Consider the following 57671-nt stretch of genomic DNA (forward strand, 5'->3'; position numbering starts at 1 on the left):
TAGTGACCCAACGGTGTCCGGATCAAAGAGGTGACACACATGGGCGACCAGCACCAGGTCGTACGCGGCCACTGGTAGGTCGATTTCGAAGACGTCGCCGGGAAGATAGTCGAACTGGTCGGCGACTCCGGCTCTGTTGGTGGCTCGCCGGGTTGTGTTGAGCACTGCCGGCAGGTCCATGGCGGTGACTTTGCATACCCGATCCCGGGCTGCCAGCGCGATGCTCCACGGGCTGGCGCCGGCGCCAACGTCCAACACGCGATTGGCTGCCGGCAGGTTCTGCGCGAGGTGCAATGCGGTCGACTCGTGCGCAGCGCCCAGGGCCGTCACCAACTGCGGATAGAAACTCGCCGCCTGCTCGGGCTTGTCCAGATTCAGTACCGGATTTCCGTTGCGTACCACGTCCGACAGGTTGTCCCACATCGCCAGCATCGGGTGCAGACCAGCCAGACCGGGCACGATCGGCTGGTAGCGACCGTCTGGCAGCCGATCAACGAGGCCAGTGGTTTCCAATGACGCCAACAAAAGTGCGGTGCCGTGCCCGTTGAGTCCGCAGGCTTGGGCCACCTCGGCAGCAGTGCCGGGCTCCCGGTCGATGCGGTCCAGCACCCCAAGCCGAACTGCGGCTGAGTACGCGTGCACGGTGCCCAAGGCGTTGGTCAGTACGCTCAAAACCGCGGTCATGATTCGAGCTCCACCACGCCAAGTGAGCCGTCGACGGTGACGATCTGGCCGTCCCGCAGCACCGAGGTCGCGCAGCCGGTGGCGACCACCGCGGGAATGCCGAACTCGCGGGCGATGATCGCTGGATGCGACAGTGCGCCGCCGGATTCGGTGACCAGTGCGCTAATTGAGGCGAACAGGACTGACCATGACGGATTGGTTGCCGGGCAGACCAGCACGTCACCGGGTCGCAGCTTGCCGAACTGCGCTTCCGTTTCGATCACCCGGACAGGCCCGCGATAGCGCCCCGCCGAAGCGGCGACCCCAGTCAGCGACGCGCCGTCGACGGTGGTCCGGGTGCTCAGCTCCGGAGCGAAAATCTGCTCGATCGTCCACTCCACGCAGGCCATCATGTGCCGGGTAGGAGCTGGCAGCCAACGTAGTTTTGGTGGCGGGCCGGGATTTTTCCCGTATGTTGGCGGACCGGGATGGGCTAACGCCCAAACATACCGGCCACGGTTCTTCGTGACGTCAGTACGCAAGTCGATGCTGTTGGCAAGGGCCGCGCAGGCTTCTTCCAGACTGACGAAGAAAATATCGTCAACGCTTGTCAGCAGCCCACGGTCAACCAGCCGGCGACCGGCTTCCAGCAGGCCGAAACGCAGCAGCCCCAGTGGCACGCCGACGGTGAAGAACGCGTTGTCCTCGCGGACTCCGTAAGCGATCTCAGCCTGAGCGAGCGCGGCTAAGAACTGCCGCAGATCGTCGTCCCGCAGCGCCGCTCGCGCACGGGCCGCGCTCTTGTCCCGGCGAGTCGTCCGCGGCGCCGAGTCTGTCTCGCCATTGGCTGTCGCCTCCGATATCAGTCGGTCGATCAGACCGGACAGTTCGCCGAGCGTCGGCTCGGCGACCTCGTAGCCAATCGCCCGGCAACCGTACGTGCGCCGGTAGTTTGCCAGCGCTGCGGCGAACTTCGGCGAATCCGGACCGAGTGCCGTCACCGCTGCCAGCGCACGGGCTGGTGCGGTCGAGCGTTCAGAGAGGCCGACGAGCAGTTGCTCGGTCTCCTGCCACCGCCAGCCGAGCAGGTCACGGCAGGCGAAATGCAGCTCCGCGATACCTTTTCCGTGCGGCACAGCCAGCCGCATGTGCAGTCGTAGACCCTCCGCAACGAGGCCTTGTAGGTCGTCCAACCGGTTCAACACGGCGGTATCGTCCAGCGCGCCCAGCCCGTCGTCGCGCAGGCGGTCGATTCGTTTTTCCAGCGCTGGTCGCAGCTCCCCCGACCAGCGGGCCACCAACTCCTCGGCTTCACGGCCCCGGAGATACTCCCTGGTGCGACGCAGCTTCCCGCGAAAGGCGGGGATCACCCTGACCAGTATGGACAACAGCCATCCAGGAGGCGGCGAAGCATCCGGATTTCCGGACAGCGGATAGAAGGACCGATAGTGCCAGCCGCCGATCTCGGCCATCTTGGGCCGGACCAACGCGCCGTACTCCGCAAAGGCGGCGGCCAACGCGGGTTCTTCCTGGAAAACGCTGACAGTCATCGGCGTACGGGGTCGCGGTCCGTGCGCGGAGTCCCGGATCCAGAACCCAGGTGGGATCTCCACCGGAATCGGCACCTGCTGGACCAGGCCAGTGATCGGCCTGGCCTGCAAAAGGAACAGCTGCCCGCCGGCGTACGCCCATTCGATGTCCACCGGTCCGCCCAGCCGCTGGGCGACCTTCCCGGCCAAGTTACCGATCTCACTGGCTTGGTCTTCGCTGAGGACGTCGAGCGGGCCGCTGATCCGGTGCGGCCACGGCGCAGCGGAGGCGATCGTCCATTGTTCCGGATCCGCTTTTCCGGACGCCAAGTCGTCGGCCAAGCCGAGCACTGCATTGATCGACGTCTCGTCGGTCGCGTTGGTGACGGGATTGGCGGTGAAGGCAACGCCGGCCGCGTCCGCCGGCACCATTTCCTGCACCAGCACGGCCATCGGCCCGTTGGTGGCGTACGCCGACACGCGTTCGCTGTCAGCGGAGGCGAGGCACTTCCGTACGGCTGCTCGCAAGGCCTGCGGTCCGGACACGTTCAGCACGGTTTCGTAGAGGCCGGCATACGACCGGTCCGGCAGGTCCTCGGCGACGGCCGACGATCGTACGGCCAGCGGTTTGTCGGTGAGTTTCTCGGCCACCGTGACGACCGCGTCCAGGTCGGCTTCGGTAACGGCTTGGGAACCGACCCCGAGCACAAACCCGGGTGGCACCCGGAAGCCGCGGGTGAGCATTTCCCCCAAAACAGCGGCTTTCTGCCCTACTGCCGGCGCATCGCCCATCGTGATGGCGGCGAGCCAGTGGATCTGTCTCATATCGGCAATGCTCGCCAGTCCAGCCTCGCCGTCGCTTCGGTGCTAGTGCGTACATCTGGACTATTCAGCAATATTCTCAGCCGCCCAGCGGGCCAGCGCGACGCGTGTGGTCAGACCGAGCCTCGCGTAACTGTGGCGTAGATGCGCCTCGACGGTTCGCTCGCTGAGAAACAACCGTGCGGCGATGTCGGCGTTCGTCAGTCCCTCTCCGACGAGCTCAACGACCTGCGTCTCTCGCTTGGTCAACGGGCCCGTACGGCGGCTGGAGCCCAAAGTCAGCCCGGCCGAGCGGGCCAGCCGTCGGCACCGGTCCAGCCACAGCACTGCGCCGGCCTGTTGGAAGATCTGGTGACAGGACACCACGATCTCGCGGCGCTCGTCATCGCCGATGGCCAACTCGGCCAGCTCCAAGCGGGTCTGCGCAGCCAGCGCCGGCATGCCCATGGCACCAGTGCGATCTGCCGAAGACCGCAACAGGTCGGCCGCGGCGTCTGGATCGCCGATGGCAGCCAGCCGCAGGCCGGTCAATCGGTCGGCCAGCGTGTCCGGGAACGGCGCGGTCCGGCCGATCGTCCGGAGTCGGTCGGTCGCCGCGGCGGCTCTGGCGAGGTCTGCGCTGGCGATTGCCGCCCGTCCCTCGAAAAGCAGCATCAGGCAGGCGCCGGCAGGCTCGTAGATGACGACTCCGTCGGACAGTTCACCAGCCGCCGCGTCCACACCGGTCGTCAGCGCCAGCGCCAGCTGGGCCAGGTCCCGCAGCGCGCGAAGGCCGCCGTCGGTCTGCCAGCCCGTTCCGAAGCCGTCGACCGCCTTGGCCAATACGGTCGCCGCTTCGCCGGAGCGCCCCAGCTCAGCCAGCAGAAAAGCGCGGGTAACCTGCGTACGAGCGAGCGAGCGGCCCACCGAAATGCGCCGCGACACCTCCAGTCCGCGGTCGTTGTCCAGTAGGGCCGCTGGCGCGTCGCCGGCGAGATATCGCGCTATCGACAAGGAAAACCGCGCGCTGCACTGCGCGAGAAGCGGCCCGAACCTCATTTCGGTGCGCAGGATGTGCTCGGCATGCCGCACGGCCGCCGCGGCATCCCCAGCCAGCACGGACAGACCGATCAGGTCGCGGGTGGCTCGTTCCAGGAGCAGCGGGAAACCGGTGTCGCTGCTGGTCAGGTCCCGCGCCTGCTGGGCTTCCCGTTTGGCCGCGGCGAAGTCCCCCGCCAACAGTGCCGTTATTTCCTGGCCGATATGGGCTGATGCGCTCGCGTGCGGCGACGAATCATGGTCGGCGGCGGATGTCAGCTGCGCGGCGAGCAGCGCCAGCCGCTGTGAGTCTCCGTGCCGGAGCTCGAAGGTCAACCGCATGGCGAGGTCGTCGTACGTGTCGCTCATCAGCGGAATGCCGGTGCCGAGGTGCGGTTCGGCAAGCGTGGAGTTCCCGCTCTCGGATGCGTGAACCGCCAGCAGGTAGCGAAACCAGCCCGACCGGCTGGTTGTGCCGCACCGCTCGGCCAGCACCGCGCCCTCCTCACAGATCGGGACCACCTCGGCGATCCGGCCTTCGCACATCAAGGCCCTGGTGAGTCCGTACAGCAGCTCGACGATTGCCTCATCCGGGCCAGCGGTACGGGTTTCCGCGAGCGCAGCGCTCAGGTAGCGGACCGCCTCCCCGTACGCGGTGACCCGGATTGCCCGCCAGCCGGCTTCGGCGAGGATGTCGATCGCGCGCTGGGAGACCAGCAGGTCGCCGGCGCCGAGATAGTGCGGCGCCAGGGCAAGCACGTCGTCCGCTCGTACGGAGTCGATCGCTGTCGCCAGCGCCGCGTGCATGCCGCGCCGTTCCTTCGCGGTCAGCTCGGCGTACGCGACCTCGGCATACAGCGGATGCCCGACCCGGTAGGCCAAAGACCGGCCCGACTCCCGCTCAACTACCAGCCCACTGGCGATCAGGTTACCCAGCTGAGCATCGAAATCGCCGGATAACCAAACAGCGCGCAGCACGTCCTCAGACGCACCTTCCCCTGCTACCGCCACGATTTCCAGCAACCGCCGCTCGTCTTCGCCGAGCCGCTGGAGCCGCCCGAGCACCACGTCGCGAACGATGACCGGCAACTGGCCGGACTCCAGCGCGGACTCGGCGCCGCTCTGCACGAGAGCTGTCACGAAAAGCGGCACACCCCCAGTACGTTCGGTGACGCCGCGCACCATCGACGGAGCCGGCTCAGCGCCCAGCAGATCGCCGATGAGCTGGGCGACCGCAGGGCCCGCCAGCGGCGCCAGCGTGAGTTCGGCATCGGGATCTCGCCGACGTACGTCCGCGGCCAAGTCCCCCAGCAGGCCAGTCAGTTCACCGACGCGGTAACTGGCAAGCACCAGCAGTCGCTGACCTGACGTACTTCGGCCGATGTAGTGCACCAACTCGACAGTCCCGGAATCGGCCCAGTGCAGATCGTCCACGAACAGGACAGTCGGTTGTTGTTCGGCCAACCGCTGGAAAAGCTGGACGACCGCCTCGAACATTCGGATCCGGTCCAGTTCCGGGTCCCCAGCCGACAACTGTCCAGGCAACGCCGGGTGAGTGAACAACCGACCGAGGTCGGTCAGGCCGTCCAGAACCCGGGCCGCGTGCGGCGCCGTCATGGCCGCGAGGCGAGGCCGCAACGCCTCCACCACCGGCGCGTACGCCAACCCCGCCTGCAGCGGATCGGCCCGGCCCTCCAACACCCCAAAACCCCGGCGGGCCGCCAGCGCCGTCGTCTCGACAGCCAGCCTGGACTTGCCAATTCCGGCCTCACCAGTGAGCAGCATGATCCGACCCGCTCCACCGCGCGCGGATTCCACCGCCGAGGTGAGTACCGCCATCTCCCGGCCGCGCCCTACCAGTCCACCGGACGCGCGCCCAGTGGATGCGGCATCCCGGATCTCGCCCACTCCGGTCACTGTAAATCATCAACCGTCAAAGGACTTCCAAACGTGCCGGCGAGCGACACCCCAGGCCCACCAACAGAACGCGGGTCAAAGCCGGCCCATCCACTGGCAAATTCTCGCTGGCCAGGCGGCGAAGATCTGGGAGCACGCACTTGTCCAGCGTACGGACGGTGAACGTCCGCCAGTGGCACCCGGCTGCTCGTCGCTGATCCAGGCGCGGTCGGCCGCCACGTCCACGCCGGACGGCCCAACGTCGATGAGCTCGGCCACACGGATGTTGGCAGCGAGCGCCTCGACCGTGTCGCAAGGGTTTTGCCTGATGGCCGCCCGAGGTCTTCACTACGGTTTACCGCTCAAACCCGGCTACTCTACAACGTTGTATACGTCTTGAGGAGGCACCTGGATGCGACTGCTGAGACTACTCGCGCTGCTGGTCGTGGGCCTGTTGGCAGCGGCCGTGGTGGGGCCGGCCGGCGCGGCGGCCTGCCCGCCGTCACGGCAGAACACCTTGCGTAACCCGCTGGTACTGAACACCGCGGATCCGCAGATCAGCTACCAAAATGGGTTCTATTACCTGTTGCGGACCGAGGGCAGCGGCGTCTCGATCATCCAGTCGGCATCGATCACCGGCCTGTCGACCGCCACGCCGCACCGGGTGTGGACCGGGTCAGCGGACGCGGCCTCCCGATGCTGCGACATCTGGGCGCCCGAACTGCACCGAATCAACGGGAAATGGTACGTCTACTACACCGCTGACGACGGCAACATCGACCACCACAACATGTACGCGATCGAGGCCGACACCACCGACCCGCTCGGCACGTACCATTTCAAGGGCCAACTGTCGTCCGGCTCGTTCTCCATCGACGGCAGCATCCTGCAGCAGCCGGACGGGTCGCTTTACCTGTTGTATTCCAAGGCCGACTCACTGAATGTGAACAGCCTGGTCATCGCGCCCATGAGCAACCCCTGGACCACCAGCGGCCCGCCGGTCGCGCTGTCCCGTCCCACCAACTCCTGGGAAACCCACATCCGGCCGGTGAACGAGGGCCCGACTGTGCTGCGGCACAAGGGAAAGCTTTTCATCGTCTTCTCGGTCAGCGCGTGCGAGTCCCCCGACTATTCCTTGGCGATGCTCACCTTCACCGGCTCGAACGTGCTGGATCCCGCTTCCTGGACGAAATCGACCACCCCGGTCTTCACCCGTTCGGACACCAACTGGGTTTTCGGGCCCGGCCACAACAGTTTCTTCACCTCTCCGGACGGCACCGAGATCTGGAACGCCTATCACGCGGTGACCTCGTCGAATGGCAGCGTGGTCGGCAACTGCGGTGGCGACCGGTCCACCCGCGTACAGAAGGTGAACTGGAACGCTGACGGGACCCCGAATTTCGGTGTCCCCGCGGCTTCCTGGCAGTCCATGCCGTTGCCGTCCGGCGATCCGGGCGCCGCCACGGTGGCCACCGGCACGTATCGCCTGACGCCGCAGAATTCGACCAGCACCGGCCTGGACGTCAGCGGTTGTACGTCCGCGAACGCCACTGCGGTGGACATCGCCACCTATCAAGGCCTGGCCTGCCAGCAGTGGCGGATCCGGTACGGCGGAAACGGCTCGTACACCATCACAGCCCGCAATTCCGGATATCCGCTGGGCACCGCCGGATGCCAGACCGCGAGGGCGTCCACTGTGGACGTTCACCGGGCCCAACCCGGTGACTGCCAGTCGTGGTATCTCGATCCAGTCGGCGACGGCTCCTACCGAGTGACGAACCGCCTCACCGGCCAGGTGCTCGATATCGGCGGCTGCTCGGGCGTTTCCGGCACCCGTACGGACATCTGGCCCTACTGGGCGGCCACCACCGGCACCTGCCAGCAGTGGTCCCTCCAACGCATCGCCTGATCCAGTGGGAGAATCCAGGACCATGGATCAGATACCGGCCCGTCAGGTACGTGCCGCTTACGACGACGACACGATCATCGTCTACCAGGCGTACGCGTCGGCAATCGCCGAGCCCGCGGTAACGGCGCAGGCTTTCGTGCCACCCTTCAAAATCGAGCGGATGACCTGGATCAAGCCGTCCTTTCTGTGGATGATGTATCGCTGCGGCTGGGCCACCAAACCGGATCAGGAACGGGTGCTGGCAATCCAGCTCGACCGGCAGTTTTTCGATCGATGTCTCACAAATGCGACTTTGAGTCACTACGACCGTGATATTTATGCGAGTCAGGTGCAATGGTCGCGGCGCAAGAAGCAGACGCACGTACGCGTCCAGTGGGACCCAGAGCGTGACCTCCAGTTGAATCCGCTGCCGTGGCGGTCCATCCAGATCGGCATCGGCGGTCCACATGTCCGCGACTACGCACTGACTGCGACCCGGTCCGTCACGGACATCACCGGCACCGTACGCAAAGTCCGCCAGCTGGTCGTCGACGGCGAGCTGACTTCGGCGCAAAGCCTGTTACCTTCGGAAAATCCATACGACCTGCCGCCCGAGGCGGCCGCCGCCGTAGGGGCGAGTGTGGCCTGAGTAGCTCGGCCCGGAGGCTGTCCGCCTTTGGGCGCAGACCGCGGCGGCACCTTACTACTAAGGCGGGGGCGTTGTAGTGGACTTTCCCCGGACGCGGCCGCTGGGCTGGTGATACGGCTGGTCAAGTGTTAGTCGGACGGTTGCTGCGCAAACATGGGCCTGTCGCCGGGGCAACCGTTTGTGGCGGGCAGAGCTGGAAGAGAGCGACGAATATTCCGCCTCTGTCGGACGCCAGAGCGCGCTCTGAAACAAGGGTTTTCCACAGGGGGTTGAGTGGTCCGTTTCTTATCCACAGAAACGAAAACTGGCAGCCCGACTGTCGGTGGCAGCCAGTAAAATCGGGTCATGAGCAGAAAACGAAGGCGACCGGAATTCACCGACCCCAACAAACAGCCGTGGCGCACCATGCCACCCAGCTGGGTCCCCCTGCAAATGTTGGAAGAACTCGACAGGTACGGCCGAGCCGACGCTGACACCGCGCTGGCCGCGGTCGAGGCGCTGGATAAGGTGATTTCGTATACGCAGGCGATGCAGATGCGGTTCATGGACCGCTTCACCAACGCCCGACCCGCCGTCGGTGCACCCTTCTCCAAGTACGCGGCCGGTGAAATCGCCGCATCACTGACCTGGAGCCTGTCAGCGGCCCAGAAACGACTGAATTTGGCGTACCAACTCGTCCACGAACTCCCCGGCACCATGGCCGGGATGTCTCACGGTCACCTTGACCTGCGCAAAGCCTTCACCTTCGCTGACCAAGTTGGTCACCTCTCACCCGAAATCGCCCAGAAAGTCGAAGAAAAAGTCCTACCCGGCGCCGACTCGAAAACGCCTCGATCGATCCGGGACAGGGCCCGGCGGGAGGTCATCAAAATCGACCCAGCCGCCGCCGAGGCCCGCCGCAAGAAGCTGGTCTCCGAGAGGCGAGTAGAAAAGCAGCCCTGCGAAGGCGGGATGGCGCTGCTGGGCGCGTTCCTGCCCGCTGAGTCAGCGGAAGCGATCTACCGCATCATCGACACCATCGCCCGCAGCCTCAAAACCAAAGACGAGACTCGGACGATGGACGCTTTGCGAGCGGATGCGTTGACCGATCTGTGCCTGGGTGTGCCGAGCAACGTACGCACCAAAATCGAACTCCGCGTCGACGCCACCACCCTGATGGGCCTGGACGACAACCCCGCGATCCTCAGTGGCTACGGCCCCATGACCGCCCAACGTGCACACGAACTCGCCGGCGACGAAAACAGCGAATGGTACCGAATCCTCACCGATTCAGTCAGTGGTGTGGTGATCGACCATGGGCGTACGCGCTACCGCCCGACCCAGGCGTTGCGGGACCTGGTCAACGCACGCGACCAACGGTGCTGCGGACCCGCCTGCAACCGGCCGGCGGCGACCTGCGAGTTCGACCACACCACCCCCTTCCGTGACCCGGAAGGGAAAACCGCGTACGACAGCACCGGACCAGCATGCAAATTCCACAACGACATCAAAGAACACGGCTGGACCGTCACCCAACCAACACCAGGCCGATTCCTCTGGACAAGCCCCACCGGACGCACCTACGACGTCACACCCAACGACGAAAACCCACCACCACCGTTCTAACGGCAGGAACGACCCCCGGCGAACCCGGGCTCACCACCGCCAGCGAGAATCGCTGCGCTAGTGGCAGTAAATCTTCGCCTGCTCGCCGCCAAAAATTGGCGACCACCGCGGCCGGACGGTTGCTGCACAAATGGGACAACAACCTCCCACACCGCCAAAATGCTCTTCCGCCAACCACCCTGCGCCACGTCTCAAATGTCCCTTAACCACTAGCGGCTTGGTAGTGGTCAAACCCCCACCGGGACCTTCGGTGAGACGCCGGTCGCGTCCGGGTGCGGCGGGCAGCACGGGTGCGGTACGGCCACCGGGACGTCCCGGGCCAACGATTCCGCGGACCGGTGCCGGTGCGACAACAGCGGCAGGCCGGCCATCGACACCACCATCAAAACCGCTACCACCACCGCGAACACAGACATTGTCGCGTACAGACCGAAATACCGGACCGCGATCCCGGCGCCGATGGCGGGCAGGGACAGACCCAAGTACGCGACGATATAAACCGCGGCCAGCAATTCACCGCGGTGTTCCGGGTCGGCGAGCGCGGCCATCAAGCGGAAAGCGCCCATAAACACGGCGCCCCACCCGAGGCCCAGAATCGCGATGCCGCCAATGAAAACCGGCACCGAACTCGTCGCCATCCCAGCCAGGAGGCCAATCACCCCCAAAACCAGGATCACGCCGCCCGCCACCACCGGCTGCCGACCCGTCAGCCGACCGAAGACCGGCTGGCCAATGGCGCCGGCGGCGGCCAGTACGGCGACGACCGCGCCGCCAAGCAGGTGGTTTTGGCTGTGCAGCAGGTCAGCGACAAGAGACGGGCCGAGCGCTTGGAACGTGCCACCGAAAGCCCACACTGTGGCGACGGTCAGCGCGAGAACGGCGAAGGAGCGGCGAGCCGGCGCCGGGATGGAAATGCGGCGCGGCTTCAGCTGGAAACGGCCGCCGGCGTTCGGCGCGGTTTCCGGCAAGAACACCAAAACCGCCCCAGCGACCGCGAAAACGGCCAGCAGCAACAAATAGGACAACACCGTCGGCGCCGGGCCATATTGCACAAGCATTCCGCCGATGAGCGGGCCAACAGCAGCACCGAGCACCGGCGCCGTGGTGTTGACCAACGTGCCGCGGCTCGGCGCGTTGCGCGGAGCCAGTTCGATCAGCGCGGCACCGACCGTGCCGGTAGCGATGCCGACGCCCATACCCTGCACGATCCGGGCCGCCAGCAGCCACGCGACACCATGCGCGAGCGCGAAAAGCGTCATCGCGGCGAGCATCAGAACAAGGGCGCCCAGCAGCACCGGGCGACGGCCGACCGTGTCCGACAATGAGCCGAAAAGCAGCATGCTACCCAGGACACAGATGCCATAGACGCCGAAGATGACCGTGATCATCGCCGCCGAGAAATGCCATTCTTGCTGGTAGACGACATACATCGGGGACGGCACCGCGGACGACATCACCAGCAGCGTGGACGTGACCCCCACCAGCCAGAAGGCGACCCCGCGCGGCAACGCCCGACGCAACCTCCCAGATGAGGAAATGTCGGGTTGTGTGGCGGAAACCATAGTTCTCCTCGGACGTACGAGCGCAGGCTTGCCCAAGGCATCACCTTACGGTCACCTCAATCGCCGACACTTTACCGTGTCAGGTGCAGGATGATTTTGTTCGTCGCGGTTCGTACGTCCACCGCGACGATGTCGTCGGTGGGCAGACCGGTCGAGCCAGCCATTTTGATGGTCTTCAGCTCGGGAACGGTGCTCCAGCTGGCGACCTGCTCGACCCGGCCCTTGCGGTCGGTCACTGTCAGCGCGTACCAGCCGCGCGGGTATTTGGTGTCGGCGTCATGGGTGCACTCCAGGTCGATTTTGGTCCCCCAGGCCACGTTCGTCAGCCACACGGTGGCCCGGATGTCGGTGCTGACGGTCGGCGTCAGCTGCTGGGCCACCGCCTGGACGGGCTGCTGGCCGGACGACGTACCAACCACCAGCACCAGAGCCAGAGACAAAACCAGCACCAACGCGGCGGCGGCCGCGGTCACCCCGCTCAGCCACCAGCTGCGAACCCGGCGGTCCCGGCCCACTTTTCTCAGCAGCCGCGGCAACATGTCCGGCACCGGCTCGTCGCCGACCGGAGTGTCAACAGCGGACAGTGGCACCGAGCCGAGCAGCCCCGGCATGCCGGCCAGGTCCCGCACGGCCCGCGAACAAATGTCGCATTCGGTGAGATGTTGTTCGTACGCCCGCCGGTCGGCCGGCGACAGCGCGCCGAGCACGTACGCGGCGTCATAGGTGGCGAAGTCGTCGTGGATCATTCGCTCACCCCCATTTCCTGCAGCGCCAAGCGGAGCGCGCGAAGTGCGTAGTGTGTCCGCGATTTGACTGTTCCTTCGGGAATTCCCAGCACCCGGGCGGCTTCGGCGACCGAATGCCCACGGTAGTAGCACTCCAGCAGCACCTCGCGGTGGGCCTGCGGAAGCTGGTTGATCGCGTCCGCCACCAACCATGACTGCAACGCCTTGTCGGTCTGGTCCTCGATCGGGACCTCCGGCACCTGCGCGGTGGCGATCTCGTCCCGGTTGCGACGGGACCGCCACTCGTCGATCACGATTCGCCGGGCCACCGTGAACAACCAGGCGCGGGCGGACCCGCGAGTCTGGTCCAGCACCCGCGGGTTTCGCCAAGCCCGCAACATCGTTTCCTGCACGACGTCCTCGGCGCGGCCGCGGTCGCCAGTGATCCGCATCGCGTACGACCAGAGCGCGGATCCGTGCTCGGCGTGCAGCGCGCGCATCAAGTCGACGTCGTCACTGGCTCCCACATCACTCCTCGGCCGCACCGGCCACTCGGGCAGCGGTCTCATCTCAGCGGGTCCCCGCCGTGAGACACGCTACGCCCGTACGAGCGCGCGCGACCGCCGCCACTGCGTACCGAGCAACACCGCCGCGCCGATCAGGCCGACGATCTCGGCCACCTCCGCCATCACCTGCTGCGTGCCGGTGAGCGTCTCCCGGAAACCGAAGAGCCCGACCGCGACCGACAGGTAGAAGCCGGCGAGGGTGGCCACGCTGAACCCGAGCGCGAGGAACGCGACCACCCAGTGCCGGACGGCCACCACCCCGACGCCGATCAGCAGGCCGGCGATCGCGTTGACCATGAACAGCAGGCCGATCACCGGAATGCTGCCAAATCCGCCGAAGTAGAGCGCTAAATGTACGTCGGCCGACATCAGCACACCGGCCGCCGTGAGGCCCCGAACGATGCCGTCGGTGGTGCCGACCCCAGTCGGCACCGTTCTCGTTGTCGTCATATCCACGTACACGGAACAGCGGTCCGCGCGGTTCACTGAACCATTTCGCCGCCGGCTCCGTGTCTGTTTGGGTAGGCAGTTCCCCGTTCGGAACGAGAGGCACCCGAAGAATGACTGACAGCGACCTGTCCCGCCGCAAGATGCTCGCCAGCACCGCAGTGGCCGTCGGCGGCACCGCCGTCCTCGCGGCCTGCGGCTCCAGCCCGACCGCTGGTACGGCCACGCCGACCGCCGGAAGCGGCACCAGCGCGCCAGCCGCGGGCGCCACCTCGGCACCGGCCGGCGGCGCCGTGCTCGCCAAGCTTTCGGACGTGCCGGTCGGCCAGGCCATCTCGTCGAAAGACGACGACGGCAAGCCGATCTGCATCGCCCAGCCGACGGCCGGAACGGCGGTCGCGTTCAGCGCCATCTGCACCCACATGGGCTGCACGGTCGCGCCTGCCGGCAAGCAGCTCAACTGCCCTTGCCACGGCTCGCAGTACGACGCGTTCACCGGCAAGGTGCTCGCCGGCCCGGCCCCCAAGCCGCTGCCCGCGGTCGACGTACATGTCGCCGGCGGCAACGTCGTCTACGGGAAATCCTGACCCCGTTAGATGGTTTTGGCGCGGCCGGCGTAGAGGGCGATCACCGTTTGTACGAGCGCGCACGCGGTTAGTGCGATGAGTGCGGGGATCCAGCTGTCGGCGGCGGAGCGGATGGCGCCGAAAGCGATCGGGCCGGCCGCCGCGATCAAGTAGCCAATCGACTGGGCCATCCCGGACAACGCCGCCGCACCAGCTGGGTTCGCCGCCCGCAGGCTGAAAAACGACAGGGCGGTGACCAGGCACGCACCGGCGCCGAGGCCGGCCAGGGTCAACCAGACCAGGGCCGCGCTCGGCGCGACCAACAGGCCGACATAGCCCGTCGCGCAGGAAACCGAGGCGAGCGCGGCGAAAGCTCGCTGACTGCGCATCTTGCGCAGCAGCAGCGGGCCGACGACGTACGCGATCAGCGACACCGCCTGGTAGTAGAACAACAGAAATCCGGAATGTACGGCGGTGTATCCGGCGCTGGTCAGAAAACTCGGCAACCAGCCGATGCAGACATAGAATCCGAGCGACTGCAGCCCCATGAAAAGGGTGACCTGCCAGGCCAAAGCCGAGCGCCACGGCGTACGAGCGGTGGCCGCTCCGATGCCGGCGGCTTGGACGGCACCGGATCGCCACTGCGGGATCCACAGCGCTATCGCCAAAACTGTGAGGACGACCCAACACCCGAGCGCGAGTCGCCAGCCGCCAGCGAACGCGGCCGCGATCGGCGCGGCCACCCCGGAGCCGATCGCGGCGACGCCGGACATCGTCGCCGCGTAAATCCCGGTGATCAGGGTGATCTCGGTCGGGAAATGGTGTTTCACCACGCTGGGCAACAAAACGTTGCCCGCCGGAATGGCCACGCTCAGCACGATCGTACCGGCGAAAAGAGCCACCACCGACGGCGCCGAACGCAACAGCAGTCCAGCGGCCAGCGCGAAAAGTGCGAACCCGAGGACGCGCTCAACCCCGCACCGGCGACCGAGCGTGGCCAAGGGCACTGACGACAGGCCAAAAGCCAGCAACGGCGTCGAATTGAGCAGACCGAGCAGGTTGGCCGGCAGCCCGACGTCCGTCGAGATGTTCGACAACACCGGGCCGACCGACGTCAACGGTACGCGTAAATTGGCGGCCAGCAACAAAACCCCGGCCAGCAGCAGGACAATTCGCCATCGTGAGGTTGGCTCGGCCGTCAGCTCGGGAGCCGGGAGCAAGGTCAGCCCTCGACGAAGAGATCCGTCGCGAGTTCCGTGCCGCCGCCGTATTTCGACAGGTCGGTGATGCCGGCTTCGGCCAGCACATCGGTGTCGATATACGTGTTCCCGGTTGCTTCGGTGGACGGCCGGGACAGGATCTCCACGGCCGCGTCCGCGACGATTTCCGGCGTCCGCGAGCGGGCCATCGCCTCGTCGCCGCCGAGCAGGTTCTGCACCGCGGCGGTGGCGATGATGGTCCGCGGCCACAGGCAGTTGGCGGCGATCTTGTCGGACTGGAATTCGGTCGCCCAGCCCAAAGTCAGCAGGCTCATGCCGTATTTCGACAGCGTGTAAGCCGGATGACCGCCAAGCCACTCGGGTTTTAGCCCAATCGGCGGGGAAAGCGTGAGGATGTGCGGGTTGCTCGCGTTGCGCAGGTGCGGCACGCACGCGCGGGTCAGCAGGAACGTGCCGCGGACGTTCACCTGCTGCATCAGGTCAAAACGCTTCACCGGCAGCTCAACCGTGCCCAGCAGGTTGATCGCGCTCGCGTTGTTGACGCAGAAGTCGATGCCGCCAAAGCGCTGCACACCCTCGTCGATCGCGCGCTGCACGTCTTCCTCGGACCGTACGTCACCGACGACCGCGTGCGCGTGCCCGCCGGCGGCCTCGATTTCGGCGGCGGCGGTGTGCACCGTGCCCGGCAACCGCGGGTCCGGCTCGCCGGTTTTGGCGAGCAGCACCACGTTGGCGCCGCGCTTGGCCGCGCCGAGCGCGATCGCGAGGCCGATGCCCCTGCTGCCGCCGGACATCACCATCGTCCGCCCGGTCCAGTCCTGCTCCGGCATCGCAACCACCTTTCGACATGGCCAGGTCGTCATCCTTACTCACCAGTACGCCGACGGCTCAGACGAGTGGTGCACTTCACTGCTTACCACCTTCCGGTGACCACGCTCGTTCGTGACAGGCTTCGGGCAAGGAACGCAGATGAGGGAGGTCGTTGTGCCCGCTGTCCGCCTGCTGGCCACCGGTGGCACCATCGCGAGCCGGGCCGGCGCCAACGGCCGGTACGCCGCCGCTGGCGGCGCGGAGCTGCTTACCCACACCCCGCTCCCGGACGGCCTGGACGTGTCGATCCGCGATGTCGCGACGATCGCGAGCTTCGCGTGGAGCGAGACCGAGCTGCGTACGCTCCAGCGGCACATCGACGAGGCGCTGGCGGATCCAGACGTGGCCGGCATCGTCGTCACACACGGCACCGACACGATGGAGGAGGTGTCGTTCCTGGTCTCGCTCGGCCACGACGACCCGCGCCCAATCGTGTTCACCGGCGCCCAACGCACGCTCGACGACCCCGCCGCGGACGGCCCGGCGAACCTCTCCGACGCGCTCGCGCTGGCCGCGCACCCAGCCGCGCGCGACCGTGGCGTACTCCTGTGTTTCGACGGCCACGCGTTCGCGGCCCGCGGTGTCCGCAAGGTCGACACGCTCAGTACGCACGGTTTCGACGCGCCCGGCCGCGGCCCGGCACTGCGAGTCGCCGCCGGCCGGATCATCCCGCTGACCGCCGCGTCCAGGCCGCCGACACTGCCCGTCCCGACCGGTGTCCCGGTCCCCCGCGTCGACGTGATCCCGCTCTATCTGGGCGCCGACACGACCCTTTTCGACGCAGCCATCGGAGCCGGCGCGCAAGGCATCGTGCTCGCCGCTTTTGGTGCTGGCAATGCGAATCCCGCGATCCTGGAGGCTGTGCGAGCAGCCGTCGCGAACGGCGTTCCGGTCCTCGTCTGCTCCCGTGTCCACAGTGGACCGGTGGCGCCGCTGTACGGCGGAGGTGGCGGCGCGTCGCTGGCCGAGGCGGGCGCGATCTTCGGCGTCGATCTCAGCCCGTGGCAGGGCCGGATGCTGCTCGCCGCCGCCCTCGCCACCGGCGCGACCGACCTGCCCGGCACCGTCGACTCCTGGCTCCAGGGCGGCCTCACCCAGGGGTGAGCAGCGGGGCCAGGCCGTCGAGCGTACGAGCCATCGTGAATTCGAAGAGTTCGTCGAGGTTCAGGTCGAAGTCGGCTTCTTCGGTGACGCGGGCGAAAACTGGGTACTGCGGTCGCAGGATCACCCCCATTGCGTTGTCCTCCTGCACGTCCATCCACTGAAGACTGGTCATCCCGGTGTCCTGCTCGGCCTCGGCCTCCGGCTCCAGGTTGATCGCGATGGCGCGTACGCAGCTGAAAAGCATGATGTGCGTGGTGATCATGGTGTTCGGGTCCAGGCCGTGGCCATCGATCGCCCGCATCACCCATTCGACGTGGGTGGCCAGATGCGGGGCCGGCCGCGGCCGGGTGACCGAGATGACATGCGCGAGCCACGGATGCCGGCGACACATCGCCCACTGCGTACGCATCAACAGCTCCAGCTGCGCTCGCCAGCCCACTGGCGGGGTTGCCGGCAGGCTGGCCTGCGCGAAAGCAGCGTCGGCCATCAACAACTCCAGCTCCTCCCGGTTGCGTACGTGCCGATAGATAGACATCGTCGGCACACCCAGCTCGGTCGCGACCCGACGCATCGACAGCGCCCGCCGGCCCTCCGCGTCGGCGATCTCGATGGCGACCCGTACGAGGTTGTCCCGCTGGATCTCATGCGTCGACTCGGCGGCCCTGACCCGGCGTTTCGGCTGCGAAACCACGGTCCCCACCCGCGGCACCGCCTGCACGAGACCCTCCTGCCGCAGGGTGGCGAGCGCTTTGCTGGCGGTCACGATCGCGACTCCCCAGTCCTTGGCGATCTGCCGGGTCGCCGGCACCCGGTCGCCAGCGCGCAGCTCGCCGGCCACGATCTGCCGGCGGATGTCCGCCACGATCCGCTCGTACGGCTTCGGCTCCATGCCCTGTACTAGTACACGACCGTCGTCGTACCGGTCAACTGAGCCTCCTGACCTAGTACAGTTTGGATTTTTTTTCTTTGCTCTACCGAAAAACTAGCAGGCCCGACCGTTCTGTCGATACGGTGTACGCACTGACCCGTACGGCGTACAAATACTGGGGAGACCATCATGCGGAACACGACTGTGCTCATCTGCGGCGGCAGCATCGCCGGCCCCACGCTCGCCTACTGGCTGCACCGGCACGGCTTCGGTCCGACTGTCGTCGAGCGCGCTCCCGGTCTTCGGCCTGGCGGCCAGGCGATCGACATCCGTGGCACCGCGCTGGAAGTCGTCGACCGGATGGGCATCCTGGACGAGGCCCGGCAGGCCGCCACCCACCTGGCCGGCATGTCCTTTGTGGACGCCGACGGCACCGAGGTCATGCGCAGCACCGAAGCGACGCTGACCGGCGGAGTGATCGACAACCCGGACGTGGAGATCATGCGAGACGACCTGACCGGCCTGCTCTATCGGCAGACCAAGGACACCGTCGAATATGTCTTTGACGACACCATTACCGCGCTCGTAGAGGACGACAACGGCGTCACGGTCACGTTCGAGTACACGCCGGCTCGACGATTTGACCTGGTGATCGGCGCGGATGGTCTGCACTCAGCCGTACGTGCCCTGACTTTTGGTCCAGAGAAAGACTTCCTGACCGACCTCGGCACGTATCTCAGCGTCTTCAGCACCCCGAATTTTCTCGGTCTGGAGCACTGGGAAACCTTTCACCGGGACGGCGAGAAAATGGTTGGCTACTACACCGCCCGGCAGAACTCGGAAGCGCGCGGCATGTTCGGCTTCCGGTCCGAGCCAGTCGCGTACGACCGGCGGGACACTCGCCAGCAAATGCAGCTGGTCGAGGACACTTTTGTGGACACCGGCTGGGAAACGCAGCGGCTGCTGAAGGCGATGTGGGCGGCTCCGGACTTTTATTTCGACATGATGAGCCAGGTCAAGATGGACAGCTGGTCCAACGGCCGGGTCTCGCTCGTCGGCGACGCCGGCTATGCGGCTTCACCACTTTCCGGACAGGGCACCAGCCTTGCTCTGGTCGGCGCTTACGTCCTCGCCGCCGAACTCAAGGCCGCCGGCGGCGACCATCAGGCCGGATTTGCCGCGTACGAGTCAAAGCTGCGTTATTTCGTGGAGCAGAACCAAGGTCTGGTCAGCGCCGCGGACGGGCCGCCGGCGCCAGAGGTGCTGGCCGCGGCGGCCACTTCCCTCACTCTGGACTGAGCGCCGGAAGGCCGTCGATGCTGTACGAGTTCTTGGCAGTCATATACGCCTCGACCTCTTCGTTGTTCTTTCGCCCGAAATGACGGACGAGCAGGTCGCGATCCTCGACGTAGTCCAGCCGCGGCACGCTGAAACCGCACGAGTCGCTGACCCGATCGACCTCAACGTCGATAATGGCTCGTACGGCGTGCTGCGGCTGATCGAGGAAATGCTTCTGCAGGTCGGGAAAATCCACGTCATCAGGCAGCACGACACGGCCGTGGCCGTGCAGCCGTACGACGTTGGGCGGCCCGCTGAAGGCGCAGAACATCACCACGATCCGGCCGTTTTCGCGCAGGTGCGCGATGGTTTCGGCGCCACTCGCGACATAGTCGAGGTAGGCGACCCGGCGCTCGTCGAGCACCGCGAGCGTGCCCCGCATCCCCTTCGGCGACACGTTCACATGGCCGTTGGAGGCCAGCGGCGCGGTGCCGACGAAAAAGACCGGCTGATCGAGCACGAAGTCCCGCAGCCGGCCGTCAATTTTCTCGTGCAACTTCATAGCGACCATTGTGCCGGTACGGTGGCATTATTCACAGGGTAACGGCCATCACCTTCCACTTGCTGGGAAATCCGTTCGCGCCGGCGACCGGGCGCTGGCTACCGTACGAGCGTGGAATGACCCTCAGGCGACACTCGCGACCCGCGTCAACCGACGCTGGGTCTATTTCGTCGTGAGGAGACTCCGAGATGCTTTCTTTTGCTGACCTGATGCGGCGCGCCGAGGCCGACCCGGCCGTCGTCGGCGCGGTGCTCAGTGGTTCCAAAGCCCGTGACGGCATGGCGACCGAACATTCCGACTACGACGTCTACTTGATTATCGCGGACGGCGTCGAACCCGGTTGGCAGCCAGTGCGTACACCCGAACTCGACCTCGACTGGATGTCTCTGTCCGCGTTCCGCCGCTACGCGCTGCCTGGCGAGCCGGAAGACTGGGACCGCTATGCGTTCGTACACGCCAAAATCCTGATCGACCGGGCGGACATCGCGGCGATCGTGCACCGCAAGGCCCGGCTCACGTCAAAGGAAGCCCATAACCTGACCGCCGGCGCTTTGGACGCGTACATCAACTCTGCCTATCGTGCGGCCAAAAACCGCCGCGACGGGCGTACGCTCGCGGCGCATCTCGACGCGGCCGACAGCATCGCGCACCTGTTAACCGTGATCTTCGCGCTGCACCGCAGGGTTCGTCCCTTCAACAAGTTCCTGGAATGGGAGCTGCGCCGGCACCCGCTGGCGGCGCCGCGGTGGTCGGCGGACAACCTGTTGCCACGACTGGAAAACATCGTCCGCAACGAAGACGCGCCAGCCCAGCAGAGCCTCTTCGACGAGATCGAGGCGGCGACCAGGACCGAGTTCGCCAAGGTCCTGGACGGATGGGACGAGGACGGCGGCGAGTCGGACCTGACGCTGCTTCGCTCGCATGGCACGGTAGAAGCCAGCTGACGGAAGAGGGAGAAATGGCGCTGCACCAGGGTGGACAGAGGCCGGAATCGTCGCGGCACACGGTGAATCCGATGCTCACCGAAGCCTCGCCGGCGATCAGCGAGGACATCCAGCTGCCGTACGCGAGCCTGCCGGACGGGCCGATCCCGCCGGAGGCGGCCTACCAGCTGGTCCACGACGAGCTGATCCTGGACGGCAACGCCAAGCTCAACCTGGCCACCTTCGTGACCACCTGGATGGAACCGCAGGCGGCCCGGCTGATGGCCGAGTGTGCGGACAAGAACATGATCGACAAGGACGAGTATCCGCAGACCGCCGAGCTGGAGCGCCGCTGTGTGGCGATCCTCGCCGACCTCTGGCACGCGGCCGACCCGACCACCACCATTGGCTGCTCGACCACCGGCTCGTCCGAGGCGTGCATGTTGGCCGGGATGGCGCTGAAACGGCGGTGGGCGGCCAAGGGGCTTAAGGGCAAGCCGAATCTGGTGATGGGCATCAACGTCCAGGTCTGCTGGGAGAAGTTCTGCAACTACTGGGAAGTCGAGCCCCGGTTCGTACCGATGGAAGGCGATCGATATGTCATCTCGCCGGCCGAGGCGGTGGCCCGCTGCGACGAGAACACCATTGGCGTGGTCGGCATTCTCGGCTCCACTTTCGACGGCAGTTATGAGCCGATCGCCGAGATCGCGGCGGCTTTGGACACTCTGCAGGAAAAGACTGGCCTGGACATTCCGGTGCACGTGGACGGCGCTTCCGGCGCAATGGTCGCGCCCTTCCTGGATCCGGGGCTGGAATGGGATTTCCGGCTGCCCAGGGTCGCGTCGATCAACACCTCAGGGCACAAGTACGGGCTGGTTTATCCGGGGGTGGGATGGGTGGTGTGGCGCGATCGCGAGGCACTGCCCGAAGAACTGGTCTTCCGGGTGAACTACCTCGGCGGTGAGATGCCCACCTTCGCGCTGAACTTCTCCCGGCCCGGCGCGCAGGTGGCCGCTCAGTACTACACGTTTTTACGGCTGGGCCGGGAAGGCTACCGGATTGTCCAGCAGGCATCGCGGGACATCGCGATGGATTTGGCCGCCAAGATCGCGCACCTCGGCCCGTTCCAGCTGCTGACCCGCGGCGACCAGCTGCCGGTTTTCGCCTTCACCACCCAGCCGGACGTGACCGCGTTCACGGTTTTCGACGTGTCGCGGCGACTCCGCGAACGCGGCTGGCAACTACCGGCTTACACCTTTCCGGAGAACCGTACGGATCTCGCGGTCCTGCGAGTGGTCGTCCGCAACGGTTTCTCCGCCGCGCTCGCCGACCAGTTGGTCGCCGACATCAAGCGACTACTGCCCGAACTGCAGGCGCAGACCACTCCCGTACGCGCCAACGCCAGCTTTCATCACTAAAGCTCAACCTTCGTAGAAAGCGGCCAGGCAGGAGGCCAGCAAATACGGGTCGGCGGCGCCACAGAGTTCGCGGGCCGAGTGCATCGACAGCGCCGCGACGCCGATGTCGACCGTACGAATGCCCACCCCGGCGGCCGTGCTCGGGCCGATCGTGCTGCCACACGGCTGCCGGTTGTTGGACACGAAAATCTGCCATGGTACGCCCGCTTTTTCGCAAGTGGTCGCGAAAAGTGCCCGACCGTTGGCGTCTGTGGTGTATCGCTGGGTGGCGTTCACCTTGAGCATCGGGCCGCCGTTGGGCACCGGCTGATGGTTCGGCTCGTGCTTTTCCGGATAGTTCGGGTGCACTGCATGGCCCATGTCCGCCGAGATACAGAACGAACCGGCGAGCGCCCGGGCCTCGTCGTCGTACGACCCGCCGCGGCTGTGCACGAGCCGACGCAGGACCGTCAGGAGCAGGGGGCCTTCGGCGCCGGTGTCGGACTTGCTGCCGATCTCCTCGTGGTCGTTGGCGACCATCACCGGGATCGAGTCGCCGTTGCCGACCGCGGAAATCACCGCGGCGACAGAGGCGTGTACGGACACCAGATTGTCCATCCGGGGCGCCGCCAACAGCTCGCCGTCGCGGCCGAGGTAGGCCGGCGGCTGCACGTCGTGGGTCATCAGATCCCAGCCGAGCACGTCCTCGGCGGCGACGCCCGCGTGCTTGGCCACGTACGCGATGAGCTCGCCATCTGTCGGCGTACCGAGGCCCCACACCGGCTCGAGGTGGGTTTGCGGGTCCAGCGTCAGCGCTTCGTTGGTCGACCGATGCAGGTGGATCGCCAGCTGCGGGACCCGCAGGAACGGCTGTTCGATGTGGACGAGCCGTTGGCTGCCGTCGGCCAGCGCCAGCCGGCCGGACAGCCCGAGGTCCCGGTCCAGCCACGAGTTCCACAGCGGGCCGCCATAGACCTCGATGCCGACCTGCCGCCACCCCGCCCGGCCGGTGTCCGGGCGTGGCTTGATCCGCAGGTTGGGCGAGTCGGTGTGCGAACCGACGATCCGGAACGGCGTGTGCGCCGGCGCGCCGTCGGGCACCCACCACGCGACCAGCGTGCCGCCCCGGATCAGGTAGTGACCGCCCGGCTCGGTGGGGAAGGCGTCCGTCTCGGCGGTTTCCGTGAAACCGGCCGTGACCAGCTGTTTCGCGGCGTTCGCCACGGCGTGGTACGGCGACGGACTCGCCTGGATGAAGCGCATCAGGTCGTCGGTGTGGGTACGGTCGAACCTCGGTTCAGTCACGAATTCGATCCTAAGAACTTGACGGACACGGCGACAGGCCGGCTGCGGTCAGCCGGAAAACGGCCTCCCCCTCCTTAGACTCATAACGGACGAATCGCTATCAAACGGATCCCTGTCGCTCGTCGAGGAGGCCCGGATGCCGAACGTGAGCCGCCGAACAGCTCTGCGGCTGGGCACCGTCAGCGCCGCCAGCACCGTGCTCGCCGCCGGTGGCGGCGCGTACGCGACCGGGAGCGCGCCAGCCGTCGGCACCCTGTCGCCATCGCCCACTCCGCCTGCCACGCCCACCCCATCGCCCAGCGCCGATCCGCACCGAGTCGCCGAGCTCGTGAAGGCGTCGTACGACACCGCGTCCGCACAGGCCGGCGGCACCTGGAACGCATACGTGTCGGTGGCCGGCACCCCGGCACCTGCAATAGCTGCGGTCGATGTCGGGTCAGATGCTGTCGTCGAGGCGTACAGCATCAACAAACTCGCCGTCGCGACGGCGGTGCTCGACAAGGTCGATAAGGGCACCCTCAAGCTGGACGCGAAGGTCGATGTCACCGCCGACATCGTCATCCCGGACGGCGACGGCATCTTCCGCCTCGACGGCGCCTACCCCAGCAACGTGACCGTCGGGCACGCCCTCTCCGCGCTGCTCACGGTGTCCGACGACACCGCGGTCCGGCTCTGCGGACTGGTGTGTACGGCTTCCGAGATCAACGCCACGATGACCGCGAAAGGCTTCCCGCACACCCAGGTCACACCGGCCGCCGACCCGCACCGGTTCTTCCTTGGCAAGACCACCCCGAAAGAGGCGCACGACCTGCTGCAGGCCCTGGCCACCGGCAAACTCCTCGCGGCCGCTTCGACCAGCTACCTGCTGACGATCCTGCGCTCCCCGATCGCGTACACCGACGGCATCCGGCTGAACATGTCGACCACCGAGCGGCTGCGAGTCGCCAGCAAGGTCGGCTCCCTGAACAGCGGCCGCAACGAAGCCGGCGTGATCTTCACCGCCGGCGGCCAGCCAGCGCTCACGTACGCGATGTTCGCCACCAGAGACGGCGACAACACCAACTTCGGCCCAACGCACCCGCTCATCCACGCCCGTACGCTCATGGGCCGCCAGTTCTACGACGCCGTCGCTCCCTCGTCAAAACCCTGACCGGACTGGCTAAGTGCCCTTTTCGTCCGATTCGACGAAATGGGGGTGACGTTCTGGAGCGGCAAATAGGGCATTCCTTCCCCTGAATGTCGCCTTCGTACGTAACCAATTCGTCAGATCAATGACGAGCAACTGTCGTACCGGTGTGCTTGGGTGGAGTTCATGACTAACCTCATCCACCGGGATGCGGCTACCCCGACGCTGCGGAACCGCACGGTTTCCCGCATCACCGACGCCGAGGTGTATGTCGCATCCACCTGCTTCAAGACCGGTCCACCAGCGCTTCTGGGCATCGAGCTCGAATGGATTCTGCATGATCGGGACAACCCCGCGACAGCGATCGGGGTGGAGCGGCTCACCGCCGCACTGGGTCCACACACGCCGACCAGCATCGCTGTCAACAGCCCCGCAACAGCTCTCCCGGCAGGCTCTTTCGTCACAGTCGAGCCAGGCGGCCAGATCGAGATCAGCACTCAGCCGTACCACGGGCTCACCGAGTGCATCGCCGCCACCACTGCCGACGCCACCTACCTCCGGCACCTGCTCCGCGACGCGGCCATCGAACCATCCGGTGCGGCCGTCGACGAGTATCGGCATCCTCAGCGCATCCTTCGTACGCCGCGCTATGCGGCCATGAATCACCATTTCGACTCGTACGGGCCCGATGGCGTGGGCGGGATGTGCTCCACCGCGGCCGTTCAGATCTGCGTCGATACCGGGTTGACGTCTCGGGAACGGTGGTGGTTGCTACACCTGATCGGGCCGCCGCTGGTGGCCGCCTTCGCGAACTCGCCGCGGTTCGCGGGCCGCGACACCGGCTGGAAGTCCACCCGGCGCAAGCTGTGGTCGGGCGCCGACCCCGGTCGGACCAGCCAACCCGATCTCGCGCTGGAGCCAGCGGCCGGTTATGCCCGGTATGCGCTGGACGCCCAGGTCATCGCCATCCGCGGGGACGGATCCGACTGGAGTCCCCCGGGCCCGCTGACCTTCGCCGACTGGATCGCCGGCAAGCATCTGCCGGCGCCGACGTACGACGACCTGGACTATCACCTCTCGACGCTGTTTCCGCCGGTCCGGCCGCGCGGCAGCCACCTGGAGGTGCGCTATTTGGACGCCCAGCCAGGCGACGGTTGGGTGGTGCCGCTGGCGGTGCTTTCGGCGCTGCTGGACGACCCGATCGCGGCGGACGTGGCGGCCGGCGCGGCCGAGTCCGTGTCCGGTCTTTGGTCCCAAGCCGCTCGGTACGGGCTGGCCGACCCGGCCATCGGAACCGCGGCGATCGCGATCCTGGACGCTTCGATTGGGGCTCTGCGGCGGACAAACGCCGATGCCGCGATCGTCGAGCGAGTCGAGGACTTCTTCCAGACGTACACCGTCAAGGGGCGATCCCCCGCCGACGACACCCTCTCACCGGAGGTTTCCCGATGACGCCCACCGGCGCCACGAACCTGAAGCAACACATCGCCGACGAGCTGACCCGGAGCCGGCAGCGGACCCAGCTGCTGACCGACGCCGTCGACGAGTCCGACCTGACCGCGCAGCACTCGCCGTTGATGTCCCCCCTGGTCTGGGATCTCGCACACATCGGCAACCAGGAAGAGCTTTGGCTGGTACGGGACGTGGGCGGTCGCGACCCACTGCGGGAGGACATCGACCACCTTTATGACGCGTTCCAGAACGCCCGGGCGGACCGGCCGGCGTTGCCGCTGCTCGGCCCCGGCGAGGCTCGCGGTTATGTCGGGGACGTACGCACGAAGGTGCTGGATGTCTTGGACAGCACCGATGTTGGCGTGGACACGGCCCGCCGGCTGGTACGGTCCGGCTTCGCTTTCGGGATGATCGTGCAACACGAGCAGCAACACGACGAGACCATGCTGGCGACCCACCAACTGCGGGCCGGCGAGCCGGTCCTGAGCGCGCCGGCGCCACCGCACCCGACCGGCGGTGCCGCGCACTCGTACCCGTCGCAGGTTTTGGTCCCAGCTGGTCCTTTCACCATGGGGACCAGCGTCGAGCCCTGGGCGCTGGACAACGAGCGGCCGGCTCACCAGATCGACGTGCCCGCTTTCTGGATGGACACTTTTCCCGTCACCAACGCCGAATACATCGGCTTCCTCGCCGCCGGTGGCTACGACGACCCACGCTGGTGGTCGGCAGCCGGGTGGGATCACCGGATGGCCGCCGGGCTGTCCGCGCCGCTTTTCTGGGAACGGGACGGACAACGCTGGCTGCGCCGGCGGTTCGGGCAGGTGGAACCCGTGCCAGCGGATGAGCCGGTGCTGCACGTTTCCTTCTACGAAGCCGAAGCTTTCGCGGCCTGGGTGGGCAAGCGGCTGCCTTCCGAGGCGGAGTGGGAAAAGGCCGCTCGGCACGACCCCGCGTCGGATCGATCTCGGCGTTATCCGTGGGGTGACGACGATCCGAGCGCCGCGCACGCGAACCTCGGCCAACGCCATCTCCAACCGGCCACGGTCGGCGCGTACCCACAGGGCGCGTCCGCCTATGGCGTCCAGCAAATGATCGGTGACGTGTGGGAATGGACTTCCTCACCGTTGGCTCCCTATCCCGGTTTCACCGCCTTCCCGTATAAGGAGTATTCGGAGGTCTTCTTCGGTACGGACGACTTCCGCATCCTGCGCGGCGGCTCGTTCGGCACCGACCTCGCGGCCTGCCGGTCGACGTTCCGGAACTGGGACTTCCCTATTCGACGGCAGATCTTCACCGGATTCCGCTGCGCCCGGACGGCGACACCGGCCGAGATTTCCTGACCGTGTGCCGACATCTGGCATACCTGGGCCCACCGGTCACCCTGTCGTCGCTGCTTCTGGAGCCGACGTACGGGCTGCACCGGCAGGCCTGGGCACCGCGGCGAGTGCTCGGCACCGCGACCGTCAACGTGGACGGTTTCGGGGTCGGCTGGTACGGCCCTGACGGTGTGGGCCGCTATCGACGGGCCGTTCCGATGTGGACGGACACCTCCTTCCCGTCGCTGGCTTCGTCCTTGCGATCGCCGGCCGTGCTGGCGGCCGTACGATCGGCATCCGAGGGCATGCCTGTCTCCGATGGCGCCTGCGCTCCTTTTTCTTCCGGGCAGTGGCTTTTCAGCCACAACGGGATCGTGCACGGCTGGCCGGAGTCCTTGGAAAAGCTCGCTTCCACGGTGCGTACGGCCGACCTCATGACGCTGGACGCGCCGACCGACGCGGCGGTTTTGTGGGCGCTCGTAAGCCAACGCCTGGTTTCCGGTGACAGCCTCGATTTTTCGCTGGCGACTGTGGTGAACGACGTACGCGCGACCGCCACCGGCCGTCTCAATCTCCTGCTCACCGACGGTGAGCGGATCGCCGGCACCCGGTGCGGCGAGTCGCTTTACTACCTCCGCGGCGACGATTTCGTGGTGGTCGCCTCCGAACCGTACGACGACTCTCCACAGTGGACCGAAGTGCCAGACGCGACCGTGGTTACCGCGACCACCGACGGCGTCACGCTGCGCTCACTTGACTCTTATTCCTGAGGGAGCATTTTTCATGTCCGACCGTTTCACGCTGGACAGCCACCTGCCCGAGGACTACTTGGCCACCGCGCTGGCCGCGGACGTACGCGCCGGCCTGGGCGCTACCCCGAAAACGCTGCCGCCAAAGTGGTTTTATGACGAGCGCGGCAGCGAGCTTTTCGACCAGATCACCGAATTACCGGAGTACTACCCGACCCGCACCGAGCGGGAACTGCTGCGTACGCATTCCGGTGACGTCGCCGTGGCCTGCCCGGCCGACACGCTGGTCGAGCTCGGATCGGGGTCGTCCGAGAAGACCCGGCTGCTGCTGGATGCCCTCGACAAGGCCGGCACGCTGCGCCGCTATGTGCCGGTGGACGTGAGCCCGGGCGCGCTGATCCCGGCCAGCGAGGCTTTGCTGGCCGACTACCGGGAGCTGGAAGTTCACGGCCTGATTGCCGATTTCGAGAAACATCTCGACCATCTGCCCGACGCCGACCGGCGGATCATCGCTTTTCTGGGCGGTACGATCGGAAACCTGACGCCCGCGCAGCGCGCTGACTTCCTGTCGGGCATCCGCGCCGGAATGGGGCCGGCCGACAGTTTCCTGCTCGGCACCGGCCTCGTCATCGACCCGGCCATCCTGGTCCCCGCGTACGACGACGCCGCCGGGGTGACCGCGGAATTCAACAAGAACGTCCTGCACGTCATCAACCGCGACCTGTCCGCGGACTTTGACATTGACTCTTTTGAGCACGTCGCGGTCTGGGATTCGGTCAATGAATGGATCGAAATGCGGCTGCGATCGCGTACCGACCAGCAGGTCCGGATCGCCGACCTGGATTTGTCGCTGACCATCGCCGCCGGCGAGGAGATTCGTACCGAGATCTCGGCGAAGTTCCAACGCGCCGGCATCGAGGCCGAGTTGGCCGCCGCCGGCTTCACCGTCACCCACTGGTGGACCGACCCCGACCAGCGCTTCGCGCTTTCGCTCTCCGAACCAGCCTGATGCCGTACGGACCGGCCCACGCGGCCGGTCCGTACGCCCCGGAGTTAGTTAGTAGATGTTGCCGTAGCGGATCGGGGTGAAGCTGTTCACCTGCGAGGCCTTCCACAGCCGCTGCTCGGCCTTGTGGCCGGTGTTGTACTCCTCGTAGACCCACGCCTGGCCGCCGTTGCCCCACTTGACGAACAGCGCCACGTGGTTGAAGCCGCCGCTGCGGTGCCAGAGCGCGTCACCCGGGGCGAGGCTGCCGCGGCTGATGTTGTTGGTGACGCCGCGAATGTCCGCGGTCGTACGCGAATAGGACAGGCCCCAGGCCATCGACACGTATCCCGAACAGTCCGTCCGGTAGTTGCCGTTGCTGTTGGAGTAGCAGGCGTTCTGGTTGTAGGGCACCTTGTTCAGCCACGACTGGGCGCGGCTGATCACCTGGCCGCGGCTGAGCCGCTGGTTCGACGAGTACTTGCCACACATCTTGGTCGGCGCGGCCTGTGCGACAGACGTACTCACGAACAGGAACGCGACCCCGAGCAGGAGCGCGATCAGCGCTGGCGCGATCTTCTTAGCGGTCACCGAAAAGCCACCTTTCCCGAATTTTGCTGACAACGGTGACCTTGCGGCAAGTACGGTGGGAATCTGTGGCGAAAGGTGTCGCTACGCTGTCGCCACACTCACGCACACGACCTCGGGGGCAGCAGCGGTGACAGCGACCAGCACGCAGGGCAGCGAGCGGCCGCGGATCGCCAGCTGGCAGCAGCTGGGCGCCCATCTCAAGACCGTCCGCACCCACCAGCAGCGGACCCAGACCAGCGTCAGCGTCCGAGCCGGCTCGCACCGGCAGCCGATCCGCCGGGAGCGGATCTCCGAGATCGAGAACGCCCGCCGCGATCCGCCGAGCGAGCATGAGCTGTGCGCCATCCTGACCGCGCTGCAGCTGCTGCCGGCGGACGTACAGTGGCTGCAGGGCGTACGAGCGTCGCTTGCCGAGGTTCCAAGCCCGCCCGAACCGCCTCGCCGGCATCGCTGGCGATGGATCGCGCTCCTCGCGGCCGGCACGGTCGTGGTCGTCGTCGCTGCCTTGGTCTTCGTCTTTCGTGGTCCCTCGTCAGGCACGATTCCGCCGGTTCGGGAGGGTGCCTTCGCGAACCGCTTCGTCCAGATCCTCAACGTGCGCTCGGGCAAATGCCTCGACAAGACCGACCAGGACAACCGCGCCGGCGCGCGGGTGATGCAGTGGTCCTGTTGGGGAGCGGACAACCAGGAGTGGAACCCGGCGCGTGACGGGGTCCCGAACCTGCAGCACGACACCGGCAGCTGGCTCGTCCTGACGCTGGCCAACACCGACCCGGACGCCAGTCTTCAGGTGTCGCCGTACCAGTCGGTCGCACCTGGTCAGCTGTTTTCGGCTCGGTCCAACGGGCCTTCTCAGGGCTGGCACTACCTGACGCTGCGCGCGGTGGATTCGGGGAACTGCCTGGCCGTACGCGACTCGTCGCTCGAAGACGGCGCCGGTGTCGTCGCGATGGCCTGCACCGGCGGTCCAGAGCAGACCTGGCGGATTCGGGCCGTCTGATCCTTGCATTGTTGTCGCGACAACTGTTATAGTTGTCGCGACAACAAGAACGAGGAGCTGGCAATGTACGAGATCAAGGCCGAGATGACCATCGATGCCGACCTGCACGCGATCTGGGAGGTCGTCACCGACGTGGCCAACTGGCCCTCCTGGGACCCGCACGAGGAAGGCGCCCGACTCGACGGCACCTTCGCCGTCGGCACCACTGGCTGGTCCAAACCGCACGGCGGCCCGGCCACCGAATGGACCATCACCGAGGTGGTCGAGCAGCGCAAATGGTCGTCGGAATGCCCACTGCCAGGCGGAAAACTCAGCGGGGACAACCTCTTCGAGTCGGTCGACGGCGGGGTGCGGTGCACCAAGATCGTGCACGTACGCGGACCCTTGGTGCCGCTTTTTCGGTTCTATTTCGGCAAACGCATTCGTACGGACATGCTCAAAACGTTTGCCGCCCTGGAAAAAACCGCACGGGACAAGGCCCGCACCTGATGACCGACAGCGACTCCGGGCCGATGCTGTCGCCGGGGTTTTGGCTGCATCACGCGGCGCTGACCTGGCGAGCCGCACTGGACGCCGGACTGCGCCCGCTCGGCCTCACGCCGACCCAGTTCATGCTGCTCGCCTCGGCGGGCTGGTTGGAGCACGTGGCCGGTCCGCCCACCCAGCAGGCGGTCGCCGAACAGGCCGGTGCGGATCGGATGATGACCTCGAAAATCGTCCGCGCATTGCAAGAGCGCGCCCTGCTGGAGCGACGTACGGACCCAACAGACGCCCGCGCCGTACGCCTCAGCCTCACCCCCGCCGGCCGCGCGCTCGTCCGACAGGCGACCGAGGTCGCCCGCACTCTGGATACCAAGTTTTTCGGCCCCCACGCGACAAAAATGCGGACGACGTTGCGTACGATCGCGGAAACCAGATCCGCATAGTCACCCTCACGCGGGTCGCGTCCGGATGCCCTCGACGACGAGGTCGACCGTCTGGACGAAGTCCCGCTCCGGCGATGGCGCCGCATCCTCGACCGCCCACCGGTAGACAACACCAAGGTAACCGTCGATCAGCAGCCGACCAACGGCCCTCGGGTCGACGTCCGGCCGGATCTCGCCGCGCTGCTGCCCGACCTCGATGGCCGCGCTGAACAGGTCGCTGGTCGCGTAGTAGTCCGGCCGGAGCAGCGCGCCGGACTGCAGCGTCGCGCGGCTCAGCGCCCTGGTCAGTTCGGGATGGGCGTCGAACCAGGCAACTTCCGTACCAACCTGCTCACCGCCTCCGACTACAGCGCCGAGTTGCCCGCGTACGCGGCGACCGTCGGCGCGACCCGCGAAATGGTCAGGCGCAACGACGGCCGACAGTTGGGCGATCCAGCCAAGGCAGCGGACGCCATCCGGGCCGCCCTCGACGCGCCCCACCCGCCCTTACATCTCGCTCTCGGCGCGGACGCCGTCGACGCGATCCGCGCGCACACGACCGATCTCACCGCCGAACTGGACGCCTGGGAACACCTTGCCAGGGACACGGCCTTCACCAACGAAGAGGAAAAACCATGACGACATCCACTGTCGACAACGCAACCATCGCCCGCGAGTTCTTCCGCCTACTGTCGGAAAAGGACATCACGGCCTGGGGTGACCTGTGGCACCCCGAAGCAGTGATCACCGTCCCCTACCCAGCCGAAGGCTTCCCCACCGAGATCCGCGGCAAGGCCGAGATCGTCGGCGGTTTCCACGGCCTGATGGCCAACTTCGACCTCTTCCAGGCCAACCTCACCGGCGTATATCCAGCCGCCGACTCCGACGCGGTCTGCGTCGAATACCGCAACGTGGCGCGCCTGCGCAACGGCGTGGAGTACACCAACGACAACATCGCCGTCTTCCGCTTCCGCGACGGCCTGATCAGCGAGTATCACGACTATTTCGACCCACGCCGCTTTCAGGTCGTCGTCGACGCCCTCCCCAAGGACTGAAGGGGCCAGAACACGATGACCACCACCGACCGACATTGCTTGCCACGACGCTAAACCGCCAGGACGATCTTTGCGCGGGTACGGTTGGTCTCGCCAAGTTCGTACGCTTTGGCGGCCTCCTTCACGGGAAGGACGTGTTCCACCTGGACACGGAGCGGCCTGGTCGAACAGTTCCGTTAGTTCGGTTTTTCGGCGAAAACGCGGAAACCATGCGGGCAGCGCTGCGCGGGATCGCGGCCGCTCGAGGTGATCTGTAGCGCCTTGACAGCGCCCGATTAGCGATGGAAACTATGGAAACGGAAATAGTTTCCTCAGTTTCGGAGGCGAGACCGTGACCGGCAGAGTGGCGTTGGTGACCGGGTCCAGCAGCGGCATCGGTGCGGCCACCGCGCGCCTGCTGGCCGCCCGCGGGATGCGAGTGGTGGTCAACTATCTGCACAGCGAGGCGGCTGCGCATGAGGTGGTCGCCGGCATCGAAGCCGCCGGCGGCCAGGCCATCGCCGTGCAGGCGGACGTACGCGACCCGGCGGCCGTCGACGCCCTTGTCGAGCGCGTACGACAGACATGGGGCGGCATCGACGTTCTGGTGCACAATGCCCTTACCCCGTACGCGATCAAGCCCTTCCGGGACATGACGTGGGAAGAACTCGGCGGCAAGCTCGACGACGAGATGCGCGCCGCTTTCGTGGTCACCAAAGCGGTCCTACCGGCCATGACCGAACAGCACTGGGGACGCGTCATCTTCCTTGGCACCGGTCTGTCCCGCCGGCCCCGCGCGGACATGATCGCGTTGGGTACGGCCAAAGCCGCGCTCACCCAGTTCGGCCGCTACGTCGCCCAGGAGCTCGGCCCGCAGGGCATCACGGTCAATGTGGTGGAACCCGGCCCGGTCGCCGAAACCAGGATCTCGCACGTACTCGACGACCAACAGACCCGGCGGCAAGTGGCCGCCACCCCGGTGGGCCGGCTGGCGCTGCCCGCCGATGTGGCCCAGGCGGTCGCCTTTTATGCCAGTGAGGACAGCGGTTTCATGACCGGCACCACCGCCGCGGTCAACGGCGGAATGGACATGTTCTAAACATGAACACCATCGATCTCGCGTACGTCGGGCGGGGCCTGCACGAGGAACTGGCCGCCTATATCGCCGACCAGGAAGGCTTTTACGCCGATGAGGACGTACGGGTCGCCTTGCACGACGGTTGCACCTGGAGTGAGGAGCGGCTGCGCGGCTGCGCCACCATCGGGCTCGGCCGGGCCCTGCTCTCCCGGCTCTCCAGCGGCACTCCGTGGGTCGCGCTCACCGTCAACACCCACCGCCCGCTGTTCTGGTTCCTCGCCCGCCCCGGCCTCACCTCGCTGACCGACCTGGCCGGCCGGCGGCTCGCCGTACACGCCCCGCACACCGCACCCGGCTGCTTCGCCCGGATCGTGCTGCGGCGGGCCGGCCTGGACCCCGACCGTGACCTCCACACGGTCGTACGGGCGCCAGGCGATTACGGCATGGACCTGCGCCACCTCCGCGACGGGACTGTCGACGCGGCTTTCGTCGGCAGCACCATGGCACCGGAGGCGGTGGCCGCCGAGTTCGGCTGGCAGGTGCTGGCCTGGGTCGGCGACCACTTCCAGATCCCAACCGTGGGCCTCGCCGTCGACACCACCCACATTCGGCCGGACGATCCCGCCGTGCAAGCCGTCGTACGGGCGCACCGACGCGCGGTGCGGGTGATCCACGACGACCCCGACACCACCCTGCGGCACCTCGAAACGTTCCTCGGCGGCCACACCGCGGACGAGATCCGAGCCCACTACGAGCGGTTCATCGCACCGTATTTCCGGCCCGGCGGCCAGGCCGACCTCTCGATCGGCGACGCCGCGATCACCGCGGTCGCCACCGAACTCGGGGTCCCCGCCACCATCGCCGCCGCTGACTTCTACCGCACCCAGTCAGCGGTCACGTAGGATGAGGATTCGGTTTACAAAGCCAACACGATCTTGCCGCGCGTACGATTCGTCTCGCCGAGTTCATGAGCTTTGGCCGCATCTTCGAGTGCGAACACCTGGTCCACGTGCACCCGCAACTTGCCGTTATCGATCAGCGCCGCGTAGTTCTCCAGGTCCGTGCCCACTGGCGCCACATAGAAGTCCTGGAATCGAACGCCACGAGCAGTCGCTTGCTCTTCGGTGACATCGAGACCGGGACCGGCAACGTGCAGGAAAAGACCACCTGGCCTGAGAGTTCGCAGCGAGCGTACGGAAGCCGCGCCGCCGGCGTTCTCCACGACCACGTCGATGTCGCGCAACTCGCTGATGTCGGTCGTCGTGTAGTCGATGACCTCGTCGGCGCCGAGATCGCGGACGAAATCGGCGTTGACAGCGCGGGCGGTGCCGATGACGTACGCGCCGCCCAGCTTGGCGAGCTGTACGCCCATATGTCCGACGCCACCGGCCGCGGCCTGGATCAGCACCCGGCGGCCCTGCAGCGAGCCGGCGACCGCAAGCGACTGACCAGCTGTCAGAACCGCCGTAGGGATCGCCGCAGACTGCACGTAGTCGAGGGTTTTCGGTTTGAGGGCGAAGGTTTCCGCGGGGGCGACCAGGAATTCGGCGTACGCACCGGCATTCGGGAACGGGAGTCCGTAAACCTCGTCGCCGGGCTGAAAACGGGTGACGCCCTCGCCAAGCTCCTCGACGACGCCGGCGGCATCCAGGCCGAGGACGAACGGCGGTTCGCCGAAGAGCGGGACGAGACCAGACCGGATCTTCCAGTCCGCCGGGTTGACTCCGGCGGCCCGTACCCGGACCAGGATCTGCCCGGCGGCCGGCCGCGGCCGGTCCAGGTCCACCGGTTGCAGGACGTCAGATCCACCAAAGGCTTGCTGGCTTATCGCACGCATCAAAACGCTCCAAGATGATCGGCAAGAGGTTGCTCAGTTATCTTCGGTGCGCTTGGGCACTCTTGTGAAGAAGGCACCTTGGTGATATCCAGGTACCTTATGGATACCGTTGCTGAGCAGGACTGGAAGCGCTCAGCCGACCTGGTCGGCCAATATCTGAGCGTCTGTCCGGCGCGTACGATCGTGGAAGTGCTCGCCAACAAGTGGACCATGCTGGTGATGAGCACCTTGCAGCTCAACGTCGAGCCCATGCGTTTCAACGAGCTTCGCCGGCGGCTTCAGGGACTCACCCAGAAGGTCCTAACGCAGACGCTGCGTACGCTGGAACGAGACGGCCTGGTGACTCGTACGGTCTATCCGACCATGCCGCCACGCGTCGAGTATTCGCTGACCAGACTGGGCCTGGGCGCCGCGGACCTGCTGCACGCGGTCGGGCACTGGGCCGACCTGAATGTCACCGAGATCCTGGCCGCTCGCACCGCGTACGACGAGCGGGCCAGCCGGCCACCGGAGCCAATCGGGAACTGACGGCAAAACGGGAGAAAACGAAACCTGACCACAAATATCGCGGGTCGGGTCTGCGCGGCCGAGCCGCGGAACGTAGGCTCTCCGGCGTGAATGACCGGCTGGTATGGATCGACTGTGAGATGACCGGCTTGGACACCGAGCATGACCAACTCATCGAAGTGGCTGCTCTGGTGACCGACTCGGACCTGACCATTCTCGGGGACGGTGTCGACGTGGTGATCCACGCCGACGACGCCGCCCTGGACTCGATGGTTGAGGTGGTGCACCAGATGCACCAGAAATCCGGGCTGACAGAGGAGGTACGGGCGTCCACCGTCACCCTCGCGGAGGCGGAGAAGCAGGTGCTCGACTACCTGCGCCAGTTCGTGCCGGAGCCCGGCAGCGCGCCGCTGTGTGGCAACTCGATCGCCACCGACCGCGGCTTCCTGGCCCGCTACATGCCGGAGCTGGACGCCCACATGCACTACCGGATGGTCGACGTGTCGTCCATCAAGGAGCTCTGCCGCCGGTGGTATCCACGCGTCTACTACGGACAGCCGGAGAAGGGCCTCTCACACCGCGCGCTGGCCGACATCAAGGAAAGCATCCGCGAGCTCGCGTACTACCGCCGAGCGGTCTTCGTGGCGCCTCCAGGCCCGGACGTGGACACCGCCAAGGCGATCGCCGCCCAGGTGGTCGCGGACACCGCCGGAAACTGATCCCCCACCTTCTCACCGCTTGTCAGCGACTCGCTATGCTGTCGTAGCAAGTCGCGCATGGTGGCTGTAGCTCAGCTGGTAGAGCGCCGGGTTGTGGTCCCGGATGCCGGGGGTTCAAGTCCCCTCAGTCACCCCATCTCGACAAGAAGAGCCGACTCTCCCCTGGAGTCGGCTTTTTTGTTGTCCTTGGGCGAGGAAAAAGGCCGACTCGTTGCCGAGTCGGCCTTCCTCGTACGCTCGCCTGCTACATCTGCACCGTCGTGTAGGCGGTGCCGCCCTTGAGGTAGTTGTCCCAGGTCAGCTGCCAGTCGGTGAAGCCGTCGTTCGGGGTGACGGTGTGCACCGTGTTGATGATGTGGATCAGGTCACCCGGCTGGGTCAGGTTGAAGAACCACTTCGCGTTGGTGGTGCTCAGGTTCACACAGCCATGCGAGACGTTGCTGTTGCCCTGGTCGTCGACCGACCACGGAGCGCCGTGCACGAACTCACCGGTCCACGTGTAGCGCACGTCCCAATACACGTCTTCCTTGTAATAGCCCGGCATGCCTTTGGTGACGCCATAGGTCGACGAGTCCATCGTCACCTTCTGGCTGGTGTTGATGACCACCATGGTGCCCGACGACGACGGGGTGCTGCGCTTGCCGAGCGATGCCGGCATGCTCCTGAGCAGCTTGTCGTTCTGGTACGCCTTCGCGACGTGCGTCTTGTTGTCGACCTCGAGGATCTGCTTCGGGCCAACGGTCAGCGACAGCGAGCGGTCCCGGTTCCCGTACCGACCGTTGCCCATGTCCACGCCACCGATCCCGGACTTCACCGCGATCTTGGTGCCGGCCGGCCAGTATTCCTGCGGCCGAAAGTGCAGCTCGTCGGAGCCGACCCAGCGCCACGCGCCGGCGATCGGCTGGCTGGTCCGGATCGACATCGCCTTCTGCACCGCGGTGCGGGAAGCGGTCGGCACCGAGTAGGTGAACTTGAAGACGATGGGGAGGCCGACACCGACCTTCGCGCCGTTCTCCACATAGAAGTCGACGCCGTTGGTCTTGCCGGGCGCGGACATCGTGGTGAAGGCGGAGGTGGCCTTGGTCGGCGCGCCGTCCTTGTTGGTGGCCGTCGCGGCCACGCTGTACTTCGTGCCGTACGCCAGTTGGTTGTTCGGCTTCCAGACGCCATCGTCGGAGACCGCGCCCGCGACAGTTTCGTTCTTGTCGTTGGTGACCACGACCTCGGAGACCTTGCCGTCGGTAGCGATCTTCACGTCCGGCCGGGTGCTGATCTTCGCGGCGCCGGTGGCCGGCGTGATCGTCAGGCTGGCCGGAGCCGCCTTCGGAGTGCCTGTCTGAGTGCCGGCGGCCTGCTTGGTATCGCCGGTGCTGGCCGGCTTCGAGCAGCCGGTGAGAGCGAGGGCGATGACCGCCGCACCCGTCACCGCGACTGTCGACCAGCGCTTGAGTCCCTGCATGAATAACCCCGATCTAGACCGATGCCCGAAGATATGTAACTACACGGGCGCGCGCCCAGCCGGCAGCGGGGTGACCGGACTGTCGGTGGCACTCCGCTGTGCCCGGCAAGAGTTTGGCACCCTGCCTCTAGCAGTACGACGTCCGAAGTGGCCGACAGGTTGCCTGAGCCCCAGATCGGAGCCCCTCATGCCACCCTGGTCCCACCCCGCCCGTTCAGGCTGCTATCGTAACTGATCACAGGCAAGGGGAAACCCGCTGTCTGCGCCGTTAGCTCAATTGGCAGAGCAGCTGGCTCTTAACCAGCGGGTTTGGGGTTCGAGTCCCTGACGGCGCACTTGTTTCTCTGCGAATGGCGTGCTCGGTGAGCACGCCATTCGCGCGTTTGTCGGAACATCGTTGTTTTTCCTGGGGCGGAGCCCCCAGACCCCACCCCGGCCGTACGGGCTTGGCCTTCATCTTGTCCTTTAAGGGCAACGAATCAGGCCCCGACCACCTCCTCGTCCATGGATCCACGCTCGCAGACGTCCAGATAGCGGTCGACGGTCCCGCTCGCACTGGCAAGCGCCGTCGCCGATCACGACAGAAAACCCGAGAATTTGGCTGTTTCTAGGACAGTTAACCCAACCTGACATAAAGTTAGGTCTCGGAACGTATGCGTGACGGTTTGCGGGGAAACATATGGGACGTCGACGCCGTAGACGGTGGACGCGATTTCGCGCTTGGGGCAGCCTGCTCACTGTCGTTATCGGGATTTTACTGTGGCAGCGAGCATGGTGGCCGGCGACGATCTTCACCGGCATCCTGGCCTTCTACCTGCTGTGGGTGCGGTTAACTCGATGCCGCGTGGAGACGATCCGCCACCGGCCGTGTCTATGGCGCGTACGTGGATTGCTCGGCACCTGCGATTTCCACACCGGATACAAGAAGAGCATCCCTGTGCTGGCTCGCGGCAGCGGATTCGCCGGACTCCCGACCCTCATGTGGCGTCGCGACTTCTTCGGCACCATGCCTGAGCCGCAACCATCGCCCGGCGGCGCCGGCACGCCACAACCCGCCGGCGGACGCGACAACTACGACTGGATCATGATGGCGGTTGGAGTTGCGGGCGTCCTCATCGCAGTGGCCGCGCTCGTCCGGGATCTCATTGCGGGCTGACGACAACGGACACGTATTTCCGCGGTTCTCAGTTCTGGCGCCGCCGTGGCGAGAAGAGGAGAAGAGATGGACTGGCGTTACGCGACGGGATCACCCAGAAAAGCAAGCATGTCACCATTCCCGTACGAAGACGACCGGATCTGCTATTTCATCCTGACTCCGGACGGACCGATGTTTGCTCGCGACGACAGCCGTGCCGGGTTGGAATTTCTAGCGATGCAAGCCGCTGAATGCCGGGTCACGCTCTATGCCGTATGGCCAGGCAGGCGCGCATCAGATCTGTTCATCATCGACGATCCTGGCCTGCTCTTGAAGGCGCTTGACATTGATGACCAGCATCCCTTGTGGGGCGAGGCAAAGAAGGCCAGGTTCAGCTCGGAATACGAACGCGACTGATGAGCTCGGACCACTGAGCCGCGATCCGACACAGGCATTGGTGTGGCGCTGGTCGCTGAGTGGCGCACTTTGTCCCGCACTCGACGTCCAGTGCGGGATAAAGTGCCGCGGTCGACGAGAATCCCGAGCGCCGCGAAGCCGGCGGCCAGAGCGGATCCAAAGAGCGGCCACGATCGCGGCGCCGCGCTTTCGGACCGTACGAGCTTTCCCTCGATAGCAAAGGCAACCACGGCGAGCACAGCGACCACCAGGACAGCCCCGATCAGCACTGGTGCCGGCATGACGTAACCAGGATCCAGGGGACGTACGACAGCATCCGGATCGCCGACCCGGGCCAGTTCCGAGGCCGAAAGATTTTTTCACTCTGACAACGTTTTCAGTACCGTTCCCACAGTCGCTTGCTTAACCGGTATATTACAGCAAGTACAAGCAAGAACCGGGACGGATCTGATAACTTGACCGCCACGGCGGGGCTCGAGGAACGCGGGCCGCTCACGACAAGCACAGCCAGCACGCACAACCAGCGGCAACGCCCAACGAGCTGCTGCTCTGGACGGTTCAGTGGCCTTGTGAGGGAACATGAGAACTCGCCGCCAGCGGCCTGTCTCACCCACCCGCGTGGTCGCGCGGGCAACCTCGTACGACCCGGCCGCTGGGGCCGATCTCACTTTTTGGGCCGTGGGGTGAACCAACGGACGGGCTGCATCGTCGTAAGGCTGCATCGATGTGAGGGATCCACCAGCGTGGGGAAACCGGAGAAGGAACTGTGAGACTGACGGCCATTCGAAGGCTCTTCCGGCGGGCAACCACTCCGACCCGCGCCGAACGACCGCTTCGCGCGCTGATGCGGGTCTGGTGGCTGACCGCCACGCTCGCACTGGTGGTGGCCGTGCTGTTCGCCACTCAGGGATTTTCCACGTACAACCCGGTCCTCGCGGGCACCCACGAGCTGACCGGCACGCCGGTGCCGGCCGTCGACCTGCCGACCATCCAGAGCGCGGCGTTGTCCTGCCCGGCGCTGTCCGGTCCCAAGGTCGCCGCCCAACTGATGGCGACCGGCGCCTTCGACTCCGGCGCCTCCGGTGGGCCGACCGTCGACGGCCTCGACCCGAGCCAGTGGCGAAAGTGGTTGCCGTGGCCGGACGCGGACCGCGACGACCGGCGCGCCAACATCGTCGCGCTGGCCCACCAGACCTGTGAGCTGATCGGCCAGGTACGCGCCGCCGGGATGACCGAGGACCCGTGGCGAACGGCGGTCGCGGCGTCCAAGACCGGCCTGCAGGCCGTGCTCGACGCGAAGGGAATTCCGGCCGACGCGAAGGCCTACGTCGAAACCGTTGGCACGTACGCCGACTGGTATGCCCAGCAGAGCGACTTCCAGGCCCCGGACACGTATGTCGGCGGTCCCGGCCCGCAAATGGCTGCCCCGCAGGCCAAAGCCGTCCCTGACCAGTACGTCGCGGCGGTGCTCAAGGCCGGCCGGATCTGCCCGGCGGTGACGCCGGCAAAGATCGCCTCTCAGCTGATGGCCGCCTCCGGCTTCGACCCGAACAAGCAATCCGCCAGCGGCGCGCAGGGCATCGCCCAGTTCCCGCCTGAGGTCTGGAAGCAGTACGCGCAGTCGGCGCTCGACTCGCCGTGGAACCCGGACTCGGCGATCGAGCGGCTCGGTAGCGCCCTGTGCGACCTGTCCAGCCAGCTTTCCCCGCTGGCCGGCGGCGACCCGTACAAACTCGCGCTGGCCGCCTTCCAATGGGGTGCGACCGCCGTTCGCGAGGCCGGTGGCGTGCCCAAGTCGGCGAAGCTGCAGGGCGACACGAACCTCGCGCAGACGTATGTGGACTACTACGCGAAGGACCCGAGGCTGACTCCGGGCAAGGCTCCATCACCAAGCCCGTCAGCCAGCCAGCCAGCCTCGCCCGCGCCGCCAGCGCCGCCCGCGTCCGGCAAACCAGCGCCGCCCAAGCCCCCCGCGCCACAGTTCGACACGTCGGTCTCGTACCAGATCACGAACGCCTGGAGCGGGCTGGTGCTGGACATACCGGGCGACGACAACAACCCGTCCGCCGGCGTGAACGTCCAGCAGTGGCACAACCAGCGCGCCAAGGACCAGTTCTGGCGGCTCGTACCGGTCGGCAAGTCCGGCTACTACCAGATCATCAACGGCTACAGCGGCAAGGCGTTGGCCGTGAAGGGCGACTCGCACGACGACAGCGCCCAGATCGTCCAAAACGACCCCAGCGACTCCGACGGCCAGCAGTGGCAGTTCCAGTACGCGCCGAACGGCTCGTTCTGGATCGCCAACCGCGGTTCCGGCGCGGTGCTGGACGTGTACGGCGACGACGACAACACCTCCGACGCCGGCACCATCGACCAGTATCATCGGCAGCCGACCGCGCAGGACCAGCGCTGGCGGCTCACCAGATGAGCGCGAGTGGTCCCCGCCGGGCCGCCGGACGGACGGTGTTCGGGCTGGTCACGGCACTTGCCGTTGTCATGCTCAGCAGTCCGGCAGTGGCCGACCCGGACAGCTCGCAATACGTGAAGTACTACACGGTGACCGGCACTTACCAGGGCTCGCCGGAGAATCTCAGCGAGCTGGCCCAGCGGTTCCTGGGCACCGCGAACCGGTCGGGCGACATCTACAACCTCAACGTCGGCCGGTCGCAGGGCGACGGCGGGAAGCTCGCCAAGGCGAACGACTCGCTGCACCAGGGGTGGGAGATGGTGCTGCCGTGGGACGCGGTGGGCGCCGGCGTGCAGTACGGTCTGCTGCCCGCTGGTGGGCCGCCACCGGCCGCCGCTCCCGGCCCGGGCAGCAGCCCGCCGGCCAACGGCCAGCCAGTGCCCAAGAGCGGACCCGGCAGCGGCGCGAAGCCGCCACCGGGCAATCCGGGAGCGTTGCCGACCGCGCCGCCACCCAAGCCGGTGAACCTCGGTGGCCACTGCGCCGCCGCGGCCAGTTCGACTTCCCCGTCCAACTGGGCGGCGCTTCGGCTCGCCCCGAACCAGGCCTGGAGCCGTACGCGCGGCAAGGGTCAGCTGGTCGCGATCGTGGACTCCGGTGCGGACGGCAGCCTGCCGCAGCTGGCCGGGCATATCGCGATCGGCGCGGACGTGGTGTCCGGCAGTGGCCGCGGCAACACCGACTGCCTGGGCAGCGGAACCGGGATGGCCGGCATCGTGGTCGCCCAGGCGGCCGGCGGCAGCACCATGTCCGGGGTCGCGCCAGACGCCACCGTGCTGCCTGTACGGGTGGTGACGACCACCCCGACCGCGACCCCGGCGAACGAGGCCGCGGCCATCCAGGTGGCCGTCTCGGCCGGAGCCGGTGTCATCGCGCTCGGCTCCTATGTCAACGTCAACGATCCGGCCGTGGCCAAGGCGATCGCGGCGGCAGTCGGTCGGGACATCGTGGTGGTGTTGGCAGCGGGTACGTCAGGATCGACCAACCCGGCGCTGGCCGGCGCGAAGGCGGCCACGCTGCGGGTCGGTGGCGTCGGCGTGGACGGAAGCCTCGCCGCCGCCTACCAGGTCGGCACGGTGAACGTGGTCGCTCCCGGCATGAACGTCTCGACTCTCGGCATCACCGGCACCGGGACGGTGCCAGCCAACGGTACGCAGTTCTCGGTGGCTTTCGTCGCGGCCGAGGTCGCGCTGGTACGGGCCGCGCTGCCGGGCCTGTCAGCGGTCCAGGTCGTGCATCGCGTCGAGGTCACCGCGGACCGGATGTCCAGCGGAGCCGTTCCGGACAGCCACTACGGCTTCGGCATGATCAACCCCGCCGAGTCGGTCACCCGCGCGCTGCCCGAGGAGCGGCAGTCGATCTCACCGCCGACCGAGCGGTTCGGCACCAGTGTGGTGGCGGCGGGCGACCGGATCACCGCGGTGATCATCGTGACGATCGTCGGCATCGTCTCGGCCGTGCTGCTGTTCTTCCGCGTACGCAGGCTGATCCGGCCCGTCGCGGACGACGTCGTCGCCGACCCGCGGCCGACCCCACCCCCGCCGCCGGCGGCACCCGTACCAGCTCCCGCGCCGGTCACGCAGCCGGTCATGCAGCCAGTTATGCAGCCGGCCATCCAGCCAACTCAGCAGCCGGTCATGCAGCCAACCGTCCAGTCAACTCTGCAACCGACTATGCAGCCGAATATGCAGCCGGCAGGTGTCCCGATGGCTCCGGCGGGTGTCCCACATCCGCCGGAGGCGGGCGCCTTCTGAGGTGTTCTTCCAGCGACTCTCGCGGTGACCGGCGAGTCGTCAGCGTGACTTCGGGACGGCCGCCGAGATGACCGGTGTGCCGTCCGCGCCGGCGACGGTGAAGAAGGCCAGGTTCGACAGCGCGACCGGCACGTCGCCGGTGAGGTCGTGTGGCGCGGCCGAGCCGACCCAGGTGGTGATCTGGCGCGTCTGGTCATCCAAGGTCACGACGTAGAGCTTGTACGTGGTGTCCGGCCGTAGCCCGGAGACGGTCGCCCGGACCGTGACGCCGGTGCCGTTCGTGACGGCCACCACCGAGAGAGTCGCGCCGTTCGAGGCGCCCGCGGTCGCCGCGAGGCGGACCGGTCCCTGGTCCTGCCGGCCGCCGCCCTGATCACCGACGAGCAGGCTGACAACGATCGTCGCCGAGATGAAGACCACCAGCACCAGGGCGGCAACACCCAGCAGGCCGGTCCCCCGTCGACGCCGGCCGAGCAGGCCAGACCACCGCTGCCGACCCGGCCCCCTGGACTTCGGCCGGGTCACTCCGCCCGGGCGCCTGGAGCCTGGCGGCGGCTTGGCCGGTCGGGCCGGTTCGGCCGACGGCTGGTCAGTGACCTGAGGTCCGGAACCAGCGACCGGGCGGGTAATCCCGAACTCGGCGATGATGTCGCGGGACTCCTGCTCGGAGAACAGCCCCAGCGCCGCACCTGTCCCGGTGAGCTCGTCGGACTCGGCCCGACACGGTCCGCAGGCGGCGAGATGCCGCTCGACCTCGACCCGCTCGGTCGCGTCCAACGCGCCCAGCAGGTAGGGGCCCAGCGAGAGCCGCACGTGCTGCTCTTCCGTGAAGTCCACTCGGTATCAGTTCCTCAACGCGTCAGGACCGCTTCGGCACGCCACATGCCTATTACGTACGCACCGGCCGTCGGGTTCACTCCGCAGCGGGGCGACTTCACCAGACAGGACCTAGCCAGAGGGTAGTACCCCCAGGCCAGTACGGGCCTGTCCACTCTTCGGGGACTCGGCTGGCCACCAGAAAAGTGCCCCATCGGTGAACCCCGGTGCGGTCCGGTCCGTCATGGGGGCAGCGACCTCGCGGCGGCCCGCGGCGAAGGACGCGAACCAGTCGCTGTGGAGGTGCCAAGTGGAGGTGGGCGTGTTCAGCGTCGCGATCGTCGACGACCAGCCGGTGTCCCGGGCCGGCATGGAAAGGCTCGTCGGCCAGGACCCGAACCTGTGGGTGGCCGACTCGGTCAGCACGCTGGACGACCTCTCCCGGACCGGGCCGGGCGCGTACGACATCGTGGTCGTCGACCTGCCCGCACAGCTGGCCACCACCAGCCTGGAGCTGGTCTCGCGGACCGCGGCCGTCGGTCGCCCGCTGGTGTGCGCGTCCTGGGAACAGCCGCCCACGCTGCTGTCCACGATCCGGGCCGGCGCCCGCGGCTGCATCACCCGCCAGAGCGAGCAGACAGCCGTACGGGCGGCCCTGCGGACCGTCGCCGAAGGCGGCTTCTCGCTGTGCCCGCGGCTGGTCGACCGCTTTCAGGCCGAGCTGTCCCGGCAGGTCGAGGAAGACCCGAGCGGGCTGGCTCCGCGCGAGATCGAGACCTTGCGCTGGATCGCGTTGGGCTACACCCACGCCCAGGTCGCGCGGCGGATGGGGCTGTCGCAGGCGACCGTGCACACGTACGCGAAACGGCTGCGCGCCAAGCTCAACGTGAACAACAAGGCCGACCTGACCCGGATGGCCATCGAGCTGGGCCACCTGCCCGAGAAGTCGTCGCCAGCCGCGTAGGAGTTCGCCGTGCAGTTCGGGATCTTCACCATCGGTGACGTGACGACCGATCCCACCACCGGTGTGCCGATGTCCGAGCACGAACGGATCAAGGCGATGGTCTCGATCGCGTGCAAGGCGGAGGAAGTCGGGCTGGACGTGTTCGCGACCGGCGAGCATCACAACCCACCGTTCGTGCCGTCGTCGCCGACCACGATGCTCGGGTATGTGGCGGCCAGGACCAGCCGGATCACCCTGTCCACCGCCACCACGCTGATCACCACGAACGACCCGGTGAAGATCGCCGAGGACTTCGCGATGCTGCAGCATCTGACCGACGGCCGGGTCGACCTGATGCTGGGCCGCGGCAACACCGGTCCGGTGTTTCCGTGGTTTGGCAAGGATATTCGCCAGAGCATGGAACTGGCGACGGAGAACTACCAGCTGCTGCATCGGTTGTGGCGGGAAGACGTGGTGGAGTGGGAAGGGAGGTTTCGTACGCCGTTGCACGGCTTCACATCGACACCACGACCGTTGGACGGGGTGCCGCCTTTCGTGTGGCACGGGTCGATCCGCAGCCCGGAAGTCGCTGAGCAGGCTGCCTATTACGGCGACGGCTTCTTCGCCAATCACATTTTCTGGCCGACAGAGCATTTCCAGCAATTGACTCAGCTGTACAGGCAGCGGTACGAACACCACGGCCACGGCTCGGCCGACCAGGCCATCGTGGGCCTCGGTGGGCAGGCGTTCATCCGGAAGAGGTCGCAGGACGCGATCGCCGAGTTTCGGCCGTACTTCGACAACGCACCGGTGTACGGGCACGGGCCGTCGCTGGAGAGTTACCTGGGCCAGACGCCGCTGTCGGTCGGCAGCCCGCAGGAAGTCATCGACAAGACGCTGACCTTTCGCGAGCAGTTCGGCGACTACCAGCGCCAGCTGTGGCTGATGGACCACGCCGGCCTGCCGCTGAAGACCGTGCTGGAGCAGCTCGACATCCTCGGCGAGGAAATCGTCCCTACGCTCCGCGCGGAACTCGACGCGAAACGCCCATCGCACGTACCCGCCGGACCGGCCCATCCCCGCCGGCCGGCGGTCTCTTCCTGACTTTCAGCATTCCAGGATCGCGGTGATCACCGCGTCGAGATGCGCCTCCTGGTCCGCTGGCAGGACCACCTTGAGGTCGCGCAGCCCCAGCAGCAGGGGTGCCTTCGCCTCGGGTGGCAGGTATTTCTTGTACTGGCTGATCCGATGGACGGCCGCGTCCGGCGCCGCCGCCCCGGTCAGCAGATCGTTGAGCGCGCCCAGGGTCGCGTGGCTCGCCATGTCGGCCGCTTCGCCCCCAGCCAGCGCGGCGTAAAGCGGCACCAGCTGCCGTACGCGTTGCTCCCGCCCGGCCGCGCTCTTGTCCGGGGCCGCGAGCAGTCGCTGGAAAATCTGCTGTCCGCGGCCGGTTTCCTCGGTCAGATAGGACGCGACCCCGTCAGCCTCACCCAACTCGACCAGGTCCAGGGCGGCGCTGTGCGCGGCGAAGAACGGAGCACGGGCGGCGACCTGCCGCACCACCGGCCCGAGTGTCCTGACGGGCAGGTCCGGCAGCGAGCCTGCGCCGAAATGGATCGTCAACGGCGTGGTGACAAACTCCTGAACCGGCTCCGGCGGCGGGGAGCCCACCGTACGGCGGCGGTTGCCAGCGGCGAACAACAGCAGATCCAGCGTGAGGTCGTCGTGCACCGGACCAGCCGCTGGGGTCCCCGCGGGGACCCCTTCACGAACTGTCCACGGGTTGCCGAGGAAGGACACCAGGCCACCGGCGGCCGGCATCGCGGCGGTACGACCGGGGACCTGATGGATCAGCGAGGCTCGGTAGCCGTCCAGAAAGCCGTGGAGTTCGCTGGTCTCGGACATGCCGCGGTTGATGACGATCGGCACCTTGCCGGCCCACAAATGCTGCTCGAACAACGAACCGAGCTGGGTGGTCAGCTCATGCCGCGGCTTGTCATCGGCCTGGAATTTGCCCAGGACAACGATCGGCTGGCCGACCTTCGCGACCAGCGGGACCAGGGTGTCCAGGAAGGAAGCGGGAACACCGTCGCCAAGCACGGTGATTCCAGGGGTGACAGTGCCGGTGGGTTGGCCGTACACAGTGGCATGGGGCGGGAGAACGATCGGCCGGGACGACTGCCCCTGGGGACCGAACCTCAGCTCGTGGAGAAGGTCAACCAAGGTGCCGACGTACGGCGTGAACCGGATCTGCTGCCGGTTCTGCGCAAGCACCACCCCTTGGCCGGTGCCTGGGTCCATCACGGCGGCCCCCTGCGGGCCGTTGTCGCCGATAAAGATCCTGGTCACCCCCTGCTCGTCGTCGACTTCGACGATTCCCCGGCCGCTGGTCGGCGACTCCAACAGCCGCAGCAGCTCGGCGTACCCAGCGACCACGACGGTCTCGCTGCCGGCTCTGCGAACGGCGTCGGTGTCCGCACTGTCCAGCGGCCGGCCGAAGCCGGCCAGCACCGGTCCGTACGAGTGGTCGACCAGCCCCGGCGGCAAGCCGAGCTCGACGCCGTTGGGCCCAAAGACAAGCCGTCCGGACAGGTACGGCCGGTCCGCCCAGATCTCCGCGATCTCGGCCGTAACGTCGCCGTACACACCGGCCGAGCGGCTGGCGGCCGGCACCACTCGCAGCATCCAAGCGCGGTCCAGCGAGGTGGCTCTGCCGTGCTGGTCGAGTGGCACCACACGGTCCTGCGCGAGCCCAAGCGGCTGGCCGCCGGGGACCAGGTGAGCGGCTCGAATCTGGACGGGCAGTCGCAGGTCGTCGGCCAGCGCGGCGAGACCGGGAAGGTCCAGCCGGCCCTGCACGGACAGCAGCGGCACGTACGCCATCCGGTCGAGCGCCTCCGCCGGAGTGCGGTCCAGATAGCCCATGACCAGTGACTTGTCGAGCCCGCCCGGTCCGTGGCTCAGCGGGATGATCTCCGGCATCGGCGGTCGCGTGTTGGCCTCGCCGTAGTGCGGATCATCCTCAGCCTTGCCCGCGCCGTTGAGGTGCAGATACATGCCGCCGGTTTCCGGCGGCGGAGCCAGCCGGCTGTCCGCGCAGAGTTCGAGCATCACCTGGCTGGGGCTCATCGGCTTCCTCCTCGATCAGTCGTGATGCGTACGCCGGCGTCAGCCATAGCAGAGAGACAACCTCTCGATCATCAGGTTGACCAGGTACGCGTGATGCTCGCGGCTTCCGTCCTGCTGCTGGTAGAGAGCGGCCAGCGGGGTGTTCTTCAGCCGTTCGCTCAGCTGGGGCATCTCGTTGTTCTTCAGCAGTTCGTGAACCTCGGTCATCCGGTAGATCCAGGCGGCCTTGTCCTGCGGATCCAGCCGGCACGGCGTGCCGCTCGTGCCGGGCGTCGCCGTCGCCCGCAGCCGGGACAGACCGAGCAACTGGTCAACGATCCTGGGCGATTCCCTGGTCGGGGCGGTGATCTGCTCGGCGATGCGCTCGGTCAGCTGCTCGGCCTGCCCGGGCACCAGCTCAAGCACCTTCCCGACGGCTTCAAACACGACGGCGTTGGCATCGTCGATGGTTGCGGCCAGCATGGCCATCTCGCCCGGAGCCAGCTGGCCTTTGGAGATCAGCCGCAGCAACCGGTCGAGCCAGGGCTTGCGTTCTTCCAAGGACGTTTTCGGCGTCAGCAGGTCGACGACGAACGCGTCCAGCGGCGCGTCGGCGGGCTCGAAATCCGGCTCCAGGTTGGTCAGGCTGAACGGCTGCGCCGGCACGTACCGGGCGGCCGTCGGATCGGACAGTCCGGCGGACTTCACCAGATCGAGCAGCAGCTCGTACGGCGCCGCCTCGGGCAGACCTGCCAGCCGCCGGCGAAGTCCAGGTGCCGTCAGCTCGTCGACATGCGCCCGCAGGTACGCCTCGCTTGCCGGCCAGTCGTCAAGTGACAGCCAGTCGTTGAGCACCGCCGGCAGTTCGTGCCCGGTCGGTACGCCCGGCAGCTGGTCAGCCTGCTCGAACACGCTTCGCGTGAGTTCGGCTTCCAGCAGGATCTGCTCGCCGTCAGGCGCCCACACCCGCGTCACGCCGTCCTTGCCAGCGCTGTCGTGCCGAACTACCACCGGCCGGTAGAGCTGCCGGAGGGTTTCCAGCTCGTCCGCCGGCGCCGCCATCACGTAGACCACCGGATGGACGCCGATCCGGGCGGACCGCTTCAGCGTGGTCTCCAGGTCCGCCATCAGCCGGTTCCTGTCCACCGACGACGACGCGTACACGGCCACGACCGGACGTTTCATCCCCGTCGCCCAGTCTCTGAGCTCTTCGAGGCGCGAGGGATACGCTGCCCAGCCACCGAGCGCGAGTACGCGGCCCTGCCATTGCAGTCCGGACGGCGGTGTGACGAGCGGATCCGGCCCGGCCAACGCCTTGAGGGTGGACACCAGGTCGCCACCGACCACCCGCGGTGTGACCGTACCGCCGGTGAAGTCGATCCACTGACCGTCTTCGGGAACCCACCGGCCCTGCGCGTCCTGGCCAACGGCCGTCGCGGCCGCCAACCCGCCGGGCTCCCAGAGCGCTCCCAGCCGTTCCATGAAACCCTGGCCAATACCCTGTCCGCCGGTGAAACACGACACCAACGCGAGCTTCTTTCCCGCCGTACCAGGCCGCGACCGGACCAATTCCTGGAACTGCGCCGCCGACAGCAGCTGATTCCCCACCCGTACCCGACTGCCATCGGTCCCGTGCACGAAAAAGACGGCCCAGCCCGGCTGGCTGGGCAACCGCCCTGCCGCCTCCAACTCCCTGGCCGCGGCCGCATCGTCTGGACCACGCAGGTAATACCCACTCGGCACTCGTACGACGTTCTCAGCGGCCACCTTCCCGTTGCGCAACACCGAACCCGACACCAGAAAACCGTCGTCCGCGGTGCCATCCCGGAGCCCGCCGAACTCCATCGGTTCGCCGGGAAGACGATCGGTGGACCCAGCGAACTCACCGAAAAGAGCGCGATCTTTCAGCGCGTACGCGTCATCGACAAGCCGCTCGGCCTCATCAAGGTGGCGAGCCGCACTGACCGTACGGTGGTCATCGACACCGAAGCTCCCGACCATCGACTCATGCACGTGGGTCGCGTGGCGCAGGCCAAGGAGCGCCGCTGCCAGGTTCTGGTTCGCCGCCGGCACGTGCGGCATCGCCGCCATTCCCCCGCCCAAACCGTCCAGCGCTCTGGCGATCCGCCGGTTTTCCTGCCCCCGGTAGGAGATCATCTGGGCGACGGCGCGACTACGGCTGGCGGCCTCGGTGTCGGTTAACCTGCCCGCACCCATCGTTTCCCTTATTTTTTCCCGAAACTCCAGAGTCCGTCGGCCGACCGCACCGAGGCCACCGCCCCGCCCGCGCCACCTGCGGAACTCGATCCCGAGCAGCGTCAGTGGCCGGCCGTCGACCGTGACATGGTCCAGCTCGGCCTGCGACGACTTGAGCCCGAAGAAGTCCGCCAAGCTGACTCGCGGGATCGGCGTTCCGTCCGGCATCGTCCTGCCATACAACAAGTTGTTCATCAGATGGGAATGTTGACGGTTGAGGAACAAGTCGATGCGGTCGGCGTCCACGTCCGCCATGTCCAGCTCAACGGCGGCCTCCCACGAATCGTGGTAGGCGACGCTGTCCTGGACCTTGGTGTTGAGGAAGCCGATGATGATCTCCCTGACACGATCGCCCTCGGCTTCGAAGAACTGATGAACCAGTGGCGGCAGGCCGTCGTGGATGCCGACGAAGTCGACCCGAAACAGCGCGGTTATCAAGGACTTCGTGATGGATTGGTTGGACCACTCGGTGTAGAAGCGCGCGACCAGATGCGGATATACACCGGTCATGAGGCCCGCCAGCGTCCGACGCTCCAGTGCCAGCGACCCCGAATCCACTCCCAGGCTGGACCGATCGATGAAATCCGCGAACTCCTGAGCGATGATTCCGCCGACCTCACGACCATCGGAAAGCAGGCTGCTACTGTCGCCGAGCATCGGACCCAGTGCGCCAACGCGATCGGAGTTTTGTTCGGCGTACTCCAGAATCTCGGACAGCTTGTCCAGCGGGACACCCCACGTCCACTGGCTGAGCTGGGTGGGCCGTCCTTCGTTGAGGGCGCCCAGCCGCTGACCAAACCGGCTCAGAGTGATCCCCGATTCCGGCGTCTGCAGGTCGACAAGTGGCCAGTTCGTGTATCTCGGGATGGCGAAGAATGCCTCCACACCCCGCCGATAGGATGCCCATACCTGTTCGAACTCGGGGCGCAAAAGACCGTCCGAGCCTCTCTCGCCGGGCACGGTCGCGTACCTGTCGGTGACGAACTCGAAAGTGCTGACGGACATTTGTTCCCACGAGCCGTCCGCCAGCACCTCTCGCCGCCAACCGTTGTCCAAAACGATCTTGTAGTGGTCTCCCCATCCCACCAGGTTTTCGTTGTCGTCGGCCGAATCCCTGATCATATCGACGTGAGTCAGGTCCGTCTGGCCCGCCGGGACCGCCGTGACGCTCAGCGCCTCGAACTCAAGACCGCCTCCGGTGTACGGGATGCCGTCCTCGTCCACTGAGGGTGGGTCGAGCAGAGTTCGTACGGTCGAGCCCGACTCAGGCTCCGCCGGCGGTGCCGACTGGAGCACGCCCCTGCGATCGAACACCGCCGACCGCAGGTCGGCTTCCAACAACCAGCCGTGCGGACCGGCCGACGAGCCATCGGCGACGAACTGCTCGCGGCCCTCGTCGTCCCGTACGACCAGGCCGGAGCCGTCATACCACGCGACGGCGGCGTGCCCGGCCGTCCCTGGCCGGCCCATCAGGATGGCCGCCACGGCACCCGGTCCAGCCTTCACCACTCGATGCCGCAAGTCGGCGAACGAGCCGGACGCCACGAACTCCCGATCGGGGATAGTCGCCAGCACCCTGCTGGTCGTCAGCCGGCCAGCGCCGTCGCGGACACCGAGGTCATCGGAGGATCGCAGGACCCGAACCCCGCCCTTGAAGATCGCGGCGACGGCCTCCCCGGCCCACACCTCACACGCACCGACGCGGTCGAACCCGACCTCCACGACCGCGGTCCTGATCCGCTGTGCGGCCTCTCGATGGGCGTCGGTCCCGGACAGAACCGGGCTGGCGGAGGCCGTCGAACCCTCCGCCCGGTGGATCTCGTCGAGGTGGTCGAAGGACCGCTGAATCGTAGTGCGGTCGACGTCCTCACCGAGCCAGAGCAGCTGGCCGTCCGAACTGACCAGCCGCCAGCCGGACCGGACCGACCGGCCGGAATCGCCGGCCAGCTCGAAAATCGTCGCCATCCGGTGCTCTCGACGCACCTGTTCGATCGCCAGCGGGTCGCCGCCAACGAGCAGGACGCCCGTACGCGCCAGCGTCGGATCGTCGGTGAGCATCGCGTGTAGCGCGTCCAGCCGAGCCACCGAGAACCGGCGTACGCCACCCGGTCCGGTCCGATCGGGCCGCATCACCACCAACGGCCGGCCACGCCCAGCGGCGACGGCACCTGTCCGGGCCACCACGGGCGGCACCGTCGTCGGGGCGTCCCCGACCCACCGCACGCCACCTTCCCCCGGCTCGCCGGCCAGCCGTTCCCACAGCACCGAGTCGGCGAGCTCCGCCAGCGCAGCCTCGGGCGTACGAGCAGCCAGCTCATCCAGCTCATCGCGCCGCAACACGCTGGCGAGCCGGCGCAGGCGACCGCCCGGCTCGCGCACGCTCCACCCGCCCGGGCTGGACAGACCGTCTGGCCCGGCGGTCACCACGTCGGCGACGCCGTACGGCCGGACGAGCAGAATCTGGCGCCGGTCAGCCAGCTGAGCCAGCGCCAGCTCGTCGGCAGCACGGATCGCGTCCGACCCCCGCGGCTCGAAGAGCACGACCAGTGCTCGCGGCGTGTCCAGGTGGTATTCCCGCAGTATCTGTTCCAGATCACCGAAGTTGCTCGCCCCGATGGCCACGTTGTCGCGACGGGAAACGTGGTGGAAGACGACCACCGGCTGGTCCATGCCGTCCGTCGTACGCAGCAGTGCGGCGATGTTCCGCTGGTGTTGCTTCGCTGAGACAGCACCGTACGTACCCATGCCATCCGGTTTGGTGCCGATCTGGACCCCGTACCAGGCCTCTCGTCGCCACACGTTGCCTTTTTGCCAGCTGCTGGCCTGCCACACCGCTCTCGCCTGATCGTGGACCGCGCTCGCGGCCGGCGCGAACAGCTCCAGCAACTGGGCGAGTCCCGCCGAGTCGGCGTCGGTCACCCGTCCGTCGAAATGGTGACCGAGCTGCTGTGGCCGGTAGTTGTCTGGTCCGGCCACGGCGGACAGCTTGACGAGGCGTTGCAGCACGCGGACCAGGAACTGCAGATGCCCGACGGCGTCGATGCCGTCCGGGATCCGAAGTTCGACGTGGTCGCGCTCGGGGTCGCCGATGCTGCCCAACAACGGCGTCAGCGACAGCGCGGAAGAGGCCAGGTGGGCGATCTCCTCCCAGCTGGCCTCTTCGGCCGGCAGCTGATCGAGCGGCGTCGCGAACTGGATGCCACGGTGATGCCGGCCGTTCGCGCCGACCCGGTAAAGCAGGTCCAGCCGGTGCCGCACATGCAGAAGGAGGTTCATCAGCAGGCGCGGTTGCTGATCGAACGACTTCACCGAGACGTGGATGTGCGACCCGGTACGGGTGCTGAAAACCCCACCGTTACGCCGAATCACCGCGTACGCCAGCGCGATGTCGTACCAGCTCTCGCGCCACTTTCCCGGGCCGTAAGGCAGAATCGGGCTCGGCAGCTCACCTGCCGCGGTGTCCTCGACCTGCACCGACCAGGTGTCCCGCCGATGGCTGTATTCCGCCAGCATCGCCGCGTGGTAGTCCTGCATCCGAGGATGCCTCGAGAGGCCGAACCGCTGCAGGTCGGTGGCGATCGCCGTCCCCAGCCCGGCCACCTTGACCCCCGGCGTCGCGTCGTACTCGAGTTCGTTTCCCCACTCGACGTCCAACTCGCCCGGCAGCGGATCCAGCTGAACCGGGATGCGCGACTCGCGCAGCGTCCAGGCCACCAACTCGCCCTCGGTCACCGGCCGGCCGAGCTCCACGGACCGGGCGAGGTGACCGCTGTCCACCGTCCGGTAGCCGGCCGGTTCGGCGCCGCCAACCAGCTCCCAGTCACCGGGGAGTCCGTCCGCCCACTGTGCGGCGAGGTCGTCCCGAGCCGCCGCGACCCGCTGGCCGACGCCGGGTACGAACACCGGCACGGTCGCCTTGCCGACCCACTCCCGCAGCGAGTCGAGCAGGCCGCTGGTCGTCGGCGAGGCGGCCACCACCCGGACCGGCAGCCGGGACGGCGACTTCAATGCCGCTGCCACCATCTTGCGATCGGTCCGCTTGTCGCCGGTGAGGAACACCGTACGAAGGTCGGTACGAAGACGCGTGGCCCCGGCGAGATCCGCCGAGCCGGTGCCGTAGACGAGCCGGTCGGGCCGGACGATTCTGCTCAGCGGAATTCCACGCGGCTGGGACGAGACATCACTGGCGAGCGTCAACGCGTCCACGGTCCGCGAGGGTGCCACCGGCTGGCCCGACCGAACCGGTTTCCCGTCCGCGCCGAAGCGCACCACAGTCACACCTGGCTGGGAAATCGCCGCCGCGCGAACATCGGTGGGATGCGCGAACGCCTCCCGGTCGAGCAGACCCGGTTCCTGCGTGTCGATCCACCGCAGGATGGTGCCCGCCTCGGTCGGTTCTGACCACAGCCAGAACACATGGCCGTATCCGCCGTTACCGGCCGGCAGCCGCAAAAGCGCCATCGTGCCAGCGAAGGCGTGCAGCCAGTGGGTCAGCTTCGGCACGTCTTCCAAGGGCTCGAACGAACTGTCGGCGCGGTGCCGCGCGTCGCCCTGCGGGAGGATCTCCAGCAGATGTTCCAGATCGGCGACTCGCAGCTTCGCCGGATCCGCCGCCAGTTCCACGTCGGCCCGGTTCCCGGCCCGACCGTAATAGGCGACAAACGCCGCGTACGCCCGAGGAAGACAGTCAGCCAACGCCTCGGTCAAGTCAGCGGCTGGCGGCGCCTCGATCGCGCCCACCAGTGCACGCAGCCGGGCCGCCGGTGAATTGACCCGGTCCTGGGCAATTTCCAAAGCCCGGCTGAGAATCTGTCCCGCCGACAGGCGCGGCGTCACCTCGGCGGTCCGCGCTTGCAAAGCGTGCGCGATCTGGGCGACTTCGCGCGCGCTCTCGACATTGGTCAGAGCGTCGGCTATCCGACCAGGACTCTCAGGCAACGCGGCCGAGATGGCGTCGTACGCCCCGGAGGCATATCGCAGGTCCGCCGCCGCCTCCTGCGCGTTGTTCGTCACCGCCGTGACCAGGGCCTCGACTTCGCCTCGCGACACCCCATTCTCGGCCGCGGCCGACAAACTCTGGACAAGCTGGCTGGTCTTTTGCCTGGTGCTCTCAACCGCCTCGAGGTTGCGAAGGATGAGACCGGCCGCTTCGCCGTCGGACATCGGCAGCGTACGAGGCGTCGCCGCGAGGCTCGCCGCGAGGCTCGCCGCGAACTGATCGGTTATCCGGTCGACCTGACTCACATCCGAGAGCAGCGAGTGGAGGAACTCCCGGATCTCAATGACGAGCAAGTCCTCCGGATAGTGGTCGGCTTCCCGGAAGTTGGTGCTTATCCCGTACTCGCTCATCGGGACCCGTCGAATCGGCGTTCCGTCCGGCATGCGCGAACCGAACAGCAGGTTGTTCACCACGCTCGCCTGACGTTCCCGCGCTGGATGGTCCGGAGCAGCGGCGTGCTCAAGGAACACGTCAATCGTTGCGGTGGCCTCGTCGAACAATCCAAGGTCCCTGGCCGTCTGGATCAGGTCGGGGTGAGCGGTCCGGGTGACCTCATCCCTGATGGCTTCCCGGATTCGGTCGCCGTTGCGCTCCAGGAATCTGTGAACGTCCTCCGACAGCGTGGCACGATTTCCGACGAAGTCGACCCGGGACGCCACCGCGAACAAGTTCTTGATGACGTGGAACGAATCCGATGCCGCTAGCACCTGAAAACCCGCGGTCAGATAAGGATAAAGCAGGGCGACGACGCCCTCCAGCGCCTGTTGGTCTCGCGCCAACGCCCGCCCGCGGCTGGACTCGACGTATGCTGCCCGGACAATCTCGCCCACCCGAATCCCGGCGCGTAGCAACTGCGCCGACCTCGTCTGCGGATGGTACGGGTTGGCCGCGACCCATTTCAGTAGCGCGCTCAGGCGACGCGGCGGAACACCCATGGTCCACTGAACGTGGAGATCCCGGGTGTGCGCGCCACCGCGCACCCACAGTCGCTTGCCCAGGGCCGACAACCGCAGACCGGTGGTCGCCTCAGGGAGCACTTGGCTCAGCGGGACGACGGCACCGACCGGAACCGAACGCAGCAGGCGGATCGCCTCATTCTTCTTCCCGCGTACGTCGGCTGGCCTCGGTCCGGACTCACCCGGAAGAATCGCCATCTTCACCGTGACGAACTCGGGCAGGTTGAACTGACGTCTGGCTGTCGTCCGGACTCCGTCCACGGTCCTGGTCTCATTCGAGGCCGCGTGATCGACTTCGATCCGATAGATTTCGAGATCTCCGACGTACGCGGTGCCGATGAGCTCCTTCGGATCGAAGATCTCATCCGGATGATCCTTGTCAAAGACCTCGATGGCGGGCTCGATTTCCTCCCCGAGCATGCCGTATCTGACACCGTTCTCGTCGGTCGAAGAAGCGTCGACCAGAGCGCGTGGGACAGAACCTGACTCCATCAAACTCCGATGCGGACGGATAACGCCCCCGCGAGAAACCACCGCTGTCCGCAGGTCAACACCAGCGGGCAACTCCGCCGAACCCGCCAGGATCCGCAGCTCGCCCGA

Annotated in this window: 47 protein-coding genes and 2 tRNA genes (2 of these 49 running past the window's edge); 29 read left to right on the top strand and 20 right to left on the bottom strand. The window is 66.8% G+C overall.

What is annotated here, in order from left to right:
• The 4 genes from ABD301_RS19140 to ABD301_RS19155 all read right to left on the bottom strand — a co-directional run.
• Window positions 1-684 carry the 5' portion of a class I SAM-dependent methyltransferase gene (locus ABD301_RS19140; RefSeq protein ID WP_344311607.1) on the bottom strand. 270 nt of this gene lie to the left of the window's left edge, so 684 of the gene's 954 nt are visible here — the first part of the coding sequence; the start codon lies at window positions 682-684; its stop codon lies off the left edge, out of view.
• Window positions 681-3017 (bottom strand): PEP/pyruvate-binding domain-containing protein, encoded by a 2337-nt coding sequence (locus ABD301_RS19145; RefSeq protein ID WP_344311609.1) that lies wholly within the window; start codon window positions 3015-3017, stop codon window positions 681-683. Before ABD301_RS19145 ends, ABD301_RS19140 begins: the two co-directional genes overlap by 4 nt.
• Window positions 3018-3077: 60 nt before the next feature.
• The gene (locus tag ABD301_RS19150) at window positions 3078-5939 is read right to left on the bottom strand and encodes an ATP-binding protein (protein ID WP_344311611.1); all 2862 of its coding nucleotides are present in this window, start codon (window positions 5937-5939) and stop codon (window positions 3078-3080) included.
• Window positions 5940-6023: 84 nt separating this feature from the next.
• Window positions 6024-6206, bottom strand: coding sequence for a hypothetical protein (locus tag ABD301_RS19155; protein ID WP_163571731.1), 183 nt, complete (start codon window positions 6204-6206; stop codon window positions 6024-6026).
• A gap of 133 nt (window positions 6207-6339) precedes the next feature.
• Here ABD301_RS19155 and ABD301_RS19160 point away from each other — a divergent pair, with 133 nt between their 5' ends.
• The 3 genes from ABD301_RS19160 to ABD301_RS19170 all read left to right on the top strand — a co-directional run bounded on the left by ABD301_RS19160 (window position 6340) and on the right by ABD301_RS19170 (window position 10069).
• A complete protein-coding gene (locus ABD301_RS19160; protein WP_344311613.1) occupies window positions 6340-7836 on the top strand; it encodes a family 43 glycosylhydrolase in 1497 nt (498 codons plus the stop codon).
• A gap of 22 nt (window positions 7837-7858) precedes the next feature.
• Window positions 7859-8464, top strand: a complete 606-nt coding sequence (locus ABD301_RS19165; RefSeq protein WP_344311614.1) for a DUF4291 domain-containing protein — start codon at window positions 7859-7861, stop codon at window positions 8462-8464.
• A gap of 345 nt (window positions 8465-8809) precedes the next feature.
• Window positions 8810-10069, top strand: a complete 1260-nt coding sequence (locus ABD301_RS19170; protein WP_344311615.1) for a DUF222 domain-containing protein — start codon at window positions 8810-8812, stop codon at window positions 10067-10069.
• Window positions 10070-10296: 227 nt separating this feature from the next.
• On the opposite strand, the gene ABD301_RS19175 is transcribed toward ABD301_RS19170, so the two are convergent.
• From ABD301_RS19175 to ABD301_RS19190, 4 genes are all read right to left on the bottom strand, one after another.
• Window positions 10297-11631: an MFS transporter gene (locus ABD301_RS19175; protein ID WP_344311616.1), complete on the bottom strand. Its 1335-nt coding sequence runs from the start codon at window positions 11629-11631 to the stop codon at window positions 10297-10299.
• Between the two features lie 71 nt (window positions 11632-11702).
• The gene (locus ABD301_RS19180; protein WP_344311617.1) at window positions 11703-12377 is read right to left on the bottom strand and encodes an anti-sigma factor family protein; all 675 of its coding nucleotides are present in this window, start codon (window positions 12375-12377) and stop codon (window positions 11703-11705) included.
• The gene (locus ABD301_RS19185) at window positions 12374-12883 is read right to left on the bottom strand and encodes a sigma-70 family RNA polymerase sigma factor (RefSeq protein WP_279582046.1); all 510 of its coding nucleotides are present in this window, start codon (window positions 12881-12883) and stop codon (window positions 12374-12376) included. Before ABD301_RS19185 ends, ABD301_RS19180 begins: the two co-directional genes overlap by 4 nt.
• A gap of 69 nt (window positions 12884-12952) precedes the next feature.
• Entirely contained in the window at window positions 12953-13354 is a 402-nt protein-coding gene (locus ABD301_RS19190) for a hypothetical protein (protein WP_344311618.1), read from the bottom strand.
• 128 nt (window positions 13355-13482) lie between these two features.
• Between ABD301_RS19190 and ABD301_RS19195 the strand changes: the two genes are divergently transcribed.
• Window positions 13483-13956 (top strand): QcrA and Rieske domain-containing protein, encoded by a 474-nt coding sequence (locus ABD301_RS19195; protein WP_163571723.1) that lies wholly within the window; start codon window positions 13483-13485, stop codon window positions 13954-13956.
• Between the two features lie 5 nt (window positions 13957-13961).
• On the opposite strand, the gene ABD301_RS19200 is transcribed toward ABD301_RS19195, so the two are convergent.
• The gene (locus tag ABD301_RS19200) at window positions 13962-15155 is read right to left on the bottom strand and encodes an MFS transporter (RefSeq protein ID WP_344311619.1); all 1194 of its coding nucleotides are present in this window, start codon (window positions 15153-15155) and stop codon (window positions 13962-13964) included.
• Window positions 15156-15157: 2 nt separating this feature from the next.
• A complete protein-coding gene (locus ABD301_RS19205) occupies window positions 15158-15985 on the bottom strand; it encodes an SDR family oxidoreductase (protein WP_163571721.1) in 828 nt (275 codons plus the stop codon).
• A 139-nt stretch (window positions 15986-16124) separates the two neighbouring features.
• On the opposite strand from ABD301_RS19205, the gene ABD301_RS19210 reads away from it, so the two are divergent.
• Window positions 16125-17129 carry an asparaginase gene (locus tag ABD301_RS19210; RefSeq protein ID WP_344311620.1) on the top strand — a complete coding sequence of 335 codons (1005 nt, stop codon included), beginning with the start codon at window positions 16125-16127 and terminating at the stop codon, window positions 17127-17129.
• On the opposite strand, the gene ABD301_RS19215 is transcribed toward ABD301_RS19210, so the two are convergent.
• Window positions 17116-18018, bottom strand: coding sequence for a GntR family transcriptional regulator (locus tag ABD301_RS19215; protein WP_163571720.1), 903 nt, complete (start codon window positions 18016-18018; stop codon window positions 17116-17118). The genes ABD301_RS19210 and ABD301_RS19215 overlap by 14 nt on opposite strands.
• Before the next feature lie 168 nt (window positions 18019-18186).
• On the opposite strand from ABD301_RS19215, the gene ABD301_RS19220 reads away from it, so the two are divergent.
• Window positions 18187-19296: an FAD-dependent monooxygenase gene (locus ABD301_RS19220; protein WP_344311621.1), complete on the top strand. Its 1110-nt coding sequence runs from the start codon at window positions 18187-18189 to the stop codon at window positions 19294-19296.
• Here the strand turns inward: ABD301_RS19220 and ABD301_RS19225 are convergent.
• Window positions 19283-19837, bottom strand: a complete 555-nt coding sequence (locus ABD301_RS19225) for a pyridoxamine 5'-phosphate oxidase family protein (protein ID WP_344311622.1) — start codon at window positions 19835-19837, stop codon at window positions 19283-19285. The two genes, ABD301_RS19220 and ABD301_RS19225, sit on opposite strands and share 14 nt — an antisense overlap.
• A 188-nt stretch (window positions 19838-20025) precedes the next feature.
• Here ABD301_RS19225 and ABD301_RS19230 point away from each other — a divergent pair, with 188 nt between their 5' ends.
• Together ABD301_RS19230 and gad are read left to right on the top strand one after the other, a co-directional pair.
• A complete protein-coding gene (locus tag ABD301_RS19230; RefSeq protein ID WP_163571718.1) occupies window positions 20026-20781 on the top strand; it encodes a hypothetical protein in 756 nt (251 codons plus the stop codon).
• Window positions 20782-20852: 71 nt separating this feature from the next.
• Entirely contained in the window at window positions 20853-22178 is a 1326-nt protein-coding gene (gad, locus tag ABD301_RS19235; protein ID WP_344311623.1) for a glutamate decarboxylase, read from the top strand.
• Between the two features lie 3 nt (window positions 22179-22181).
• Here the strand turns inward: gad and ABD301_RS19240 are convergent, their stop codons facing one another.
• The gene (locus ABD301_RS19240; RefSeq protein ID WP_344311624.1) at window positions 22182-23462 is read right to left on the bottom strand and encodes a M18 family aminopeptidase; all 1281 of its coding nucleotides are present in this window, start codon (window positions 23460-23462) and stop codon (window positions 22182-22184) included.
• Between the two features lie 136 nt (window positions 23463-23598).
• Between ABD301_RS19240 and ABD301_RS19245 the strand changes: the two genes are divergently transcribed.
• The 5 genes from ABD301_RS19245 to egtD all read left to right on the top strand — a co-directional run bounded on the left by ABD301_RS19245 (window position 23599) and on the right by egtD (window position 29114).
• The gene (locus tag ABD301_RS19245) at window positions 23599-24612 is read left to right on the top strand and encodes a serine hydrolase (RefSeq protein ID WP_344311625.1); all 1014 of its coding nucleotides are present in this window, start codon (window positions 23599-23601) and stop codon (window positions 24610-24612) included.
• A gap of 162 nt (window positions 24613-24774) precedes the next feature.
• Window positions 24775-26040 carry an ergothioneine biosynthesis glutamate--cysteine ligase EgtA gene (gene egtA / locus ABD301_RS19250; protein WP_344311626.1) on the top strand — a complete coding sequence of 422 codons (1266 nt, stop codon included), beginning with the start codon at window positions 24775-24777 and terminating at the stop codon, window positions 26038-26040.
• Window positions 26037-27380, top strand: coding sequence for an ergothioneine biosynthesis protein EgtB (gene egtB / locus ABD301_RS19255; RefSeq protein WP_163571715.1), 1344 nt, complete (start codon window positions 26037-26039; stop codon window positions 27378-27380). The genes egtA and egtB overlap by 4 nt, the downstream gene beginning before the upstream one ends.
• A gap of 2 nt (window positions 27381-27382) precedes the next feature.
• Entirely contained in the window at window positions 27383-28126 is a 744-nt protein-coding gene (egtC, locus tag ABD301_RS19260) for an ergothioneine biosynthesis protein EgtC (protein WP_163571714.1), read from the top strand.
• A gap of 13 nt (window positions 28127-28139) precedes the next feature.
• Window positions 28140-29114, top strand: a complete 975-nt coding sequence (gene egtD, locus ABD301_RS19265) for an L-histidine N(alpha)-methyltransferase (RefSeq protein ID WP_163571713.1) — start codon at window positions 28140-28142, stop codon at window positions 29112-29114.
• 48 nt (window positions 29115-29162) lie between these two features.
• On the opposite strand, the gene ABD301_RS19270 is transcribed toward egtD, so the two are convergent.
• Window positions 29163-29681 carry an NlpC/P60 family protein gene (locus ABD301_RS19270; protein WP_163571712.1) on the bottom strand — a complete coding sequence of 173 codons (519 nt, stop codon included), beginning with the start codon at window positions 29679-29681 and terminating at the stop codon, window positions 29163-29165.
• A 127-nt stretch (window positions 29682-29808) separates the two neighbouring features.
• On the opposite strand from ABD301_RS19270, the gene ABD301_RS19275 reads away from it, so the two are divergent.
• The 3 genes from ABD301_RS19275 to ABD301_RS19285 all read left to right on the top strand — a co-directional run bounded on the left by ABD301_RS19275 (window position 29809) and on the right by ABD301_RS19285 (window position 31607).
• On the top strand, window positions 29809-30681 hold the full coding sequence (locus ABD301_RS19275; protein ID WP_344311628.1) for an RICIN domain-containing protein: 873 nt from the start codon (window positions 29809-29811) through the stop codon (window positions 30679-30681).
• A 63-nt stretch (window positions 30682-30744) separates the two neighbouring features.
• A complete protein-coding gene (locus tag ABD301_RS19280) occupies window positions 30745-31170 on the top strand; it encodes an SRPBCC family protein (protein WP_163571710.1) in 426 nt (141 codons plus the stop codon).
• Entirely contained in the window at window positions 31170-31607 is a 438-nt protein-coding gene (locus ABD301_RS19285; protein ID WP_344311629.1) for a MarR family winged helix-turn-helix transcriptional regulator, read from the top strand. The genes ABD301_RS19280 and ABD301_RS19285 overlap by 1 nt, the downstream gene beginning before the upstream one ends.
• 6 nt (window positions 31608-31613) lie before the next feature.
• Here ABD301_RS19285 and ABD301_RS19290 read toward each other — a convergent pair whose 3' ends face one another.
• Window positions 31614-32087, bottom strand: a complete 474-nt coding sequence (locus ABD301_RS19290) for a hypothetical protein (RefSeq protein ID WP_344311630.1) — start codon at window positions 32085-32087, stop codon at window positions 31614-31616.
• 134 nt (window positions 32088-32221) lie between these two features.
• Here ABD301_RS19290 and ABD301_RS19295 point away from each other — a divergent pair, with 134 nt between their 5' ends.
• The 3 genes from ABD301_RS19295 to ABD301_RS19305 all read left to right on the top strand — a co-directional run bounded on the left by ABD301_RS19295 (window position 32222) and on the right by ABD301_RS19305 (window position 34600).
• Entirely contained in the window at window positions 32222-32641 is a 420-nt protein-coding gene (locus tag ABD301_RS19295) for a nuclear transport factor 2 family protein (RefSeq protein WP_163571707.1), read from the top strand.
• A 331-nt stretch (window positions 32642-32972) separates the two neighbouring features.
• Entirely contained in the window at window positions 32973-33719 is a 747-nt protein-coding gene (locus ABD301_RS19300; protein ID WP_163571706.1) for an SDR family NAD(P)-dependent oxidoreductase, read from the top strand.
• Between the two features lie 2 nt (window positions 33720-33721).
• Window positions 33722-34600: an ABC transporter substrate-binding protein gene (locus ABD301_RS19305; protein ID WP_163571705.1), complete on the top strand. Its 879-nt coding sequence runs from the start codon at window positions 33722-33724 to the stop codon at window positions 34598-34600.
• 14 nt (window positions 34601-34614) lie between these two features.
• On the opposite strand, the gene ABD301_RS19310 is transcribed toward ABD301_RS19305, so the two are convergent.
• Window positions 34615-35535 carry an NADP-dependent oxidoreductase gene (locus ABD301_RS19310; RefSeq protein WP_344311633.1) on the bottom strand — a complete coding sequence of 307 codons (921 nt, stop codon included), beginning with the start codon at window positions 35533-35535 and terminating at the stop codon, window positions 34615-34617.
• A 99-nt stretch (window positions 35536-35634) separates the two neighbouring features.
• Between ABD301_RS19310 and ABD301_RS19315 the strand changes: the two genes are divergently transcribed.
• The 3 genes from ABD301_RS19315 to ABD301_RS19325 all read left to right on the top strand — a co-directional run bounded on the left by ABD301_RS19315 (window position 35635) and on the right by ABD301_RS19325 (window position 36897).
• On the top strand, window positions 35635-36063 hold the full coding sequence (locus ABD301_RS19315; RefSeq protein ID WP_163571704.1) for a winged helix-turn-helix transcriptional regulator: 429 nt from the start codon (window positions 35635-35637) through the stop codon (window positions 36061-36063).
• 86 nt (window positions 36064-36149) lie between these two features.
• On the top strand, window positions 36150-36761 hold the full coding sequence (gene orn, locus ABD301_RS19320) for an oligoribonuclease (RefSeq protein ID WP_163571703.1): 612 nt from the start codon (window positions 36150-36152) through the stop codon (window positions 36759-36761).
• 60 nt (window positions 36762-36821) lie between these two features.
• A tRNA-His gene (locus ABD301_RS19325) sits at window positions 36822-36897 on the top strand.
• Window positions 36898-37005: 108 nt separating this feature from the next.
• Here the strand turns inward: ABD301_RS19325 and ABD301_RS19330 are convergent.
• Window positions 37006-38220: a L,D-transpeptidase gene (locus ABD301_RS19330; protein ID WP_344311635.1), complete on the bottom strand. Its 1215-nt coding sequence runs from the start codon at window positions 38218-38220 to the stop codon at window positions 37006-37008.
• 262 nt (window positions 38221-38482) lie between these two features.
• Between ABD301_RS19330 and ABD301_RS19335 the strand changes: the two genes are divergently transcribed.
• The 5 genes from ABD301_RS19335 (at window position 38483) to ABD301_RS19355 (ending at window position 43993) form a co-directional block, all read left to right on the top strand.
• A tRNA-Lys gene (locus ABD301_RS19335) sits at window positions 38483-38555 on the top strand.
• 344 nt (window positions 38556-38899) lie between these two features.
• Window positions 38900-39376: a hypothetical protein gene (locus ABD301_RS19340; RefSeq protein ID WP_163571700.1), complete on the top strand. Its 477-nt coding sequence runs from the start codon at window positions 38900-38902 to the stop codon at window positions 39374-39376.
• Between the two features lie 66 nt (window positions 39377-39442).
• Window positions 39443-39772 (top strand): hypothetical protein, encoded by a 330-nt coding sequence (locus ABD301_RS19345; protein ID WP_163571699.1) that lies wholly within the window; start codon window positions 39443-39445, stop codon window positions 39770-39772.
• 766 nt (window positions 39773-40538) lie between these two features.
• Window positions 40539-42200 (top strand): RICIN domain-containing protein, encoded by a 1662-nt coding sequence (locus ABD301_RS19350; protein WP_344311637.1) that lies wholly within the window; start codon window positions 40539-40541, stop codon window positions 42198-42200.
• Window positions 42197-43993 (top strand): S8 family serine peptidase, encoded by a 1797-nt coding sequence (locus ABD301_RS19355; protein ID WP_344311638.1) that lies wholly within the window; start codon window positions 42197-42199, stop codon window positions 43991-43993. Before ABD301_RS19350 ends, ABD301_RS19355 begins: the two co-directional genes overlap by 4 nt.
• Window positions 43994-44032: 39 nt before the next feature.
• Here ABD301_RS19355 and ABD301_RS19360 read toward each other — a convergent pair whose 3' ends face one another.
• Window positions 44033-44830 carry a zf-HC2 domain-containing protein gene (locus ABD301_RS19360; protein ID WP_344311639.1) on the bottom strand — a complete coding sequence of 266 codons (798 nt, stop codon included), beginning with the start codon at window positions 44828-44830 and terminating at the stop codon, window positions 44033-44035.
• A gap of 289 nt (window positions 44831-45119) precedes the next feature.
• Between ABD301_RS19360 and ABD301_RS19365 the strand changes: the two genes are divergently transcribed.
• A complete protein-coding gene (locus ABD301_RS19365) occupies window positions 45120-45773 on the top strand; it encodes a response regulator transcription factor (protein WP_344311640.1) in 654 nt (217 codons plus the stop codon).
• A 9-nt stretch (window positions 45774-45782) separates the two neighbouring features.
• Complete coding sequence (locus tag ABD301_RS19370; protein ID WP_163571692.1) at window positions 45783-46856, top strand: LLM class flavin-dependent oxidoreductase; 1074 nt, start codon at window positions 45783-45785, stop codon at window positions 46854-46856.
• Window positions 46857-46859: 3 nt separating this feature from the next.
• On the opposite strand, the gene ABD301_RS19375 is transcribed toward ABD301_RS19370, so the two are convergent.
• A complete protein-coding gene (locus tag ABD301_RS19375) occupies window positions 46860-48881 on the bottom strand; it encodes a hypothetical protein (protein WP_344311641.1) in 2022 nt (673 codons plus the stop codon).
• A gap of 39 nt (window positions 48882-48920) precedes the next feature.
• Window positions 48921-57671 carry the 3' portion of a hypothetical protein gene (locus tag ABD301_RS19380; RefSeq protein ID WP_344311642.1) on the bottom strand. 6267 nt of this gene lie beyond the right edge of the window, so 8751 of the gene's 15018 nt are visible here — the last part of the coding sequence; its start codon lies beyond the right edge, outside the window; its stop codon occupies window positions 48921-48923.

This window comes from Fodinicola feengrottensis (genome assembly GCF_039530045.1).
Taxonomy (GTDB): Bacteria; Actinomycetota; Actinomycetes; order Mycobacteriales; family HKI-0501; genus Fodinicola; species Fodinicola feengrottensis.

Coding starts and splice junctions, on each gene's coding strand:
- ABD301_RS19145 (WP_344311609.1), bottom strand. CDS start 3,017: ATGAGACAGATCCACTGGCTCGCCGCCATCACGATGGGCGATGCGCCG.
- ABD301_RS19160 (WP_344311613.1), top strand. CDS start 6,340: ATGCGACTGCTGAGACTACTCGCGCTGCTGGTCGTGGGCCTGTTGGCA.
- ABD301_RS19165 (WP_344311614.1), top strand. CDS start 7,859: ATGGATCAGATACCGGCCCGTCAGGTACGTGCCGCTTACGACGACGAC.
- ABD301_RS19170 (WP_344311615.1), top strand. CDS start 8,810: ATGAGCAGAAAACGAAGGCGACCGGAATTCACCGACCCCAACAAACAG.
- ABD301_RS19175 (WP_344311616.1), bottom strand. CDS start 11,631: ATGGTTTCCGCCACACAACCCGACATTTCCTCATCTGGGAGGTTGCGT.
- ABD301_RS19180 (WP_344311617.1), bottom strand. CDS start 12,377: ATGATCCACGACGACTTCGCCACCTATGACGCCGCGTACGTGCTCGGC.
- ABD301_RS19195 (WP_163571723.1), top strand. CDS start 13,483: ATGACTGACAGCGACCTGTCCCGCCGCAAGATGCTCGCCAGCACCGCA.
- ABD301_RS19205 (WP_163571721.1), bottom strand. CDS start 15,985: ATGCCGGAGCAGGACTGGACCGGGCGGACGATGGTGATGTCCGGCGGC.
- ABD301_RS19210 (WP_344311620.1), top strand. CDS start 16,125: ATGAGGGAGGTCGTTGTGCCCGCTGTCCGCCTGCTGGCCACCGGTGGC.
- ABD301_RS19215 (WP_163571720.1), bottom strand. CDS start 18,018: ATGGAGCCGAAGCCGTACGAGCGGATCGTGGCGGACATCCGCCGGCAG.
- ABD301_RS19220 (WP_344311621.1), top strand. CDS start 18,187: ATGCGGAACACGACTGTGCTCATCTGCGGCGGCAGCATCGCCGGCCCC.
- ABD301_RS19225 (WP_344311622.1), bottom strand. CDS start 19,837: ATGAAGTTGCACGAGAAAATTGACGGCCGGCTGCGGGACTTCGTGCTC.
- ABD301_RS19230 (WP_163571718.1), top strand. CDS start 20,026: ATGCTTTCTTTTGCTGACCTGATGCGGCGCGCCGAGGCCGACCCGGCC.
- gad (WP_344311623.1), top strand. CDS start 20,853: ATGCTCACCGAAGCCTCGCCGGCGATCAGCGAGGACATCCAGCTGCCG.
- ABD301_RS19245 (WP_344311625.1), top strand. CDS start 23,599: ATGCCGAACGTGAGCCGCCGAACAGCTCTGCGGCTGGGCACCGTCAGC.
- egtA (WP_344311626.1), top strand. CDS start 24,775: ATGACTAACCTCATCCACCGGGATGCGGCTACCCCGACGCTGCGGAAC.
- egtB (WP_163571715.1), top strand. CDS start 26,037: ATGACGCCCACCGGCGCCACGAACCTGAAGCAACACATCGCCGACGAG.
- egtD (WP_163571713.1), top strand. CDS start 28,140: ATGTCCGACCGTTTCACGCTGGACAGCCACCTGCCCGAGGACTACTTG.
- ABD301_RS19280 (WP_163571710.1), top strand. CDS start 30,745: ATGTACGAGATCAAGGCCGAGATGACCATCGATGCCGACCTGCACGCG.
- ABD301_RS19285 (WP_344311629.1), top strand. CDS start 31,170: ATGACCGACAGCGACTCCGGGCCGATGCTGTCGCCGGGGTTTTGGCTG.
- ABD301_RS19295 (WP_163571707.1), top strand. CDS start 32,222: ATGACGACATCCACTGTCGACAACGCAACCATCGCCCGCGAGTTCTTC.
- ABD301_RS19305 (WP_163571705.1), top strand. CDS start 33,722: ATGAACACCATCGATCTCGCGTACGTCGGGCGGGGCCTGCACGAGGAA.
- ABD301_RS19310 (WP_344311633.1), bottom strand. CDS start 35,535: ATGCGTGCGATAAGCCAGCAAGCCTTTGGTGGATCTGACGTCCTGCAA.
- ABD301_RS19315 (WP_163571704.1), top strand. CDS start 35,635: ATGGATACCGTTGCTGAGCAGGACTGGAAGCGCTCAGCCGACCTGGTC.
- ABD301_RS19330 (WP_344311635.1), bottom strand. CDS start 38,220: ATGCAGGGACTCAAGCGCTGGTCGACAGTCGCGGTGACGGGTGCGGCG.
- ABD301_RS19340 (WP_163571700.1), top strand. CDS start 38,900: ATGGGACGTCGACGCCGTAGACGGTGGACGCGATTTCGCGCTTGGGGC.
- ABD301_RS19345 (WP_163571699.1), top strand. CDS start 39,443: ATGGACTGGCGTTACGCGACGGGATCACCCAGAAAAGCAAGCATGTCA.
- ABD301_RS19355 (WP_344311638.1), top strand. CDS start 42,197: ATGAGCGCGAGTGGTCCCCGCCGGGCCGCCGGACGGACGGTGTTCGGG.
- ABD301_RS19375 (WP_344311641.1), bottom strand. CDS start 48,881: ATGAGCCCCAGCCAGGTGATGCTCGAACTCTGCGCGGACAGCCGGCTG.